The sequence below is a fragment of the Klebsiella sp. CN_Kp113 genome (assembly GCF_040064585.1).
In the GTDB taxonomy this organism is placed as follows: domain Bacteria; phylum Pseudomonadota; class Gammaproteobacteria; order Enterobacterales; family Enterobacteriaceae; genus Klebsiella; species Klebsiella michiganensis.
Genome location: NZ_JBEAID010000008.1, coordinates 173,015 through 223,957, shown reverse-complemented (window position 1 = coordinate 223,957; position 50,943 = coordinate 173,015). Strand labels below are relative to the sequence as shown.

The 50,943-nt window shown below is 54.7% G+C and carries 45 protein-coding genes; 17 read left to right on the top strand and 28 right to left on the bottom strand.

What is annotated here, in order from left to right; all coding sequences use genetic code 11:
• Positions 1-277 precede the first annotated feature (277 nt).
• Positions 278-844 carry a D-glycero-beta-D-manno-heptose 1,7-bisphosphate 7-phosphatase gene (gene gmhB / locus ABLV30_RS03255; protein WP_014837457.1) on the bottom strand — a complete coding sequence of 189 codons (567 nt, stop codon included), beginning with the start codon at positions 842-844 and terminating at the stop codon, positions 278-280.
• A gap of 188 nt (positions 845-1,032) precedes the next feature.
• On the opposite strand from gmhB, the gene metN reads away from it, so the two are divergent.
• From metN to ABLV30_RS03220, 7 genes are all read left to right on the top strand, one after another.
• Positions 1,033-2,064: a methionine ABC transporter ATP-binding protein MetN gene (gene metN, locus ABLV30_RS03250; RefSeq protein ID WP_004098793.1), complete on the top strand. Its 1,032-nt coding sequence runs from the start codon at positions 1,033-1,035 to the stop codon at positions 2,062-2,064.
• Positions 2,057-2,710: a methionine ABC transporter permease MetI gene (locus ABLV30_RS03245; RefSeq protein ID WP_004098792.1), complete on the top strand. Its 654-nt coding sequence runs from the start codon at positions 2,057-2,059 to the stop codon at positions 2,708-2,710. The genes metN and ABLV30_RS03245 overlap by 8 nt, the downstream gene beginning before the upstream one ends.
• Positions 2,711-2,749: 39 nt before the next feature.
• Positions 2,750-3,565: a methionine ABC transporter substrate-binding lipoprotein MetQ gene (metQ, locus tag ABLV30_RS03240; RefSeq protein WP_004098791.1), complete on the top strand. Its 816-nt coding sequence runs from the start codon at positions 2,750-2,752 to the stop codon at positions 3,563-3,565.
• 108 nt (positions 3,566-3,673) lie between these two features.
• Entirely contained in the window at positions 3,674-4,081 is a 408-nt protein-coding gene (gene rcsF, locus ABLV30_RS03235; protein ID WP_004098790.1) for an Rcs stress response system protein RcsF, read from the top strand.
• Complete coding sequence (tsaA, locus tag ABLV30_RS03230) at positions 4,078-4,785, top strand: tRNA (N6-threonylcarbamoyladenosine(37)-N6)-methyltransferase TrmO (protein ID WP_032748069.1); 708 nt, start codon at positions 4,078-4,080, stop codon at positions 4,783-4,785. The genes rcsF and tsaA overlap by 4 nt, the downstream gene beginning before the upstream one ends.
• A 110-nt stretch (positions 4,786-4,895) precedes the next feature.
• Positions 4,896-6,614: a proline--tRNA ligase gene (gene proS / locus ABLV30_RS03225; protein ID WP_014837454.1), complete on the top strand. Its 1,719-nt coding sequence runs from the start codon at positions 4,896-4,898 to the stop codon at positions 6,612-6,614.
• Positions 6,615-6,665: 51 nt separating this feature from the next.
• Positions 6,666-7,487 carry a YaeF family permuted papain-like enzyme gene (locus tag ABLV30_RS03220; RefSeq protein WP_265801437.1) on the top strand — a complete coding sequence of 274 codons (822 nt, stop codon included), beginning with the start codon at positions 6,666-6,668 and terminating at the stop codon, positions 7,485-7,487.
• Here ABLV30_RS03220 and nlpE read toward each other — a convergent pair whose 3' ends face one another.
• Genes nlpE through ABLV30_RS03205 form a run of 3 tightly spaced genes read right to left on the bottom strand, consistent with a single transcriptional unit; the run spans position 7,488 to position 9,186 of the window.
• Positions 7,488-8,210 (bottom strand): envelope stress response activation lipoprotein NlpE, encoded by a 723-nt coding sequence (gene nlpE, locus ABLV30_RS03215; protein WP_025107392.1) that lies wholly within the window; start codon positions 8,208-8,210, stop codon positions 7,488-7,490.
• A gap of 20 nt (positions 8,211-8,230) precedes the next feature.
• A complete protein-coding gene (arfB, locus tag ABLV30_RS03210; protein ID WP_128696723.1) occupies positions 8,231-8,644 on the bottom strand; it encodes an alternative ribosome rescue aminoacyl-tRNA hydrolase ArfB in 414 nt (137 codons plus the stop codon).
• A complete protein-coding gene (locus ABLV30_RS03205) occupies positions 8,641-9,186 on the bottom strand; it encodes a YaeQ family protein (protein WP_004098780.1) in 546 nt (181 codons plus the stop codon). Before ABLV30_RS03205 ends, arfB begins: the two co-directional genes overlap by 4 nt.
• A 196-nt stretch (positions 9,187-9,382) precedes the next feature.
• Between ABLV30_RS03205 and ABLV30_RS03200 the strand changes: the two genes are divergently transcribed.
• On the top strand, positions 9,383-9,583 hold the full coding sequence (locus ABLV30_RS03200; protein WP_004098778.1) for a YaeP family protein: 201 nt from the start codon (positions 9,383-9,385) through the stop codon (positions 9,581-9,583).
• A complete protein-coding gene (gene rof, locus ABLV30_RS03195) occupies positions 9,570-9,830 on the top strand; it encodes a Rho-binding antiterminator (RefSeq protein WP_004098776.1) in 261 nt (86 codons plus the stop codon). Before ABLV30_RS03200 ends, rof begins: the two co-directional genes overlap by 14 nt.
• A gap of 15 nt (positions 9,831-9,845) precedes the next feature.
• Here the strand turns inward: rof and tilS are convergent, their stop codons facing one another.
• From tilS to rpsB, 21 genes are all read right to left on the bottom strand, one after another.
• Positions 9,846-11,147, bottom strand: coding sequence for a tRNA lysidine(34) synthetase TilS (gene tilS / locus ABLV30_RS03190; RefSeq protein ID WP_025107389.1), 1,302 nt, complete (start codon positions 11,145-11,147; stop codon positions 9,846-9,848).
• Between the two features lie 69 nt (positions 11,148-11,216).
• A complete protein-coding gene (locus ABLV30_RS03185; RefSeq protein ID WP_004098774.1) occupies positions 11,217-11,606 on the bottom strand; it encodes a VOC family protein in 390 nt (129 codons plus the stop codon).
• A 62-nt stretch (positions 11,607-11,668) separates the two neighbouring features.
• Positions 11,669-13,807 (bottom strand): lysine decarboxylase LdcC, encoded by a 2,139-nt coding sequence (locus ABLV30_RS03180; protein ID WP_128696722.1) that lies wholly within the window; start codon positions 13,805-13,807, stop codon positions 11,669-11,671.
• A gap of 75 nt (positions 13,808-13,882) precedes the next feature.
• The gene (locus ABLV30_RS03175) at positions 13,883-15,673 is read right to left on the bottom strand and encodes a chitinase (protein ID WP_014228007.1); all 1,791 of its coding nucleotides are present in this window, start codon (positions 15,671-15,673) and stop codon (positions 13,883-13,885) included.
• Between the two features lie 190 nt (positions 15,674-15,863).
• Positions 15,864-16,823, bottom strand: coding sequence for an acetyl-CoA carboxylase carboxyl transferase subunit alpha (gene accA, locus ABLV30_RS03170; RefSeq protein ID WP_004137983.1), 960 nt, complete (start codon positions 16,821-16,823; stop codon positions 15,864-15,866).
• Between the two features lie 12 nt (positions 16,824-16,835).
• Positions 16,836-20,318, bottom strand: coding sequence for a DNA polymerase III subunit alpha (gene dnaE / locus ABLV30_RS03165; protein ID WP_014228006.1), 3,483 nt, complete (start codon positions 20,316-20,318; stop codon positions 16,836-16,838).
• 38 nt (positions 20,319-20,356) lie between these two features.
• Positions 20,357-20,953, bottom strand: a complete 597-nt coding sequence (gene rnhB, locus ABLV30_RS03160; RefSeq protein ID WP_014228005.1) for a ribonuclease HII — start codon at positions 20,951-20,953, stop codon at positions 20,357-20,359.
• Complete coding sequence (gene lpxB / locus ABLV30_RS03155; protein ID WP_025107387.1) at positions 20,950-22,098, bottom strand: lipid-A-disaccharide synthase; 1,149 nt, start codon at positions 22,096-22,098, stop codon at positions 20,950-20,952. The genes rnhB and lpxB overlap by 4 nt, the downstream gene beginning before the upstream one ends.
• Complete coding sequence (gene lpxA, locus ABLV30_RS03150; protein WP_004098763.1) at positions 22,098-22,886, bottom strand: acyl-ACP--UDP-N-acetylglucosamine O-acyltransferase; 789 nt, start codon at positions 22,884-22,886, stop codon at positions 22,098-22,100. Before lpxA ends, lpxB begins: the two co-directional genes overlap by 1 nt.
• A gap of 3 nt (positions 22,887-22,889) precedes the next feature.
• Positions 22,890-23,345: a 3-hydroxyacyl-ACP dehydratase FabZ gene (fabZ, locus tag ABLV30_RS03145; RefSeq protein WP_004098761.1), complete on the bottom strand. Its 456-nt coding sequence runs from the start codon at positions 23,343-23,345 to the stop codon at positions 22,890-22,892.
• Between the two features lie 102 nt (positions 23,346-23,447).
• On the bottom strand, positions 23,448-24,473 hold the full coding sequence (gene lpxD / locus ABLV30_RS03140; RefSeq protein ID WP_014837448.1) for a UDP-3-O-(3-hydroxymyristoyl)glucosamine N-acyltransferase: 1,026 nt from the start codon (positions 24,471-24,473) through the stop codon (positions 23,448-23,450).
• 3 nt (positions 24,474-24,476) lie between these two features.
• Positions 24,477-24,962 (bottom strand): molecular chaperone Skp, encoded by a 486-nt coding sequence (gene skp / locus ABLV30_RS03135; RefSeq protein WP_004098757.1) that lies wholly within the window; start codon positions 24,960-24,962, stop codon positions 24,477-24,479.
• A 130-nt stretch (positions 24,963-25,092) separates the two neighbouring features.
• A complete protein-coding gene (bamA, locus tag ABLV30_RS03130) occupies positions 25,093-27,522 on the bottom strand; it encodes an outer membrane protein assembly factor BamA (RefSeq protein WP_014228002.1) in 2,430 nt (809 codons plus the stop codon).
• Positions 27,523-27,553: 31 nt separating this feature from the next.
• Positions 27,554-28,906, bottom strand: coding sequence for a sigma E protease regulator RseP (gene rseP, locus ABLV30_RS03125; RefSeq protein ID WP_014228001.1), 1,353 nt, complete (start codon positions 28,904-28,906; stop codon positions 27,554-27,556).
• 11 nt (positions 28,907-28,917) lie between these two features.
• Positions 28,918-29,775: a phosphatidate cytidylyltransferase gene (cdsA, locus tag ABLV30_RS03120; RefSeq protein WP_014228000.1), complete on the bottom strand. Its 858-nt coding sequence runs from the start codon at positions 29,773-29,775 to the stop codon at positions 28,918-28,920.
• Between the two features lie 12 nt (positions 29,776-29,787).
• Positions 29,788-30,546 (bottom strand): (2E,6E)-farnesyl-diphosphate-specific ditrans,polycis-undecaprenyl-diphosphate synthase, encoded by a 759-nt coding sequence (gene ispU, locus ABLV30_RS03115; protein WP_004098751.1) that lies wholly within the window; start codon positions 30,544-30,546, stop codon positions 29,788-29,790.
• A 242-nt stretch (positions 30,547-30,788) separates the two neighbouring features.
• On the bottom strand, positions 30,789-31,988 hold the full coding sequence (gene ispC / locus ABLV30_RS03110; RefSeq protein ID WP_348865520.1) for a 1-deoxy-D-xylulose-5-phosphate reductoisomerase: 1,200 nt from the start codon (positions 31,986-31,988) through the stop codon (positions 30,789-30,791).
• Between the two features lie 226 nt (positions 31,989-32,214).
• Entirely contained in the window at positions 32,215-32,772 is a 558-nt protein-coding gene (gene frr / locus ABLV30_RS03105) for a ribosome recycling factor (RefSeq protein WP_004098748.1), read from the bottom strand.
• 205 nt (positions 32,773-32,977) lie between these two features.
• Entirely contained in the window at positions 32,978-33,703 is a 726-nt protein-coding gene (gene pyrH / locus ABLV30_RS03100) for a UMP kinase (protein ID WP_004098747.1), read from the bottom strand.
• A gap of 146 nt (positions 33,704-33,849) precedes the next feature.
• Positions 33,850-34,701, bottom strand: a complete 852-nt coding sequence (gene tsf, locus ABLV30_RS03095) for a translation elongation factor Ts (protein WP_265801429.1) — start codon at positions 34,699-34,701, stop codon at positions 33,850-33,852.
• Between the two features lie 119 nt (positions 34,702-34,820).
• Entirely contained in the window at positions 34,821-35,546 is a 726-nt protein-coding gene (rpsB, locus tag ABLV30_RS03090) for a 30S ribosomal protein S2 (RefSeq protein WP_003856207.1), read from the bottom strand.
• Positions 35,547-35,869: 323 nt separating this feature from the next.
• On the opposite strand from rpsB, the gene map reads away from it, so the two are divergent.
• From map to ABLV30_RS03065, 5 genes are all read left to right on the top strand, one after another.
• Positions 35,870-36,664: a type I methionyl aminopeptidase gene (map, locus tag ABLV30_RS03085; protein ID WP_004098745.1), complete on the top strand. Its 795-nt coding sequence runs from the start codon at positions 35,870-35,872 to the stop codon at positions 36,662-36,664.
• A 191-nt stretch (positions 36,665-36,855) separates the two neighbouring features.
• Complete coding sequence (gene glnD / locus ABLV30_RS03080; RefSeq protein WP_265801427.1) at positions 36,856-39,519, top strand: bifunctional uridylyltransferase/uridylyl-removing protein GlnD; 2,664 nt, start codon at positions 36,856-36,858, stop codon at positions 39,517-39,519.
• Positions 39,520-39,553: 34 nt separating this feature from the next.
• Positions 39,554-40,378: a 2,3,4,5-tetrahydropyridine-2,6-dicarboxylate N-succinyltransferase gene (dapD, locus tag ABLV30_RS03075; protein WP_004098743.1), complete on the top strand. Its 825-nt coding sequence runs from the start codon at positions 39,554-39,556 to the stop codon at positions 40,376-40,378.
• A gap of 107 nt (positions 40,379-40,485) precedes the next feature.
• The gene (locus ABLV30_RS03070; RefSeq protein WP_004098742.1) at positions 40,486-40,875 is read left to right on the top strand and encodes a DUF3461 family protein; all 390 of its coding nucleotides are present in this window, start codon (positions 40,486-40,488) and stop codon (positions 40,873-40,875) included.
• Positions 40,876-41,070: 195 nt separating this feature from the next.
• The gene (locus ABLV30_RS03065; protein WP_265801425.1) at positions 41,071-44,049 is read left to right on the top strand and encodes a putative mucin/carbohydrate-binding domain-containing protein; all 2,979 of its coding nucleotides are present in this window, start codon (positions 41,071-41,073) and stop codon (positions 44,047-44,049) included.
• 36 nt (positions 44,050-44,085) lie between these two features.
• On the opposite strand, the gene cdaR is transcribed toward ABLV30_RS03065, so the two are convergent.
• The 3 genes from cdaR to dgt all read right to left on the bottom strand — a co-directional run bounded on the left by cdaR (position 44,086) and on the right by dgt (position 48,523).
• A complete protein-coding gene (cdaR, locus tag ABLV30_RS03060) occupies positions 44,086-45,243 on the bottom strand; it encodes a DNA-binding transcriptional regulator CdaR (RefSeq protein ID WP_004098741.1) in 1,158 nt (385 codons plus the stop codon).
• A 191-nt stretch (positions 45,244-45,434) separates the two neighbouring features.
• On the bottom strand, positions 45,435-46,874 hold the full coding sequence (gene degP / locus ABLV30_RS03055; RefSeq protein ID WP_004098740.1) for a serine endoprotease DegP: 1,440 nt from the start codon (positions 46,872-46,874) through the stop codon (positions 45,435-45,437).
• 134 nt (positions 46,875-47,008) lie between these two features.
• Positions 47,009-48,523 (bottom strand): dGTPase, encoded by a 1,515-nt coding sequence (gene dgt / locus ABLV30_RS03050; RefSeq protein WP_046877770.1) that lies wholly within the window; start codon positions 48,521-48,523, stop codon positions 47,009-47,011.
• Positions 48,524-48,607: 84 nt separating this feature from the next.
• Between dgt and mtnN the strand changes: the two genes are divergently transcribed.
• The 3 genes from mtnN (at position 48,608) to ABLV30_RS03035 (ending at position 50,906) form a co-directional block, all read left to right on the top strand.
• Positions 48,608-49,306, top strand: a complete 699-nt coding sequence (mtnN, locus tag ABLV30_RS03045) for a 5'-methylthioadenosine/S-adenosylhomocysteine nucleosidase (protein WP_102803163.1) — start codon at positions 48,608-48,610, stop codon at positions 49,304-49,306.
• Entirely contained in the window at positions 49,299-50,099 is an 801-nt protein-coding gene (gene btuF, locus ABLV30_RS03040) for a vitamin B12 ABC transporter substrate-binding protein BtuF (protein WP_025107381.1), read from the top strand. Before mtnN ends, btuF begins: the two co-directional genes overlap by 8 nt.
• Positions 50,100-50,282: 183 nt before the next feature.
• Entirely contained in the window at positions 50,283-50,906 is a 624-nt protein-coding gene (locus tag ABLV30_RS03035; protein WP_009654554.1) for a TRIC cation channel family protein, read from the top strand.
• Positions 50,907-50,943: the final 37 nt, after the last annotated feature.

Below are 50,943 nucleotides of genomic sequence, written 5' to 3'. Positions count from 1 at the left end.
TCCATGTCACTTTGAGTGCCCACACAGATTGTCTGATAAATTGTTAAAGAGCAGTGCAACGCGGCTTTCGCTCACCGTTGCGAGGTGGCGTATATTACGCTTTCCTCTTTCAGAGTCAACCCGTTATTTCAGGATTTTTTCTCTTCAACCGACCCGGTTGTTTGTGAAGTGATTCACATCTGCCGTGTCAGTGGGAGCGCATTATAGGGAGTTATTCGGCGGTGACAAGCGGTAAAATGCAATTTTATTTCAACCGCTCACCTTTTATACATAACGCTTATTTTTGCTGCTTTTTGATAGCATCCGGCAGGTCTGCCAGGCTATTAAGTACCCAATCAGCGGCACTTTCGGCTTCTGGGGTCACCGGCTTGCCGGTGCGCACTAATACTTTCGTGCCGACATTGGCCGCCAGAGCTGCCTGCATATCTTCGACTTTATCGCCAACCATAAAAGAAGCCGCCATATCAATATGCAGATAGTCGCGCGCCGAAATCAGCATCCCCGGATGCGGCTTGCGGCAGTCGCAGGTCTGGCGAAACTCTTCAACGGTTCCCTGCGGGTGGTGCGGACAATAATAGATGCCATCCAGATCAACGCCGCGATCGGCCAGCGACCAGTCCATCCACTCCGTCAGCGTTTCAAACTGCTCTTCAGTAAACTTACCGCGGGCGATACCGGACTGGTTGGTCACCAGCACCAGCGCGTAGCCCATCTCCTTTAATTGACGCATTGCGTCAATGACGCCATCGATAAATTCAAAGTTGTCGATTTCATGGACATAGCCGTGATCGACGTTAATCGTGCCATCACGGTCAAGAAAAATTGCGGGTACTGACATTGCCACCGGTTTGCTCCTGATAAAGGCTAATGCGCGTAGTATCGCATGTTTCCGGACGCAAGAAAGTGCTCATTATACAGAGTCAGATTGATTTAGACGTCTGGATGCCTTAACATCCATTTCATTGACAGGCATCGCCTGGACACGGCAGAAGAAAATGCCACGGCAAACGGCTAAACGATAATAAATAACTGATGATTAAACTTTCGAATATTACCAAAGTGTTCCAGCAGGGAAATCGCAGCATACAGGCGCTGAACGATGTCAGCCTGCATGTCCCCGCCGGGCAAATTTATGGCGTCATCGGCGCTTCCGGCGCGGGTAAAAGTACGTTAATCCGCTGCGTTAACCTGCTCGAACGTCCAACGCAGGGCAGCGTACAGGTGGGCGGTCAGGAACTAACGGCGCTGTCAGAAAAAGAGCTCACTCGCGCTCGTCGCCAGATTGGCATGATCTTCCAGCACTTTAACCTGCTTGCCTCACGCACCGTATTCGGCAACGTGGCGTTGCCTCTGGAGCTCGACAATACGCCGAAAGATGAAATCAAGCGCCGGGTGACCGAGCTGCTCGATCTCGTCGGTCTGGGGGATAAACACGACAGCTATCCGGCAAATCTCTCCGGCGGTCAAAAACAGCGCGTGGCCATCGCCCGTGCGCTGGCGAGCAATCCAAAAGTCCTGCTCTGCGACGAAGCCACCAGCGCTCTGGACCCGGCCACTACGCGTTCGATTCTGGAACTGCTGAAAGATATCAACCGTCGCCTGGGCCTGACGATTTTGCTGATTACCCATGAAATGGATGTCGTCAAACGCATCTGCGATTGCGTTGCCGTTATCAGCAACGGCCAGCTGATTGAACAGGATACGGTGAGTGAGGTCTTCTCTCATCCCAAAACCCCGCTGGCGCAACAGTTTATTCAGTCAACGCTGCACCTTGATATCCCGGATGATTATCAGGCCCGCCTTAAACCTGAAGCGCTTCCCGATAGCGTGCCCATGCTGCGCATGGAGTTTACGGGTCACTCCGTTGATGCCCCGCTTCTTTCTGAGACTGCCCGTCGTTTTAATGTGAATAACAACATTATTAGCGCGCAGATGGATTACGCGGGCGGCGTGAAGTTCGGCATTATGCTCACTGAGATGCACGGCACGCAGGAAGATACCCAGGCCGCAATCGCCTGGCTACAGGAACACCATGTAAAAGTAGAGGTACTGGGATATGTCTGAACCAATGATTTGGCTGCTGGTTCGCGGCGTATGGGAAACGCTGGCCATGACGTTTGTCTCCGGCTTCTTCGGTTTTGTTCTCGGCCTGCCGGTCGGCGTGCTGCTGTACGTCACCCGTCCGGGGCAAATTGTCGCTAATGCGAAGCTCTACCGCACGCTTTCGGCGGTGGTGAATATTTTCCGCTCGATTCCTTTTATTATCCTGCTGGTGTGGATGATCCCATTCACTCGCGTGATCGTTGGCACGTCGATTGGCCTGCAGGCGGCTATCGTTCCGCTGACGGTCGGCGCCGCGCCGTTTATCGCCCGTATGGTGGAAAACGCCCTGCTGGAGATCCCCACCGGCCTTATCGAAGCATCCCGCGCCATGGGCGCAACGCCGATGCAGATCGTGCGTAAGGTTCTGCTGCCGGAAGCGCTGCCGGGCCTGGTGAATGCGGCAACCATCACGCTCATTACGCTGGTCGGCTATTCCGCGATGGGCGGCGCCGTGGGTGCCGGTGGTCTCGGGCAGATTGGCTATCAGTACGGTTATATCGGCTACAATGCAACGGTAATGAATACCGTACTGGTGCTGCTGGTTATTCTGGTGTACTTAATCCAATTCTCAGGCGATCGTATCGTCCGGGCTGTGACTCACAAATAACATTACACACAATACAGAATCTTACAGGAAGGAAATAACATGGCCTTTAATTTCAAAACCTTTGCGGCAGTCGGCGCGTTAATCGGTTCTCTGGCTCTGGTGGGTTGCGGTCAGGACGAAAAAGATCCTAACCATATTAAAGTCGGCGTTATCGTCGGTGCGGAGCAGCAGGTTGCGGAAGTCGCGCAGAAAGTAGCAAAAGAAAAATACGGCCTTGATGTCGAACTGGTGACCTTCAACGACTACGTTCTGCCGAACGAAGCGCTGAGCAAAGGTGATATCGACGTTAACGCCTTCCAGCATAAACCGTATCTTGACCAGCAAATCAAAGATCGCGGCTACAAGCTGGTTTCCGTAGGTAACTCTTTTGTTTACCCGATTGCGGGTTATTCGAAAAAAATCAAATCGCTGGACGAACTGCAGCCGGGCTCTCAGGTCGCGATTCCTAACGATCCCACCAACCTTGGCCGCTCTCTGCTGCTGCTGCAACAGGTTGGCCTGATCAAACTGAAAGAAGGCGTTGGTCTGCTGCCAACCTCTCTGGATATTATTGAAAACCCGAAAAACCTGAAAATTGTTGAGCTGGAAGCCCCGCAGCTGCCGCGCTCTCTGGATGATGCGCAAATCGCTCTGGCGGTTATCAATACTACCTATGCCAGCCAGATTGGCTTAACGCCGGCAAAAGACGGTATTTTCGTGGAAGGTAAAGAGTCTCCGTACGTGAACCTGATTGTCGCTCGCGAAGACAACAAAGATGCGGAAAATGTTAAGAAATTTGTTCAGGCCTATCAGAGTGATGAAGTTTACGAAGCGGCTAACAAAATCTTTAATGGCGGTGCGGTGAAAGGCTGGTAATCTTTTCTCAGCGTAATATCATTCAGGACGGGCTTTATGCCCGTCTTGTCATTTATGCAAGCACCTGATTCAATAGCGCCCTGTTTTATTATTTATTGAGGAAATACTATGCGTGCTTTACCGGTCTGTTTGTTAGCACTCATGTTAAGCGGTTGTTCTATGCTAAGCAGATCTCCCGTCGAGCCTGTACAAAGCACCGTAACCCCGCCTGCCAAATCGGAACCGGCAAAACCGAAAGCGACGCGTCCGGCCCCGGTAAGAATCTATACCGATGCAACAGAATTGGTGGGTAAACCTTTCCGCGAACTCGGCGAAGTCACCGGTGAATCATGCCAGGCCTCGAATCAAGACTCTCCGCCCAATATCCCGACGGCGCGCAAGCGCATGCAGATTAACGCTGCAAAAATGAAAGCCAATGCCGTGCTGCTGCACCGCTGCGAAGTGACCAGCGGAACTCCGGGCTGCTACCGCCAGGCCGTCTGCCTTGGTTCAGCGCTTAACGTTACGGCGCAATGAGTGATTTTCAGTTTGCGCAGATAGGCGTTATTCGCTCGCCCTATAAAGAAAAATTTGCCGTCCCCCGCCAGCCTGGGCTGGTTAAAAACGGCGGCGGCGAATTACATCTTCTGCCCCCCTATAACCAGGCCGATGCCGTACGTGGCCTGGAAAACTTCAGCCATCTGTGGATCCTGTTTGTGTTTCATCAGACCATGGAAGGCGGCTGGCGCCCGACCGTGCGCCCTCCCCGCCTCGGCGGTAATGCGCGGATGGGCGTTTTCGCCACCCGTTCGACCTTTCGTCCTAATCCAATCGGTATGTCGCTGGTCGAGCTAAAAGGTATTCGCTGCCAGAAAGAACACGTCGTTCTGGAACTCGGTAGTCTGGACCTGGTGGATGGTACGCCGGTCGTGGACATCAAACCTTACCTGCCCTTTGCCGAAGCGCTGCCGGAAGCCAGCGCGAGCTACGCGCAGCAGGCACCGCAGGCGGAAGTGGCGGTGAGCTTCACGCCCGAAACAGAAGCCCGGCTTTTAGAACTGGAAAAGCGCTATCCCCGACTTAAGGTGTTTATTAGCGAAGTTCTGGCGCAAGATCCGCGCCCGGCATATCGTAAAGAAGAAGACCCGGGAAAGACCTACGCCGTCTGGCTGCTGGATTTTAACGTGCGCTGGCGGGTGATTTCGTCCGGTTTTGAAGTCTTTTCTCTCGAACCACGCTAATTTTATTTTCCTCTCTTTTGGCATCTTTGCCACACTGGTAAACTAAACCACTTTTTTGTGTCAGGCTGGCTCCCAGCCTGTATCGATCGTCCAAATGGAACCGTAACAACATGCGTACTAGCCAATACCTGCTCTCCACTCTGAAGGAGACACCTGCCGACGCCGAGGTTATCAGCCATCAGCTGATGCTGCGCGCCGGGATGATCCGCAAGCTGGCCTCCGGGTTATATACCTGGCTGCCGACCGGCGTGCGCGTCCTGAAAAAAGTCGAAAACATCGTGCGTGAAGAGATGAATAACGCCGGTGCAATCGAGGTGTTAATGCCGGTAGTTCAGCCCTCTGAGCTGTGGCAAGAGAGTGGTCGTTGGGAACAGTACGGCCCGGAACTGCTGCGTATTGCTGACCGTGGCGAACGTCCGTTCGTACTCGGCCCGACTCATGAAGAAGTGATCACCGACCTGATTCGTAACGAGCTGAGCTCTTACAAACAGCTGCCGCTGAACTTCTATCAGATTCAGACCAAATTCCGTGACGAAGTGCGCCCGCGTTTCGGCGTGATGCGTTCCCGTGAATTCCTGATGAAAGATGCTTACTCTTTCCATACCTCTCAGGAATCTCTGCAGGAAACCTACGACGCGATGTACGCCGCGTACAGCAAAATCTTCAGCCGTATGGGCCTGGATTTCCGTGCGGTACAGGCTGACACCGGTTCTATCGGCGGTAGCGCATCTCACGAATTCCAGGTGCTGGCGCAGAGCGGCGAAGATGACGTGATCTTCTCTGACTCTTCCGACTACGCGGCCAATATTGAGTTCGCCGAAGCCGTTGCGCCGAAAGAGCCGCGCGCGGCCGCCACTCAGGAAATGACGCTGGTCGATACGCCGAACGCCAAAACCATCGCCGAGCTGGTTGAGCAGTTCAATCTGCCGATTGAGAAAACGGTGAAAACCCTGCTGGTCAAAGCGGTAGAAGACAGCAAGTCTCCGCTGATTGCCCTGCTGGTTCGCGGCGATCATGAGCTGAACGAAGTGAAAGCGGAAAAACTGCCGCAGGTCGCCAGCCCGCTGACCTTCGCCACCGAAGAAGAGATCCGCGCGCTGGTGCAGGCGGGTCCTGGTTCTCTGGGCCCGGTTAATATGCCCATTCCGGTGATTATTGACCGTACCGTTGCCGCAATGAGCGATTTCGCCGCGGGCGCGAACATCGACGGGAAACACTACTTCGGCATCAACTGGGATCGCGACGTCGCCACCCCTGAAGTGGCTGATATCCGTAACGTCGTGGCGGGTGACCCGAGCCCGGACGGTAAAGGTACGCTGCTGATTAAACGCGGTATCGAAGTGGGCCACATCTTCCAGCTGGGTACCAAGTACTCTGAAGCGATGAAAGCCTCCGTACAGGGCGAAGATGGCCGTAACCAGATCCTGACGATGGGCTGCTACGGTATCGGTGTGACGCGCGTGGTGGCGGCCGCCATTGAGCAGAACTTTGACGATCGCGGGATTCTGTGGCCGGAAGCTATCGCCCCGTTCCAGGTTGCGATTCTGCCGATGAACATGCATAAATCCTACCGCGTGCAGGAGCTGGCCGAGAAGCTGTACGCAGAGCTGAGCGCGCTGGGTATCGACGTGCTGATGGACGACCGTAAAGAGCGTCCGGGCGTGATGTTCGCCGATATGGAGCTTATCGGTATTCCGCACACCATCGTGCTGGGCGACCGTAACCTCGACAACGACGATATCGAATATAAATATCGTCGCAGCGGCGAGAAGCAGCTGATTAAAACCGGCGATATCGTGAATTACCTGGTACAACAAATTAAAGGTTAACGCCAAAAGAGGCTCTGGTTTCAGAGCCTCTTTTTTACAAGGATTGTAATCATGGCTAAACAACGGGCAAATTATGTCCTGCTTTTTCCCGCATTGTTTTTACTTTCGGCCTGCACGGTAGACGTCAGCCGGTCCGCGCCTTCCGCTTCCGCTATTAAGCCACCATCGCAGCAATGGGCAGTTAAACTTCAGCGCCAGAGCTCGGTGGCTAATAACACGCTGACTGAAATTAACGCACAAGGCCTGCTCCCCGGCGATCTCCTTTTCTCTTCCAGCATTGGCGTGACGTCCCTGGGGATTCGTGCTTTTAGCACATCGTCCGTTAGCCATGTTGCTATCTATATCGGTGATAACCAGGTTGCAGAAGCAACCGGCGCTGGGGTGCAGATTATTCCGCTCCAGCAAGCAATGCAGCACAGCGATAAGCTGTTTGCCCTAAGAGCGCCTGACCTCACGCCGCAACAGGCCGCAGGCATTAAAAATTTCGCCTATAAAAACAGAAACAGCGGCTATAACTATCGCGGCATCATTGAATTTGTGCCCTTTATGGTAACCAAACAGCTCTGCTCCCTGAATCCCTTTTCGAAAGATTTCCGCCAGCAGTGCGTGAATGGCCTGGCCAAAGCGCAGCTTAGCGATGCCGTTTCCGGGGACAAAAAAATGTGGTTTTGTTCTGAGTTTGTCAGCGATGCCTTCGCGAAGGCCGGACACCCGCTGACCCTGGCTCAACCGGGCTGGATTAGCCCATCAGACCTGCTTCATATGCGTGAGGGGGACGTGGCAAACTTTAAGCCCGAAACACAATTGCAGTATATCGGGCATCTTAAATTGGGAATTTATATCAAGACAAGCCGTCTCGTAGGACTCAATTAACTAACGAGAATTGCAGTCTTCTTTTTGATAAAACTTGCCTGGTGAATCCACCGCCAGAACTTTAACCGGCGCTCCCGAATCCGGGTTCGCTTCCAGCGTAAAGTGCCCCTCGACCACCAGCAGCACCGGGCGAGTATCCGTTCCGCGCGCCGCGGCATAATCACGCTCGAGCTGCGCGTTATTCGCGACTGCCACTCGCTTGCCGGTTGCGCAATCGGTAAAGGTCGCGGCATCCGCCATATAGAAGTACATTCCGCGCATCGCCATTGGCGTGATGGGCAGGCTGGATTTGACTGACTCAAGCGTATAGTTCAGCGTAGACTCGATGGGATTACCGTCGCGATCGAGCATTTCCAGCTTGTCGCCCTTCGCCCGATAGTAAGACTTCTCGCCTTTGCTGTCGGTCAGCACCAGCTTATCGGCCGTGCGCGCCCAGGTGCCATAGGAAGCAAAGGAGGAAGGCTCGCGACTGACGCCCTGATACCGCTCGTTCATCACCCAGGTGCCGTCTTTCTCAAGAAAGAGCGAAGTTTCGATACCTTCGCAGTCGGCACACGGCAGCACGCCGCGCCAGCTCTGCTGCATCGGCTTTAGCTCTTCCATCGGCGCCGGTTGTAGCGTGTCCATCTCCGCGCGATGGTTACAGCCGAATAGGGCAAAAAGCGAGCATGCCGCCACGACTGAAAATACGATTTTCTTCACTGTAAATTCCTTATTATCCATTCCACCGGTTCGCCATGCCTTTAATGACGAACTTTCCCACGCAGCGCCTTAACTGAGGATTTTTGCGCCTTTGAGGCAAGCCGGCGCTCTTTTGACGCTCTGGTCGGCAGCGTCTCCCGGCGGCGCTTCTGCACTGCGGTTAATTCTTGTATTAAGGCAACCAGACGCGCAATCGCCGCTTCGCGATTCATCTCCTGGCTGCGATATTCCTGAGCCTTAATGATAACCACACCCTCGGCAGAAATTAAGTGATGGCTGGAGGTAAGCAGACGTTCCTTATAATACTCGGGCAGGCTCGATGCCTTAATATCAAAGCGCAAATGGATAGCCGTCGATGCTTTATTGACATGCTGACCGCCCGCCCCCTGGGCGCGTATCCCGGAAAGCGAGACCTCGTCATCCGCAATCGCCACGCTGCGGCTAATCGTAATCATGCGGATGTTTGCCAGGCCGTTAAATGAATTTCCAGATTATTCTTAGCGTCAGATAACCAGATAGCGCCATCCTGGATAGTCGCCTGTAGCGACATTGTCCGATCGGCAAAAGCACTGAGCTGCGCCAGCTGAGTATCATCTAAATACCATACGGTTAGCTTTGAAAACTGTGCCATTTTGCTTTTATTTTGCTGCCACCAGATTTCTGCCGCCCGGCTATTATAGGCAAACAGCGCCACCTCTTGCGCCCGCGAACAGGCTTTTTTAATCCGCCGTTCGTCCGGCAGCCCCAGTTCAATCCATAGATCAACGCCCAGATGATCGTTTAGCAGCCAGAGTTCAGCTTCATCATCGGAAGACAGACCGCGGGTAAACTGCAGACGCTCGTCGGCGTATTTCATCCACGCCAGCAGGCGCAGCATCATGCGCTCCTGGGTTTCTGACGGATGCTGGGCAAGCGTCAAACTGGCATCCAGAAACTGGTTGCGGTCCAGGTCGGCCACGTTCACCGTCGCTTTATAAATCGTCGCTTTCAGCGCCATGAGGAAACTCCTGATAAAAATGGCGTTCATTGTAGCGAAACTGGCGGCAAAAGGCTGTCAGCAATCGCAGGATCCCCTTTCATCCTGCTGATATTGCTTAAATGACTATGGTATAGTCACCTTGCTAAACAGAGTTTATCTTCGTAGGCTTAAACTTACATCCCACGGTTAAGTCAGAACGCTGACAGGAGGGCATGTGGACAAATATTGTGAGTTAATACGCAAGCGGTATGCGGAAATAGCCAGCGGGGACCTTGGGTATATCCCGGATGCGCTAGGTTGCGTGTTGAAAGTATTGAATGAGGTTGCGGCGGATCAGGCCCTTGCTGAGTCAGTCAGGGAAAAGGCCGCATATGCGGCGGCAAACTTACTGGTGAGCGATTATGTCAATGAATGATACTTATCAACCCATCAATTGCGATGATTATGACAACCTCGAACTTGCCTGTCAGCACCATCTGGTCCTGGCGCTGGAGCTCAAAGATGGCGAACAGCTGCAAGCGAAGGCCAACGATCTTATCTCGCGCAAAAATATCGAGTATCTCGTCGTGGAGCTCGCCGGTGACGTCCGCGAACTGCGCCTGGATAAAATCGCCAGCTTCAGCCATCCGGAAATCGGTACGGTAGTGGTCAGCGAGTCCTGAAGCAAAACGGGTGGCTCAGCCGCCCGTTTTCATCCACATCATCTGCACGCCTTCACCTTCCTGAACTTTCCCATCGACGGTAATAAACAGACCATCGGCTGCAGCGATAAGCGTTTCGCCGTAAAACAGCAGCGGCGTGGTATCGCGCCGCCAGGGCGCAACGTTGAGCTCCTGCCAGATTTTCTTCAGCTTGCGGCCGCCCTGGCGACCGACGATATGCAGATTACCGCTGGCGCGGAAACGAATAGTGACCGCTTCATCCTGGCGCGGGCCGCGTAACGGGCCGCCGGCCAGGAGCTTCAGTTCGCCAAGGCCGTCGGGTAACGGCAGCGGTCTGGCAATATCGCGCCACGCCAGCACCGTCTCGCTCTGTCCGGGGAGATATTTCACCCAGTGCAGCCGTTGCTGATAGCGACGAACGGCGAAGTGGCCAAGGCGCAGACAGGGATACGCATCCTCGCGCGCCATCGCCACTTCACGCCAGATACGCTCCGGCATCTCGCGCGAAGGCATCGGCGCATTGAGCCCAGCCAGCCAGCGGCGCAGCAGCGCGGCCCGACGCGGCGCGCTCATGGCCGCCAACGGTTCGATAGTCAACGCGCCATCCTCCGCCACCAGCGTTGCCAGCTCCGCCGCGAGCATTTCATCCAGCAGCTTTTCCTGCTCGCCGCACAGGCTGGCGCTGCGCGCTACGGCCTCGGCGAAGTGCGGCCAGCGAGCGCTAAGCAGCGGAACAATTCGCAGGCGGAGAAAATTGCGATCGTAGGCGTCGTCCTGGTTACTTTCGTCTTCAATCCAGCTGAGCTGATGGGCTATCGCCCACCGGTGCAGGGAGTCGCGGCTTTCGTTAAGCAGCGGACGCAGCAGTTTCGTCCCGGCAAAATCGGACTCGCCGGCCATCGCCGAAAGCCCGGTTGGGCCGCTCCCCCGCTTAAGCGCCAACAGAAAGGTTTCACACTGGTCGTCAAGATGCTGTGCCGTCACCAGCGCTTCGCCGGGTAATAGCGCCGAACGGAAAGCCTGATAGCGCGCCTGACGCGCGTGGGCCTCAATCCCCAGCCCCTCATCGGCGAGCGCCACCCGTTCAACCAAAAGCGGTACCTGCCACTGCTGGCATATTTGTCGGCAGTGCGCCACCCAATCGTCGGCGTTCGCGCTGAGGCCGTGGTGAATATGCATCGCCCGCAGCTGAACGGTAGGATCCTGTTCGCGCCAGCAAACCAGGCGATACAGGAGCACGCTCGAATCCAGCCCGCCGCTAAAGGCCACTAAAAAATGGCGGTGCGGCTGTAGCGTTTGCGCCATGTCTGGGATCATCATCATGAGAGTACTAACTGAGGAAAGCGTGTCCGGCACGTTACCCGGCAGAACACGCTCTGACAAGAATTACTGCTGATAAATCTCCAGCGGTAGCCCGTCCGGATCGTTAAAAAAGGTGAATCGTTTACCGGTGAAGGGGTCGATACGAACGCCTTCACAGGCCACGCCGTGGGCCTCAAGATGCGCAACGGCGGCATCGACATCATCAACGCTAAACGCCAGATGGCGCAGCCCGCAGGCTTCGGGGCGGCTCGGACGCGCAGGAGGAAACGGGAATGAAAAGAGTTCAATAACATATTCGCCATTTAGCGCCAGATCGCCCTTCCATGAATCGCGCTCCTGGCGATAGAACTCGCCCTGCAGGGTGAACCCCAGAATGTCGCAGTAGAAGGCTTTACTCTTCGCATAATCCGTCGCAATGATGGCGATATGGTGAACCCGTTTTAAACCCAGCATGGTACAACTCCTCCAGTTGAAGCCAACAACGTTACTCGTTCAGTTCGTGAGTGCGCAAGCGCTTAGTCATTTTTTAAGACTCGAACCCAGTACACGCCGTCTTCATCGCGTTTCGCGCCGTGGATATCGGTTTCGAAACCCGGATAGTGGCGGCCGATGGAGCACAGCATAAGCAGGAAATTGAGCACCGCGCGGCTCTCTTCGGCGATCATCTCGCCGGGCATCAGCAGCGGCACGCCGGGCGGGTACGGTAGGATCATATTCGCTGAAATACGCCCGACCAGATTCTCCAGTTCAATGGTTTCCACTTCGCCTTTAATCTGCCGCTGCCAGGCCTGATGCGGCGTCATTTTCATCTCCGGCAGGACGTCGAAAGCGCTAAGCATCAGCTGCGAGAGCTGGTGCTGGCGAATCAGACGATGAATACCCTGAGCCAGATCCTGAATACGCATGTTGCGGTAAAAATCCGGATCTTCGGCGTACAGATCCGGCAGCATGTTTTTCACCCGTAAATTGAGATCGTAAGCGCGTTTGAACTCGGTCAATCCGCGCAGCAGCCCCATCGCCCGGGTTTTATCTATACCGATACTGAACAGGAACAGCAGGTTGTACGGCCCGGTTTTTTCTACCACCACGCCGCGCTCATCAAGGAACTTCGCCACCAGCGCGGCCGGAATGCCTTCGCTATCCATGTTGCCCTGCTCGTCCATACCGGGCGTCAGAATGGTGACTTTCACCGGATCGAGGAACATATGGTCGTCATCGGCGTCCTGAAAGCCATGCCACCTTTCTCCGGGTGAAACCGGCCAGCACTGCGCTTCCCCCACCTCTTCCGGCTGCCAGATATCAAAAAACCAGCCGTCAGACTCTTCGCGCAACCGCTGCACCTCTTTACGAAAATCCAGCGCCCGCTCAATCGAACGCTGAATCAGTCGTCTGCCGAAGTTGCCGCGCAGCATGGCGGCAGCCGTCTCAATGGAGGCAACGATCGGGTAGCTCGGGGAGGTCGAGGTGTGCATCATAAAGGCTTCATTGAAGGTATCTTCATCATAGCTGCCTTTAATATGAATCAGCGAAGCCTGCGATAGCGCGGCCAGCATTTTATGCGTCGACTGCGTTTCAAAGATCACTTTCCCCACAATGCGATCGCCGCTCATCCCGCTTTTACCCTGATAGATCGGATGAAAATGGGTATAGGGCACCCAGGCGGAATCAAAGTGGATTGACGGTACGTCGAGGGTCTCTTTGATCCAGGTGGTGTTATACAGCAGTCCGTCATAGGTGGAGTTGGTGATCACCGCATGCACAGGCCACCCGGCGCCGCCTGTCGCATTAACCTTTTGCTGAATACTGTCGCGGGTAAATTCGCGCTTGGGTATGCCGCCGAGGATCCCTAGCGCATTGCGCGTCGGCTTTAGCCACAGCGGCACCACGTCGCTCATCATCAGTAAATGAGCCAACGATTTATGGCAGTTGCGATCGATAAGCAGGGTGCTGCCCGCCGGAGCGGAATACATACCGACAATCTTATTTGACGTCGAGGTTCCGTTGGTCACCATATAGCTCTGTTCGGCGCCGAATGCGCGGGCAATATACTCTTCCGCCTCCAGATGCGGACCGCTATGATCGAGCAGCGATCCCAGCTCCGTCACGGAAATAGAGACGTCGGCCTTTAGGGTATTCCCGCCAAAGAAATCATAAAACAGACAGCCCACCGGACTTTTTTGATATGCCGAGCCGCCCATATGCCCGGGGGTACAGAAAGTATATTTCCCCTCCTGCACATAGTTGAACAAGGCTTTGGTAAACGGCGGGGTTATGTTGTCGAGGTATTCACGGGTGTATTGACCGATGCGGGTAGCGATCTCTTCCGCCAGCCCCAGCGCGTATTCAAAGAACCATAGCGTCATGCGCAGGTCCTGGCTGCTGACGTCCATCGTCGAATGGGCGTTGATAAATGCGTACAGCGGCAGATATTCATTTAAGCAATTAATATCGCTGCACAGATCAACGCTGTATTCATCCCAGTCAAAAATAACCCCGCAGATCCGCGGATTATGCTCGATAAATTGCAAAAGATCGGCGCTATTTTGCGGCCAGATGGTCTGGAAACCTTGCCGTTGCAGGGCGGCTTCCAGTTCTTTGATCGGTTCGTCTTTATAATAGACGCCGTGGGGACCCATGATCGCAATGATATTCACGCTTTCCTCCTGAATTTACCTAAGGAAAGCATCATATCACCCCGCCAGCGCTAAGCACTGGCGGATTTATCTCTATTACAGCGCTTTCCACGCATCGCCCCAGGCAATGCCTGCGCCGGGCTCATAGTAGGTCGGCGCCACGTTGCACCACGCCCCTTCAGGTAGCGGTTTACACTGATACAGCGCGCCGTGGTTATTAACGATATCGCCCGCTTTCCAGGTCTGGGTACTGCTCCAGGAAGGATAGCTGATGGTGTCGCTGTCTTTGCCATCGGTCGTTTCATCCGCAGCAGCAGCTTTAGCCTTCACGTTCAGGGTGTACGTTGCGGTGCTGGACAAGGTCCCGTCGCTTACCGTCAGGCTCACCACATATTGCGCATCGCGATCTTTTTCCGGAGCGGTAAAGGTGATAACGGCTTTATCCTGTCCGCTGATAGTCTGGCCGTCCTGCGACATCCAGGTATAGGTGAGCTTATCGCCATTCGCATCGGTAGAGCCCTCCGCGCTCAGGGAAACCCTGGCGCCCGCTTCGATAGCGCCAATCGGACCGGCGATACGCGCAACCGGCGCCACGTTAGTTTCCTGCGCAGGCGTGGTATCGTCAGGCGTCGCCGGGGTGGTATCCTCGGCCTGGCCGGTGTCGTCGATGATATTGACGTTGAAGTGGCTCTGGACGCACTTCGCATAGTCACCTTGTTTAAAGGCGCTATACGGCGTCTGGTAGCCCACCAGCTGGCAGGCGTTAGTCTTGCCGTCAGCGGTGTCCGGGCTCCATCCCCAATCCTCTTCCCAGTAAATCGGTAACGCGCCCGCGCCGCCTTCATCGAACTGCTTCATATTCTTACAGCCGAGAACTTCATCATCAGCAATCGGCACTTTCAGGTAGTTTGCGAACTCTTTGTAGTAGGCAATACGGTTCAGAGACTGCGCGTTCTCTTCCGCCCCGCCGCACTCGACGCCGCCGTTGATAATTTGAATGGTGACCCCAAAGCCTTCAACCAGGCCATTCGCTTTATCATGATCGTTTGGTACCCAGGTTCCGTCGATGACGTGCAGCATAGAGGGCTTCGGCGGCTGCGGGTAAACGAAGAAGAACACCGCGCTCGCCAGGTTCATCCAGGTATCCGCCACCCGCTCCGGTTTATCCAGCAGAGGACGAACGTCGCCATCGTACATGGCATCGGAGAACGGGCCGTAGTTGTAGTTATAGGAGAGCTGTTTTGCGCCGCGGCCAAAGTAGCTCAGGTAGTCGCCGTCTTTATCTTTACCGCAGGGCCAGGTCTGTCCCTGCCAGATATCCGGGTTACACTCCCCGTTGTAGCCGCCTTTCTGACCTTCAACCCAGCCCACTTCACGGAGATAAACCAGCGCCTGGCGCCACTCGGGAATATCGCGCCAGCTTTCGTGGCCGCCGGTTTCCTGAGCAAAGTGGGCAAACATGGTTGCCAGAGATTTACGGCATATGGCATCGCTATCGCGTCCGTCGGTATAGGTCCCGCAAACCGCAGGGAATTTACCAATAGCTTTCAGAAAGTTAGAGTAGGTATATTCTGCCGCGCGCATCGGGAACAGATATTCCCAATCCTTTTCGGACAGAATGCTTTCCACGCGCTTCACGTTTGCCGGGTTAGTCGCCAGACCCGGCTCGATTTTTTCAACTTCGCTGTTCGGCAGCGTTTGAATCGATGATTTTACCGATGTCATGAGCGGAAAGTCGGTTAAGGCTTTTTCTTTCGCGGCCAGGTCACTCGCCTTGATGGTTGTCGCTTCCGTTGCGCCAAGCAACGGTGTGGCCTGTGCGGCCCCCAGGCTTAACATGATCCCTGCGGCCACGGCGCTTAATGCGACGGTTTTGTGCAATGCCATAGTATTTCTCCTTTATCCTTGTTAACGGCCTGCCGGGTCGCAATCCCTGGCAGTTGCTGCAGTTTCAGGAGAGATCGGCATCATCGGCTAATCACATTAGCTCTTATTCATCTCATCTCGTCTCAGTAAACAACACATAAAAAAAGGGCCGGAAAATCCGGCCCTTAGGGATAAAAAATGAGTCAGATAATCAGGCGTAGCCGTAGCTCATCAGACGCTGATAGCGACGGTTCAGCAGCTCTTCTTCACTCAGAACATCGAGGTCAGCCAGATCGGCCAGCAGCTGCGCTTTCAGAGAGGCGGCCATGACTTCCGGATTACGATGCGCGCCGCCCAGCGGCTCAGGAATGATGGAGTCAATCAGCTTCAGCTCTTTCAGACGCGGGGCAACAATCCCCATCGCTTCGGCGGCCAGCGGCGCTTTATCGGCGCTTTTCCACAAAATGGAGGCACAGCCTTCCGGGGAGATAACGGAATAGGTGCTGTACTGCAGCATATTCACTTTATCGCCCACGCCGATTGCCAGCGCGCCGCCGGAACCACCTTCACCGATAACGGTGCAGATAACCGGGACGCTCAGACGCGACATTTCACGCAGGTTGCGGGCAATCGCTTCAGACTGGCCGCGCTCTTCCGCACCGACGCCCGGGTAGGCGCCCGGGGTGTCGATGAAGGTGATGATCGGCATTTTAAAGCGTTCGGCCATTTCCATCAGGCGCAGTGCCTTACGATAGCCTTCCGGCGCCGGCATACCGAAGTTGCGGCGAATTTTCTCTTTGGTTTCGCGCCCTTTCTGGTGGCCGATAATCATTACCGGACGCCCGTCCAGACGCGCAATCCCGCCGACGATAGCTTTATCGTCAGCATAGGCACGGTCACCGGCCAGTTCGTCGAATTCGTCGAAAGCCAGGCGGACATAATCCAGGGTGTACGGGCGACGTGGATGGCGCGCCAGTTGCGCAACCTGCCATGCACCAAGATCGGCGAAGATCTTGCGCGTCAGCTCTACGCTCTTTTCACGCAGGCGATGCACTTCTTCATCGATATTAATATCCAGTTTCTCATCCTGGCGGCTAACCGCAGTCAGAGAATCGATTTTCGCTTCCAGCTCTGCAATCGGCTGTTCAAAATCAAGGAAATTCAGACTCATAGTATTCCTGTATTAGTCAAACTCCAGTTCCACCTGCTCCGAGCCGATAAGGCCACGCAGATCGTTAAGTAAACGATCGCTCGGAGAGACGCGCCATGTTGCGCCAAAACGCAACCGCGCGCGTGCATCCGCCCTCTGATAATAGAGGTGTACTGGAATAGTTCCCGAACGGTGGGGTTCCAGAGACTGACGGAGTCGGTTTAAAAGCTGGTCATCAATTTGCCTGTCCGTCAGCGAGATAGCAAGCCCGCGAGCATATTTTTCCCGGGCTTCGTCAATGTCCATGACTTCACGAGCGGTCATTTTAAGCCCCCCGCTGAAGTCATCAAAGCTGACCTGTCCGCTGACGATAAGTATGCGGTCTTTTTCCAGCAGCTGCTGGTATTTATCCAGGGCGTCGGTGAACAACATCACCTCCAGACGCCCGGAACGGTCATCCAGCGTGCAGATGCCGATACGATTGCCGCGCTTGGTGACCATGACCCGCGCGGCAATAACGAGCCCGGCCGCCGTGGTCACTTTACCACGATCGGTCGGATGCATGTCTTTGAGTCGTACGCCGCCTACGTAGCGCTCGATCTCTTTCAAGTACTGGTTAATCGGATGCCCGGTCAGATACAGCCCCAGGGTCTCCCTTTCGCCATCCAGCACGACCTGTTCCGGCCACGGCTGGCAGCTGGCGTAGGACTGTTCAATTTGCTCAGGCTCTTCCGCCAGTACGCCGAACATGTCCGCCTGACCGATAGCTTCGGCTTTGGCGTGCTGATCGGCGGCTTTTAGCGCATCGCCCAGTGAATTCATTAACGCCGCGCGATGCGGCCCGAGGCGATCGAAGGCCCCGGACATAATCAGTTTTTCCAGCACCCGGCGGTTGAGCTTTTTAATATCCGTACGCGCGCAGAGATCGAACAGTTCGCGGAAATAGCCGCCCTGATTACGGGCTTCAATGATCGCTTCTATCGGACCTTCGCCGACGCCTTTGATGGCGCCGATACCATAAACGATTTCGCCATCGTCGTTAACGTGAAAATGGTACAGGCCGGAGTTAATATCCGGCGGCAGGATTTTCAGCCCCATCCGCCAGCACTCATCCACCAGGCCGACGACCTTCTCGGTGTTATCCATATCCGCGGTCATTACCGCCGCCATAAATTCAGCCGGATAGTGCGCCTTCAGCCACAGCGTCTGATAGGACACTAAAGCATAAGCGGCAGAGTGCGATTTGTTAAATCCATAACCGGCGAACTTCTCTACCAGGTCAAAGATTTTAATCGCCAGTTCGCCGTCAACGCCGCGCTTTCTCGCCCCTTCTTCAAAGGTGCCGCGCTGCTTGGCCATCTCTTCCGGCTTTTTCTTACCCATCGCACGACGCAGCATATCCGCGCCGCCGAGGGTATAGCCGGAAAGCTCCTGGGCAATCTGCATGACCTGTTCCTGGTACAGGATAATGCCATAGGTTGGCTCCAGTACCGGTTTCAGACATTCGTGCTGCCACTGTACGTCCGGATACGATATCTCTTCGCGACCGTGCTTACGGTCGATAAAGTTATCCACCATTCCCGACTGCAGCGGCCCCGGTCGGAACAGGGCCACCAGAGCGATCATATCTTCAAAGCAGTCAGGCTGCAGACGCTTGATCAGATCCTTCATACCGCGCGATTCAAGCTGGAAGACGGCGGTGGTTTCCGAACGCTGCAGCATGTCGAAGCTTTTTTTATCGTCCAGCGGGATAGCGGCAATATCCAGCGGCCCCTCGCCGTTCTTCTCGCGACGGGCGTTGATCATCTCCAGCGCCCAGTTAATGATGGTGAGCGTACGCAGACCGAGGAAGTCGAATTTCACCAGCCCGGCATATTCAACGTCGTTCTTATCAAACTGGGTAACCGGATGCTGGCCCGCTTCATCGCAGTACAGAGGGGCAAAATCGGTTATTTTGGTGGGCGCAATCACCACCCCGCCCGCATGTTTACCGGCGTTACGGGTGACCCCTTCGAGCTTACGCGCCATGTCGATCAGCGCTTTAACCTCTTCGTCCGCCTCGTAAATCTCCGGCAGCTGCGGCTCGGCTTCAAACGCTTTCGCCAGCGTCATGCCCGGATCGGGCGGTACCAGCTTGGAGATGCGGTCCACAAAGCCGTACGGGTGGCCCAGCACGCGGCCAACGTCGCGAATAACCGCTTTCGCCGCCATGGTGCCGAAGGTAATAATCTGCGAGACCGCATCGCGACCGTACATGTCCGCGACGTGTTCAATCACCTGGTCGCGCTTCTCCATACAGAAGTCAACGTCGAAGTCGGGCATGGAGACACGTTCCGGGTTAAGGAAACGTTCGAACAGCAGGTCGAACTCCAGCGGATCGAGGTCGGTAATTTTCAGCGCATAGGCCACCAGCGATCCGGCGCCGGAACCACGTCCCGGCCCTACCGGCACGCCGTTATCCTTCGACCACTGGATAAACTCCATAACGATCAGGAAGTAGCCCGGGAACCCCATCTGGTTAATCACCTGCAGCTCAATATCCAGGCGTTCATCATATTCAGGACGGCGTTTAGCCCGTTCATCCGGATCGGGGAACAGGAATTCCAGACGCTCTTCCAGACCCTCTTTGGATTTCTTAACCAGATAATCTTCGGTGGTCATATCCCCCGTCGGGAACTGCGGCAGGAAGTACTCGCCAAGGCGCACGGTCACGTTACAGCGTTTGGCGATCTCCACGGTGTTTTGCAGCGCTTCGGGAATATCGGAAAAGAGCTCGCACATCTCCTCTTCGCTGCGCATATACTGCTGCGGCGAGTAGTTGCGCGGACGCTTGGGATCGTCGAGGGTAAAGCCGTCGTGGATAGCCACGCGGATTTCATGGGCGTCGAAGTCGCCCGGCTCAAGGAAGCGAACATCGTTGGTCGCCACCACCGGTAGGCCGCGGGTTTCCGCCAGTTCTACCGCCGCATGCAGGTAGGGCTCTTCATCCTGACGGCCGGTGCGAATGAGCTCAAGGAAGTAGCAATCAGGGAAATGTTGTTCATAAAAATCAACGCACTGATCCACCAGCGCCATGTTTCCGCGCAGCAGGCTACGACCCACGTCGCCCATACGCCCGCCGGAGAGCAAAATCAGCCCTTCTTTTAATTCGATCAGCCAGTCGCGATCGATAATCGGGCCTGCCGCGCCATAGCCGCGCTGATAGGCTTTGGAGATCAGCAGCGTCAGGTTTTGATAGCCAGCGTTGTTCGCCGCCAGTACCGTCAGCTGGCTCAGTTCATCGCCAAGCAGATCGCTCTGAACGTGGAAATCGGCCCCGACGATGGGTTTAATTCCGGCACCGTGCCCTGCTCCGTAGAACTTCACCAGCCCGCAAAGGTTGGTAAAATCAGTGATCGCCAGCGCAGGCATGCCGAGCGCGGCCGCCTTTTTTACCAACGGTCCGGTTTTCGCCAGACCATCGATCATGGAATAGTCGCTGTGCACCCGCAGGTGTACGAAACGTGGTTCAGCCATCTTCAGATTCCGCGTTACTTAATTGCTTGCGTGTCGGTTCAGGACGCCAGGCCCAGCGCGCGTTTCACCGGGCCAAAGCTGCGCCGGTATTGCTCGATTACGCCATGTTCCAGCAGCTTTTGCAGATGAAAAGCGGTGGGATAACCTTTATGTTGCGCAAAGCCGTACTGCGGGAACTCCCGGTCCAGTACGGCCATTTCAGCATCGCGCGTCACTTTAGCCAGAATAGACGCGGCGCTGATTTCCGCCACTCGGCTGTCGCCTTTGACGACCGCCAGTGACGGCATCGGCAGCGGCGGACAGCGGTTACCATCAATAAGAACAAACTCAGGGGAAACGCGCAAACCGGCAACGGCGCGCTGCATGGCCAGCATGGTCGCGTGCAAAATATTCAGCTCATCGATTTCATGCGGCTCAGCGCGACCGAGGCTCCAGCACAGCGCTTTTTCTTTGATCTCGTCAAATAACGCAAGGCGGCGTTTTTCGCTTAGCTTTTTTGAGTCGTTAAGACCGACGATCGGCTTTGCCGGATCGAGAATAACCGCGGCGGTCACCACTGCGCCAACCAGCGGGCCGCGTCCGACTTCATCGACTCCCGCAACCAGATGGGTATGCGGATATACGAATTCCATCATTTTGCTAACTCCAGTACGGCATCCGCCGCCTGCTCATCAGCGTTGCAGCGGATCTGCTGATGCAGCGCGCGGAAGGTTTCATGCATATCGTGGCTGGTTTTTCCGTCGGCCAGCAGCGGCTTCAGCGCCTCGGCCAGCGCCTGCGGCTGGCATTCATCCTGCAGCAGTTCTTTAACCAGTTCGCGCCCGGCCAGTAAATTCGGCAACGACACATAGTCGGTCTTCACCAGCCGTTTCGCCAGCCAGAAGGTAAACGGCTTCATCCGATAGCCGACAACCATCGGACACTTAGCCAGCATACACTCCAGCGCAGCCGTGCCGGAGGCCAGCAGCGCGGCATCGCTGGCGATCATCGCGTCGCGCGCCCGGCCGTCGAGCAGGTGGACGGCAAGATCCGGCGCCGTTTCCGCTTTGATGCGCTCGAACTGTTCCCGCCGCTTCGCGTTGACCAGCGGGACAACCACTTCCAGGTCGGGATAATGGTCTCGCAGGAGCTGCGCCGTTTTCAGAAAATCAGCGCTGAGCATCTCAACTTCCGCCCCACGGCTTCCCGGCAGCAGCGCCAGGCAATGCACGTTACGATCGATCCCCAGACGGTCGCGCGCCGCGCCTTTATCCGGGTCCAGCGGCATCGCATCCGCCATCGTGTGGCCGATAAACCGGCAGGGAACGTTGAATTTGTCATAAAACGCTTTTTCGAAAGGCAGAAATGCCAATACCAGATCGGTGGATCTGCCAATTTTGAAAACGCGTTTTTGCCGCCATGCCCACACCGAGGGGCTGACGTAATGGATAGTTTTGATACCCTGCTTCTTCAGATTACCTTCGAGGGTGATATTGAAGTCAGGCGCATCAATGCCGACGAATACGTCTGGCTTAAGCTCGGTCAATCGACGGGTGAGATCGGCGCGAATATGCAGCAGACGGCGCAGGCGACCCAGCACTTCCACAATGCCCATCACCGCCAGCTCTTCCATCTCATACCAGGCTTCGCAGCCTTCCGCCTGCATCAACGGCCCGGCAACGCCGACAAAGCGGGCATCAGGTATGCGGGCTTTGAGCGCGCGGATAAGACCGGCACCAAGAATATCGCCGGAGGTTTCTCCGGCGACCAGGGCAATCGTCAGGGGACGCAATTCAGCCATTAACGAATCAGGCCGCGCGTGGAGCGGGCAAAAAAGTCGGTAAAGGTCTGCACTTCGGGATACTGCGCCGCCAGCTCGGCAATTTCAGCTTTCGCTTCGTCCAGCGTTTTACCGCTGCGGTACAGCAGCTTATACGCGTTACGAATCGCAGTGATCGCCTCACGGCTGAAGCCGCGGCGTTTCAGCCCTTCGATGTTGACGCCAAACGGCGTCGCGTGGTTGCCCTGCGCAATCACGAACGGCGGAACGTCCTGCGCTACGCCGGAGCAGCCGCCCACCATCACGTGTGCGCCAATAATGCAGAACTGATGCACGGCGGTCATGCCGCCGATGATAACAAAATCATCCAGCGAAACGTGGCCCGCAAGGGTCGCGTTATTGGCCAGAATACAGCGGTCGCCCAGCGTACAATCGTGCGCCACGTGGGCGTTGATCATCAGCAGGTTATCGCTGCCCACCTTCGTTAATCCACCGCCCTGTACTGTGCCACGATGAATGGTGACGCTTTCGCGGATGCGGTTGCGATCGCCAATTTCCACGCGGGTCGGTTCGCCAGCATATTTCAGGTCCTGGTTAACTTCGCCGATGGAAGCGAACTGATAGATCTCGTTATCGCGGCCAATTTTGGTATGGCCGTTGATGACAACGTGAGATTTCAGTACGGTACCTTCGCCGATTTCGACGTTAGCACCAACAATACAAAACGGGCCAACGTGGACGTTAGCGCCAATAACGGCGCCTTCTTCTACAATGGCGGAAGGATGAATAAAGGCGGTTTTATCAATCACGTATCAGGCCTCCCGGCTACGGGCACACATCATCGTTGCTTCGCAAACCACTTTTCCGTCAACGGTTGCAACGCCTTTAAAGCGAGTCAGACCGCGGCGGGTTTTTTCAAAAGTGACTTCCATAATCATCTGATCGCCAGGCACGACCGGACGTTTGAAACGCGCTTCGTCAATCCCGGCAAAATAATACAGCTCGCCCGGTTCCAGTTTTCCAACGCTTTTGAATGCCAGAATGCCGGTGGCCTGGGCCATAGCTTCGAGAATCAATACGCCCGGTAAAATCGGCTTACCAGGGAAATGCCCCTGGAAAAACGGCTCATTTACAGAAACATTTTTAACTGCGCGTAGAAAACGACCTTCTTCAAAATCCAGCACGCGATCGACCAGCAGGAACGGGTATCGGTGAGGCAGAAGTTCCAGAATCTCTTCAATGTGCAGAGTATGAGTGTCAGTAGTCAAAATACTCTTCCTGTCTAAATATCCTAAAAGGCAATAATAACACGGCCTGCGGCAATCTCATGAATGCAACAGGCCGAAAATTTAATGTGGCTGGACGCAGCACTAATCTTGTTGATTAACCTTGCGCTCAATGGCTTTGAGGCGCTTGCTCATATCATCAATATTCAGTACCAGCGCAGCGGTCTTACGCCAGACCTTATTCGGCTGCAGCGGGATACCTGAAGAGTAAACCCCTGGCTCGGTGATAGGACGCATAACCATTCCCATCCCCGTGACGGTGACTTTATCGCAGATTTCCATATGGCCGTTGATCACGCTGGCTCCGCCAATCATGCAGTAGCGGCCGATCTTCAGGCTGCCCGCCATGATCACGCCGCCAGCAACCGCGGTGTTGTCGCCAATCACCACGTTGTGCGCAATTTGACACTGGTTATCAATAATCACGCCGTTACCGATGACGGTGTCGTCCAGCGCACCACGGTCGATGGTCGTACAGGCGCCAATCTCCACGCGATCGCCAATAATCACGCGACCCAGCTGTGGGATCTTAACCCAGTTGCCGCGATCGTTCGCGTAGCCGAAGCCATCTGCGCCAATCACCGTGCTGGACTGGATCAGGCAATTCTCGCCGATCTCAATGTCGTGGTAAACGGTGACGTTGGCCCATAAACGCGAGCCGGCACCTATTTTCGTATTTTTCCCAACGAAGCAGCCCGCGCCGATAACCACGTTATCACCGAGGATGACGCCCGATTCAATCACGGCGTTGGGGCCAATCGCCACGTGGGTACCCAGCTTCGCCGTCGCATCGATGACCGCGCTGGGCGCGATATCCTGCGCCGGCTGCGGCGTGGTATCAAGAATTTGAGCCATGCGCGCGTAGGTCAGGTAGGGATTACGCACTACCAGCGCGGCGCTATGAGCAAAAGGTAAATCATCCTGCGTCATCACGACGGCAGATGCCTGGCAAGCGGCCAGGTGTTCACGGTACTTAGGATTTACCATGAAAGTAATATCGCCCGCTTGTGCGGACTGCATGGACGCAACGCCGGTGATGACGATATCGCCATCACCGTGTAATTCTGCATCCAACTGCTGGGCTAAATCAGCCAGTCGAATTGAAGGCATTACTTATTTAACCTGTTTCAGCACATCAGCGGTGATGTCTTTTACATCGCTGCTGTTGTATGCAACGGCATTAGAGTCAACAACCAGATCGATGCTCTGATCTTTAGCCACGCTCTGCACGGCGCTCTGAATACGAGTCACCAGCTTGCCGCGCTCTTCGTTAGAACGACGTGCACGATCCTGTTCGAAAGACTGCGCTTTCTGGGAGAAAGTCTGGCGCTGAGCCATCACGTCTTTTTCCAGTTTGGTACGGTCAGAGCCCGCTTTCATGGACTGCAGACGCTGCATTTTAGACTGCAGGTCGCCTTCCATACGCTGCAGCTCGCTCGCGCGGCCTTTAAACTCGTTTTCCAGCGTGTTAGAAACGCCTGTTTTCTGGGCAACCTGTTGGAAGAGGCTGTTCATGTTAACCATTGCAATTTTATCTGCCGCCTGAGCGGAAGTTACCATTGCTAAACCCAGACCTGCAGCTAATAACCACTTTTTCACAATTAACTCCTTACCATCCCATGAGTACCCAGGGGTACCGTTATTTGCGTGGCCAGGCGATAACCTCGGTTATCGCCAATAGTCAGCGCTATACTGCAACTGCACTTACATTCCATTGTAGCCAATACCATTACCAGGTTTTACCGATGTTAAACTGGAACTGTTCGGCTTTGTCTCCATCGTACTTTTTAAACGGCTGAGCGTAGGAGAATACCAACGGACCTAACGGCGACATCCACTGTACTGCGATACCCGCAGACATACGGATATTGCTTGGATCGCTGTAGTCCGGGTAACCACCATATGCGGCTGAATCCCAGTGAGTATCCCACACGGTACCCATATCCCAGAAGACGGAAGTACGGACCGAGTTCGCATATTTATCGCTAATAAACGGCGTCGGGGTGATCAGCTCAAGGCTGGCAACCGCCATGGCGTTACCGCCCACCGCATCATCAGACTTACACGGTGCGGACTCGCTGCTCTTACATTCGTTATCGTAGCTGCTGTCGTCGTCATGACGGCTGCTGGCCGGGAAATAAACCGCTTTCGGACCGATAGTATTGGACTGGAAGCCACGCACGGTGCTTGAACCACCGGCATAGAAGTTCTCATAGAACGGCATCTCTTTACCGCCCAGACCATCGCCATAACCAAAGCGGGTACGACCCAACATCACCCATTTATGATCGTCATCGATAGGTACATAGGTCGCGGTATCGAGCGTCGCTTTGTAGTATTCGTTATCCGATCCCGGAATCGTCACTTTACCGTTCAGGTTGACGCGTGAGCCTTCGGTCGGGAAGAAGCCACGGTCGAGCTTGTTATACGTCCAGCCGTAGTTGAAGGTGAAGTCGTCAGCGCTGAACGAGTTTCTGTCGTTGGTGTTGTCCGGATACTGCCCCATCGAATTCAGATAACGCCACATGGATACCTGAGGCTGCATGTTGGACAGCTTGTTATGCACATAGCCCAGGCCCGCGCGCAGCGTATTGTATTCGTTAACCGGGAAGCCCAGCGTGATGTCTGTACCATAGCTTTTGTTGGTATAGTCAGACAGGTCCGCATCGTTAGCGTCGAAGTCGTTATAGAAAACACGACCGCCGAGGCTGACGCCATCCACGGTAAAGTACGGGTTCGTCACCGACAGTTCAGTATAGGTCTGATAGTCGTTTTTGGTGCCGTTAATCCCAACGGAATAGCCGGTACCGAGCCAGTTATCCTGCTGAACGCCGGCCTGGAAGCTGACGCCGCTTTCCGTACCGTAACCAACGCCGAAGTTAAAGCTACCGGTGTTACGCTCTTTAACCTTATAGACCACGTCAACCTGATCCGGGCTGCCCGGAACGCGCTGCGTATCGGTATCAACCGTTTCAAAGTAGCCTAAACGGTTCAGACGATCTTTACCCTGATCGACCAGGTCGCTGCCTAGCCAGGCGCCTTCCATCTGACGCATTTCGCGACGCAGAACGGCATCTTTCGAGGTATCGTTGCCTTCGAAGCGAATTTTACGCACGTAGTAGCGGTTACCCGCATCGACGTTCACGTGCAGCTTCACGGTCTTATCGCTATCGCTGATTTCCGGCTGGGACTGAACGCGCGGATAGGCATAGCCGTAGCGACCGAGGAGTTTCTTAATGTCATTCTCCATTTTGGTCACTTTGGTGCCGTTATACAGCTCGCCCGGCTCCACTTTGGTCAGCGCTTCGATTTCTGCCGAATGCCCCGCCAGATCACCCGTCACCTGCACACCAGAAAGCTTGTACTGATCGCCTTCGGTAATGTTGATGGTGATGTAGATACCTTTTTTGTCCGGCGTCAGGCTAACCTGCGTGGAGTCAATGTTGAAACGAGCATAGCCGCGATCCAGATAGTAGCTGCGCAGCGTTTCAAGATCTCCCGCCAGCTTCTGTTTCTGATATTTACGATCGCCCACCACGTTCCACCACGGCACTTCATCGCGCAGCTGGAAGGTAGAAATGAGTTCATCGGTGCTGAATGCGTGGTTGCCAACGATATTAATCTGCTGGATTTTCGCCGAGACGCCTTCCTGGAATACCAGCTTCAGGTCGACACGGTTACGCGGCAGCGGCGTCACGACAGCTTTAACGCTGGCGCTGTACTTACCGACGCTGTAGTAGAAATCCTCCAGCCCCTTTTCGATATCAGCCAGCGTGGTGCGATCGAGGGATTCCCCTACGCGCACGCCGGATGCCTCAAGGTTTTGCTTGAGCATGTCATCTTTCACCGACTTGTTACCGGAGAAAGTGATGCTGGCAATCGTTGGACGCTCTTTCACCTGCACCAGCAGGGTATCACCATCGCGCAGTACGCGGACGTCCTCAAAGTTGCCGGTGGCGAACAGAGCACGGATGGTGTTACTGATATCATCATCGGTTACGGTATCGCCAGGACGCACTGGCATACTGAGGAGGGCCGCACCAACAGCGACTCGCTGAAGGCCTTCGAAATGAATGTCCTTCACCACGAACCCGTCAGCACCGTATACGGTTGCGCTGCTAAACAGCAGCGACGCTATGAGCAACTTTTTCATCGCCATCGTTATTATGCGTTCTTCCTAACAAACTCTCTTACAACCGAGAGAAATCATTGAAAAGTGCAAGCCCCATTAACAGCACCAGCAATATTGAGCCAATGCGATAACTAAAGTCTTGAACTCGCTCGGATACCGGCCCGCCTTTCAGCTTTTCAATCGCCAAAAACAGCAGATGTCCCCCGTCGAGAACGGGAAGCGGGAACAGGTTGATTATGCCGAGGTTCACGCTGATCAGCGCAAGGAACATCAGATAGTAAATCAACCCAAATTCCGCTGACATCCCAGCCCCCTGGGCGATAGAAATCGGCCCGCTGAGGTTGTTCAGTTTGACATCACCGGTTATCAATTTGCCCAGCATTCGGACCGTTAACGACATCAGCTGCCAGGTTTTATCCGTGGCTTCAGCGATGGCGGCAAATGGCCCGTACTGACGCACTGTCTTATATTCATCAGGCAGCGGGATGACCTTAGGTACGACCCCTGCAAACCCCTCCGCTTTGCCTTTGGTAGACTTCGTATCCGGCGTCAAGGTCACCGACAGGGGACTACCCTGCCGCTCGATGTCCAGAACTAATGCTCTACCCGGATTATCACGCACCAGATTAACAAACGTCATCCACTGCGTTAACGGTTGACCATCGACTTTAACGATCCTGTCGCCCGCTTGCAAACCCGCCTTCTGCGCCGCCGAGTCAGATTGTACTTCAGCCAGGACGGTATCAATCTGCGCGCTGCGAGGCTGAATGCCCAACGAGGCAACCGGATCTTGTTTATCCGGCTCAAACGCCCAGTGCTGCAGATCGAGGATTTTATCCTGACGTTGATTGGTCCCGAAAGGGGCGACCGTAACTATTGTTTGCCGATCGCCTATCTTCGCCACCAGCGCCATACGTACTGCATCCCAATCAGGCGTTTCGATGCCATCTATCGCTTTAAGTTCCGTTCCTTTTGCAATTTGTGCTTGCGCGGCGATCGAGTTGGGCGTTATGTCGCCAACGACCGGACGCACGCCTGGCACGCCGATAATAAACACCAGCCAGTAGGCAAAAATGGCAAAAAGGAAGTTCGCGATTGGCCCCGCGGCAATAACGGCGGCGCGCTGGCCGACGGTTTTGTTGTTAAACGCGGAGTGACGCATCTCTGGGGCCACGGGCTCAACGCGTTCGTCAAGCATTTTGACATAACCGCCCAGCGGAATAAGGGCGATAATAAATTCCGTTCCTTGCTTGTCAAAACGGCGCCACAGCGCTTTGCCAAAGCCGATTGAGAAACGCTCAACGCGGATACCGCAGCGGCGAGCAACCCAGAAATGGCCAAACTCATGGACGGTGATCAACACGCCCAGCGCAATAATAAAAGCAGCCAAATTCCAGAGAACGCTCAGCATAAAACCTTCCGTCAAATCGTCCTGAAAACCAACAAGAGTAGGCAAGCAAACACGGGCACCGCGGCCGTCAGGCTATCGATACGATCGAGAATACCGCCGTGTCCGGGAATCAGATTTCCGCTATCTTTAATGCCAGCTTCGCGTTTAAACATGCTTTCGGTCAGGTCGCCGAGTACCGAAGCCAGGGCCGCGACAATAGAACACACCAGCAGCACCATCGGCGTGACATTCAGATGGGCCCACCAGCCGTAAGCCCAGGAGATAACCGCTGCCGTTAACAGACCGCCGAAAAAACCCTGCCAGGTTTTACCCGGAGAAACCTTCGGCGCCAGCTTATGCTTACCGAACATTTTTCCGAACATGTAAGCGCCGGAATCCGCGCCCCAGACCAGAATCATTACGTACAGCAACCACAGCGCACCGCTATAATGGTCATCGGTATAATGCCAGGCCCGAAGCGCCAGCATGCCCCAAAAAAACGGCACGATGGTCAGGACGCCAAAAATCAGACGGAGCGTTTTTGAATTGCGCCAGAAAGCCGCTGAAGCGGGGTAAGTGAGCACTAAAAGCAGCGCGACGACCCACCAGCCTAATGACGCCCATAGCGCGCCCTCAACCAGCGGTTGATGAACGTCATAATGGTATTCCGGCATCAGGAATAGCATCAGCGCCAGCAGCAGACCGCAAAGCACTGACAGCCAGACTCTCTGGGTCGTTGAAGTGAAACCGCTAAATTGCCCCCACTCCCACGCGGCGAGCATACAGACGACTAGCGTAACGATGGCAAAACCCGCGGGCGGCAGTAAAAAAAGCGCCGCAATAACAACGGGTATTAAGACGAAAGCAGAAATCAGGCGATACTTCAGCAAAAGTGACCCCCATCAGGCATTGTTGCCGCCCGGCTCAGTGCCGCCGAAGCGACGCTCTCGATTAACAAAGGCATGGAGTGCACCTTCAAAGTCCTGTTCAGCGAAATCGGGCCAAAGAACATCCGTAAAGTAAAGTTCGGCATAGGCAATTTGCCAAATCAAAAAATTACTAATGCGATGCTCTCCCCCGGTCCTAATAACTAAATCTACGGGAGCCAGTTCATGCATGCAGACCTGCTGGCTCAGCATCTCTTCTGTGATTTGCTCGGGCTGAAGCACCCCGTCTTGCACCTGTTTGGCCAGATGACGAACGCCCTGGACGATATCCCAGCGGCCGCCGTAGTTCGCCGCAATATTCAGGGTCAAACCGGTGTTGTTCTCAGTCAGCGCCTCCGCTTTGCGAATACGCTCCTGGAGACGCGCATTGAAGCGCGTGGTCTCGCCGATAATACGCAGGCGCACATTATGCCGGTGCAGACTTTTCACTTCGCTATCCAGCGCCCAGACAAACAGCTCCATCAGCGCGCTGACTTCCTGCGCCGGGCGATTCCAGTTTTCACTGCTGAACGCGTATAACGTCAACGCTTCAATACCATTATTCGCCGCGAAAGAGACGGCGCGACGAACAGATTTAGCGCCGGCTTTATGGCCAAAGGCGCGGATCTTTCCTTGCCGTTTTGCCCAACGCCCGTTGCCATCCATAATAATGGCCACATGACGACAGCCATGCGCAGGCAACATTTCGCTGACAGTTTGATTAGCAGACAACATAACGCGTTTTAAGTCCATAATAAGGATTAGCTAAGCTACTAAACACGGGCCACCGGTCAGCGCTGGATACGCATTTTTATCCGGTGCCGGAGCTACGGCCAATCGCAGAGAACAACCAAAAGCTTTACGCAAAAAAGCCGTGTCTTGCCACGGCCACCGTAATCTTTCACACCAAAATGCAACGATCGGATGGCGCAGACTATATCACTGAAGCACAGCGCCCACAAATATCACAACGCGTATCAGAATTTGCGCCACGCCGTCAGGAGCTGGCCTGCGCTTACCCGGGCCATCGCATCAATAGCCAGCACTTCATCAATACTTTGCGGCTCATTTAACGCCTGTTGATCCAGCACCCCCTGATTTATCGCCGCAATATCGGTAAAGCGAATATCCCCGTTCAGAAACGCCGCGACCGAAACTTCATTTGCCGCATTCAGCGCCGTGGTCGCCGCCTGACCGACATCAAAAGCCTCCATGGCCAGCTTCAGGCAGGGGTAACGGCCGTAATCCGGCGCCGAGAAGCTCAGAGTGCTCAACTGACAGAAATCCAGCGGTTTCACGCCAGAATTAAGGCGTTTTGGCCAGCCCATCGTGTGGGCAATCGGCGTACGCATATCCGGCTCACCGAGCTGCGCCAGGACGCTGCCATCCTGATAACGTACCATCGAGTGAATCACCGATTGCGGATGGATCAGGACTTCCATCTGCTGCGCCGAGGCGTTGAACAGCCAGCGGGCTTCGATATACTCCAGCCCTTTGTTCATCATGGTGGCCGAATCGACAGATATTTTGCGCCCCATCGACCAGTTTGGATGCTTGCATGCCCGATCGGGGGTCATCGCCGCCAGTTCAGAAATCGCCGTTTCCCGGAAGGGACCGCCGGAGCCGGTGAGCAGAATCGACGCCACGCCGTTCTGGGTTAAATCAGCGTATCCCAGATTATGTTGAATTGTTTCCGGCATACTCTGAAAAATCGCATTATGCTCGCTATCAACCGGCAACAATCGTGCGCCGTACTGCTGCACGGCATCCATAAACAGACGGCCGCAGGTCACCAGCGACTCTTTGTTCGCCAGCAGCACCGTTTTACCCGCACGAATGGCTGAGAGCGTCGGCACCAGTCCTGCTGCGCCGACAATCGCCGCCATCACCTGCTCAACCTCGTCGAGCGCCGCCACTTCTGCCGCCGCCTGCTGGCCGCTCATGACTTCCGTTCGGCTGCCCTGCTCGCGCAGTTGCGCACGCAGCAGCTCCGCGCTGTGCGCATCGTCCATTACCGCGTAACGAGGGGAGAATTCCAGACATTGTTCAACCATACGGTCGACATTTTTCCCGGCGACCAGCGCGGTGATAGAAAAGCTATCAGGATTATGGCGCACCACATCCAGCGTGCTGCAGCCGATAGAACCGGTCGAACCAAGAATGGTTAATTGCTTCATGAGGCGTCCAGAATAATGAAGACAGGATAAAAAGCAAAACGCCGCCAGCAAACCCTTATGCATCAATTATCGGTTGACAGAGCGGAGGCGCAAGGCCTTTGACATGGCGCCAAAGGCTACAAGGCCAGCCGTCTAAACGCAATCCCGAAAATTGAGCGTACGGTCTCCTGTACGGCGTTTCAGATTTTACGCAGGCCGATCGTCAGACCTGCGTGTCGGCAGAGAATCAGAACTGCATCAGTTCCGCTTCTTTATCCGCCAGCGCCGCATCAACTTTCTTGATAGCAGCATCAGTCATTTTCTGCACATCTTCCTGAGAGCGGCGATCGTCATCTTCGCTGATCTCTTTCTCTTTCAGCAGCGCTTTGACTTTGTCGTTGGCATCGCGACGAACGTTACGTACGGCAACGCGCGCCTGTTCAGCTTCGCCACGCACGATTTTGGTCAGATCTTTACGACGCTCTTCGGTCAGCGGCGGCAGCGGAACGCGGATATCGCTGCCCGCAGAGCTTGGGTTCAGACCGAGGTCGGAAGCCATAATTGCTTTTTCAACGGCCGGGCTCATGGAGCGATCGAAGACGTTGATCTTCAGCGTGCGGGAGTCTTCTACCGTTACGCTAGCCAGCTGACGCAGCGGAGTCGGCGTGCCGTAGTATTCCACGATAATGCCATCCAGCAGGCTGGGAGAAGCACGACCCGTGCGTATTTTGCTGATTTGGGTTTTGAACGCTTCAACGCATTTGTCCATGCGTACTTCAGCATCTTTTCTGATATCGCTAATCACGTTACGAATCCTTGAAAACTTGTCTCAGACAGACCAGACGGTCGCCCACTGCAAAAGTGAGCTAAGTATAGTCATGTTTATGCTCAGCGTCTTTCAGGCTGCGGGTCAGCCGCAGCATTCCGTCCACAGAGCATGTTGAAAACCATCGGGTCAAAAACCCGAAAAAGTAAGGCCGAATATTACCCGTATTTGACGCTGACGGGAATTACTCAGTAATTAATGTGCCTTCTTTTTCACCCATCACCACGCGGCGCAGCGCGCCAGGCTTATTCATATTGAATACGCGAATCGGCAGTTTGTGGTCACGCGCCAGGGTAAAGGCCGCAAGATCCATCACTTTCAGCTCTTTATCCAGTACTTCGCTGTAGGTCAGCTGATCGTACATCGTTGCGGAAGGATCTTTGGCCGGGTCAGCGGTAAATACACCGTCGACTTTGGTGGCTTTCAGTACCACATCGGCTTCAATTTCAATGCCGCGCAGGCAGGCAGCGGAATCGGTGGTAAAGAATGGGTTGCCGGTACCCGCGGAAAGAATCACCACGCGGTTGTTACGCAGCAGGCTGATAGCTTCCGCCCAGCTGTAGTTATCGCACACGCCATTCAGCGGAATCGCTGACATCAGGCGGGCGTTCACATAGGCGCGATGAAGTGCATCACGCATTGCAAGGCCGTTCATGACCGTTGCCAGCATGCCCATGTGGTCGCCCACAACGCGGTTCATACCCGCTTTCGCCAGACCAGCACCACGGAAAAGGTTACCGCCACCAATCACTACGCCAACCTGAATACCCAGCTCAACCAGTTCTTTGATTTCCTGAGCCATGCGGTCAAGTATGCTCGCATCAATACCGAAGCCTTCCGAACCTTGCAGAGCTTCGCCACTTAACTTAAGCAGAATACGTTTGTAGACGGGTTTTGCATTGGTAGCCATGTTTCTTTCCTGAGACTGTCAACGAATGAGATGAATTAATTCTGGCGACATTGTACGTCGCTTTTCAGCGTGCCCACTATAGCGGTTGGCTGAATTTACACATTAGGCGCAAAAAGAAGCCGCCCTCAGGCGGCTCCTTTTGAAAATTAAGACTGCTTGGACATCGCAGCAACTTCTGCTGCAAAGTCAGTCTCAACTTTCTCAATGCCTTCGCCCACTTCAAAGCGGATGAAGTCAGTCACATCAGCGTTGTGCTCTTTCAGCAGCTGAGCAACGGATTTGCTCGGGTCCATAACGAACGGCTGACCGGTCAGAGAAACTTCGCCGGTGAATTTCTTCATGCGGCCTTCAACCATTTTCTCTGCGATTTCTTTCGGCTTGCCAGACTGCATAGCGATGTCCAGCTGAACCTGGTACTCTTTTTCGACCACTTCAGCGGAAACGTCTTCCGGCTTAACGAATTCAGGCTTGCTTGCAGCGATGTGCATAGCCAGCTGTTTAACCAGCTCTTCGCTCGCGCCTTTAGCGGCAACCAGAACACCGATACGCGCGCCGTGCTGGTAAGAGCCCAGAACTTCGCCTTCCAGGGAAGAAACGCGACGGATGTTGATGTTCTCACCGATTTTAGCAACCAGCGCAACGCGTTCTTCTTCGAACTGTGCTTTCAGAACTTCAACGTCGGTGATTTTGCCTGCAACAGCTGCATCCAGAACTTTGTTAGCAAATGCCTGGAAGCCACCATCTTTAGCCACGAAGTCAGTCTGGCAGTTAACTTCCAGAATGATGCCGTAGGTGCCATCGATTTTAGTGATGATCACGCCGTCAGCGGCAACGTTGCCCGCTTTTTTCGCTGCTTTAATAGCACCGGATTTACGCATGTTTTCGATTGCCAGCTCGATGTCGCCGTTCGCTTCAGTCAGCGCTTTTTTGCAATCCATCATGCCTGCGCCAGTACGCTCGCGCAGCTCTTTTACCAGGGATGCGGTAATTTCAGCCATTCTTTATTCCTCGGGAGATGTGATCGGCCCGGTTCCAGGAACCAGACAGATTTGAAAGTGAAAAAGGGGCCGCTAAGAGGCCCCTATTTATACACGGTACTAAATAAGGGTATGCCTTATTATTCAGCTTCTACGAAGCTTTCTTCCGCCTGAGAAGCCAGATCCTGAGAACGGCCTTCACGAACGGTAGCAGCAACAGCGCTCAGGTACAGGCTAACTGCACGGATTGCGTCGTCGTTACCCGGGATAACGAAGTCAACGCCGTCCGGATCGGAGTTAGTATCAACGATAGCAAATACCGGAATACCCAGGTTGTTTGCTTCTTTGATTGCGATGTGCTCGTGGTCAGCGTCGATAACGAACAGCGCGTCCGGCAGGCCGCCCATGTCTTTGATACCGCCCAGGCTGTTTTCCAGCTTGTCCAGCTCACGAGTGCGCATCAGCGCTTCTTTCTTGGTCAGCTTGTCGAAAGTACCGTCCTGGGACTGAGTTTCCAGGTCTTTCAGACGTTTGATAGACTGACGAACGGTTTTCCAGTTAGTCAGCATACCGCCCAGCCAGCGATGGTTCACGAAGAACTGGTCGCAGCTGTTAGCAGCGTCTTTTACCGCTTCGCTTGCAGCGCGCTTAGTACCAACGAAAAGGATTTTGCCTTTGCGAGAAGAGATCTTGTTCAGTTCAGCCAGAGCTTCGTTGAACATCGGTACAGTTTTCTCAAGGTTGATGATGTGAACTTTGTTACGCGCGCCGAAGATGAAAGGCTTCATTTTCGGGTTCCAGTAACGGGTCTGGTGACCAAAGTGAACACCAGCCTTGAGCATGTCGCGCATGGAAACAGTTGCCATGTTTAAAACCTCTATAGATAAAAGTTGGGGTTATGCCTCCACGTATCCCATATTACCGACCCCAAAGGGCACCCCGGAATATGTGCCGATACGTGTGTGTTGTTACACAAAGTGAGATTTGTCGCTTCAGTCCATCTTGTGTATCTGAGAATGGAACAGAAGTCCGGCGCGCTTTATACCACAAAACAGGAGCAGACACCAACTGTTGTTGACGTCGCGTGCTGCTAATGATTCTCAATTTGGCAGCAGGACGCCCGGACTGTTAACATTGTTCAGACATAATCTATTATTGTCGAAAAAATCGACACTGCTGGACACAATCCATGGCTATTTCTATCAAGACATCTGAAGACATCGAAAAAATGCGCGTTGCCGGCCGCCTGGCCGCTGAAGTGCTGGAAATGATCGAACCCTACGTAAAACCGGGCGTCAGCACCGGCGAACTGGATCGTATCTGCAACGATTATATCGTTAACGAACAAAAAGCCGTATCCGCCTGCCTGGGCTACCACGGCTTCCCGAAATCCGTCTGCATCTCTATTAATGAAGTGGTGTGCCACGGGATCCCGGACGACGGCAAGCTGCTGAAAGATGGCGATATCGTCAACATTGATGTCACCGTCATTAAAGATGATTTCCACGGTGATACCTCGAAGATGTTTATCGTCGGTAAACCGACCATTCTGGGCGAGCGCCTGTGCCGCATTACCCAGGAAAGCCTCTATCTGGCCCTGAAAATGGTCAAACCGGGCGTTAATCTGCGCGCTATCGGCGCGGCTATCCAGAAATACGTTGAAGCCGAAGGTTTCTCCGTCGTGCGCGAGTACTGCGGCCACGGTATCGGCCGCGGTTTCCATGAAGAACCGCAGGTGCTGCATTACGACTCTCCGGAAACCAACGTGGTGCTCAAACCCGGCATGACCTTTACCATTGAGCCGATGGTCAACGCGGGTAAAAAAGAGATCCGCAGTATGAAAGACGGCTGGACGGTAAAAACCAAAGACCGGAGCTTGTCTGCGCAGTATGAGCATACTATTGTGGTGACAGACAGCGGCTGCGAAATACTGACGTTACGCAAGGATGACACCATCCCGGCGATAATCTCGCACAACGAATGATGAAAAGCCGGCGCCAGCCGGCTTTTTTATGACGGGCACCCTGTGGGCCGCCGCAAGCGACGTTAAAAATCGCTCCCGGCGATTTTTTATGACGGGCGTCCTGCCCGTCACCCTATGGGCCGCCGCAAGCGACATAAAAAATCGCTCCCGGCGATTTTTTATGGGCGATAGTTTTTTATTATGGTGGCGCGATGAGCAACTCTTTATCTGATACTGTCTCCCCTGCCCTGGCCGACCAGCCGGCGAATCCGGGCCGCTGGCCGCAGAGCGACTTCAACTGCGCGGCTATCAAGGCGCACATCGACGCTTTTCAGCGCTGGCTGGGCGAAGCGTTTGACCACGGCATCGCCGCAGAGAGATTGATTGAGGCGCGCACCGAATTTATCGATCAGCTGCTTCAGCGGCTATGGGTCGAGTACGGGTTCGGGTCGATGAACGACATCGCGCTGGTCGCCGTCGGCGGTTACGGCCGCGGCGAACTGCACCCGCTTTCCGATATCGATCTGCTTATCCTGAGCCGTAAAAAGCTGCCCGATGAGCAGGCGCAGAAGGTCGGCGAGCTGCTGACGCTGCTGTGGGATATCAAGCTGGAAGTCGGCCACAGCGTGCGCACCCTCGAAGAGTGCCTGCTGGAGGGGCTGTCGGACCTCAGCGTCGCCACTAACCTGATTGAATCGCGTCTGCTTATTGGCGACGTCGCGCTGTTCCTTGAACTGCAAAAACACATATTCAGCGACGGCTTCTGGCCATCGGAAAAGTTCTTTGCGGCAAAAGTCGAAGAGCAGAATGTACGCCATCAGCGCTATCACGGGACCAGCTATAACCTCGAGCCGGACGTGAAAAGCAGCCCCGGCGGCCTGCGCGATATTCACACCCTGCAGTGGATCGCGCGCCGCCATTTCGGCGCCACCTCGCTTGATGAAATGGTCGGCTTCGGTTTCCTGACCGAAGCCGAGCGCAACGAGCTTAACGAATGCCTGCATCAGCTGTGGCGCATTCGCTTTGCGCTGCATCTGGAGCTCAACCGCTACGATAATCGTCTGCTGTTCGACAGGCAGTTCAGCGTCGCCCGTCGCCTGCGTTACGAAGGCGAAAGCAACCAGCCGATCGAGCATATGATGAAGGATTTCTTTCGCGTCACCCGCCGGGTGAGCGAGCTGAACCAAATGCTGATCCAGCTGTTCGAAGAGGCGATTCTGGCGCTCACCGAAGATGAGAAGCCGCGGCCGATTGACGATGATTTTCAGCTGCGCGGCACGCTAATCGATCTGCGCGATGACACGCTGTTCATCCGCGAACCGCAGGCGATTCTGCGCATGTTCTTTATGATGGTGCGCAACAGCAGCATTACCGGCATCTACTCCACCACGCTTCGCCACCTGCGCCACGCTCGCCGTCATCTGACGCAGCCGCTTTGCTATATTCCGGAAGCGCGGACCCTGTTCCTCAGCATGCTGCGCCATCAGGGCGCGGTCAGCCGGGGGCTGCTGCCGATGCACCGCCATAGCGTGCTGTGGGCCTATATGCCGCAATGGTCGCATATTGTCGGTCAGATGCAATTTGACCTGTTTCACGCCTATACCGTTGATGAACACACGATCCGCGTGCTGCTTAAGCTTGAGAGCTTCGCCAAAGAAGAGACCCGCAGCCGCCATCCGCTGTGCGTTGAACTGTGGCCGCGCCTGACGCATCCGGAGCTGATCCTTATCGCCGCCCTCTTCCACGATATCGCGAAAGGACGCGGCGGCGACCATTCGATTCTCGGCGCGCAGGACGTGCTGAAATTCGCCGAGCTTCACGGTCTTAACTCGCGCGAAACCCAGCTGGTGGCGTGGCTGGTGCGTCATCATCTGCTGATGTCGGTCACCGCCCAGCGTCGCGATATTCAGGATCCGGAAGTGATCAAGCAGTTTGCCGAAGAGGTGCAAACGGAGAACCGTCTGCACTACCTGGTTTGCCTGACCGTCGCCGATATCTGCGCCACCAACGAAAACCTGTGGAACAGCTGGAAGCAGAGCCTGCTGCGCGAGCTCTATTTCGCCACCGAAAAACAGCTGCGCCGGGGGATGCAAAACACGCCGGATATGCGCGAGCGGGTGCGTCACCACCAGCTACAGGCGCTGGCGCTGCTGCGGATGGAAAATATTAATGAACAGGCGCTGCACCAAATCTGGAACCGCTGCCGCGCCAACTACTTTGTGCGCCATACGCCAAACCAGCTCGCCTGGCACGCGCGTAATCTGCTGCAGCACGATCTCAGCAAACCGATGATCCTGCTCAGTTCCCACGCCTCGCGCGGGGGCACCGAGATCTTCATCTGGAGTCCGGATCGTCCTTACCTCTTCGCCGCCGTTTGCGGCGAGCTGGATCGACGTAATCTTAGCGTTCACGATGCGCAGATCTTCACCACCCGCGACGGCATGGCGATGGATACCTTTATTGTTCTTGAGCCGGACGGCAGCCCGCTTTCCGCCGACAGGCACGAAATGATCCGCATGGGCCTGGAACAGACCATCAGCCAGCGCAGCTGGCAGCCGCCGGCGCCCCGTCGTCAGGCGGCGAAGCTGAGGCATTTTTCCGTGCCGACGGAGGTGAATTTCCTGCCGACGCATACCGACCGGAAATCCTTTCTTGAGCTGATTGCTCTCGACCAGCCGGGTCTGTTAGCGCGCGTCGGCCAGGTGTTTGCCGACCTCGGAATTTCGCTCCACGGCGCGCGAATTACGACAATTGGTGAGCGAGTAGAAGATTTATTTATAATCGCCACCGCAGACCGGCGCGCCCTTAATAATGAGCTACAGCAAGAAGTGCAACAACGGTTGACAGAGGCCCTCAATCCAAACGATAAAGGGTAACGTATTTTTTTTAAGTAAATGGAAAGAGTAAACAATGCAGCAATTACAGAACGTTATTGAGTCCGCTTTTGAGCGTCGCGCCGACATCACGCCGGCAAACGTGGATACCGTAACCCGCGAAGCGGTTAACCAGGTGATTTCTCTGCTTGATTCCGGCGCGCTGCGTGTCGCTGAAAAAGTTGACGGCCAGTGGGTCACCCATCAGTGGCTGAAGAAAGCGGTTCTGCTCTCTTTCCGTATTAACGATAACCAGGTTATCGATGGTGCGGAAAGCCGCTACTTCGATAAAGTCCCAATGAAGTTCGCGGATTATGATGAAGCGCGTTTCCAGAAAGAAGGTTTCCGCGTCGTTCCGCCGGCGGCCGTTCGTCAGGGGGCGTATATCGCTCGCAACACGGTTCTGATGCCGTCCTATGTGAACATCGGCGCCTACGTTGACGAAGGTTCGATGGTTGATACCTGGGCGACCGTGGGTTCCTGCGCGCAGATCGGCAAAAACGTCCACCTGTCCGGCGGCGTCGGCATCGGTGGCGTACTGGAGCCGCTGCAGGCTAACCCGACCATTATCGAAGATAACTGCTTTATCGGCGCGCGTTCGGAAGTCGTTGAAGGCGTCATCGTCGAAGAGGGTTCCGTTATCTCCATGGGCGTATACCTCGGCCAGAGCACCAAAATCTACGACCGCGAAACCGGTGAAGTCTTCTACGGCCGCGTTCCGGCGGGATCCGTCGTCGTCTCCGGCAACCTGCCGTCAAAAGATGGCAAGTACAGCCTATACTGCGCGGTTATCGTCAAAAAAGTCGATGCCAAAACCCGCGGCAAGGTTGGAATCAACGAACTTCTGCGTACCATCGACTAAGCAGCATGAAAAGCGGGAGGCATCCCGCTTTTTTTATATATTGAGCTGGCGAAGATGGATTTTTTCGTTAATTATTCAAAGATTACGATGATATCAAAGGTACCGTTATGTACGATAATCTGAAAAGTCTTGGTATTACCAATCCTGATGAAATCGATCGCTATAGCCTGCGGCAGGAAGCCAATAACGACATTCTGAAAATCTACTTTCAGAAGGATAAAGGCGAGTTCTTCGCCAAGAGCGTCAAGTTCAAATATCCGCGTCAGCGCAAAACCGTTGTCGCCGACGGCGTGGGCCAGGGATATAAAGAAGTCCAGGAGATTAGCCCTAATCTACGCTATATCATCGACGAGCTGGATCAAATCTGTCAGCGCGATCGCACCGAAATCGATCTGAAACGTAAGATCCTCGACGATCTGCGTCACCTCGAAAGCGTGGTGACGAATAAGATCAGCGAAATCGAATCCGATCTGGAAAAACTGACCCGCAATAAGTAAGCCTGATACGGGCCAGATGCTGGCCCTGTTTCTCTCTGCCTCATCCTCTTTTTTCTCACTCACCCCCACCGGCAGCATCAGCGAATATCAGCTATTCCTCTCTGATATCATTTCATCTCATATCCCTATCTACATGAATGACATAATAAAATAAGTCGCTGTATGTTCAATTTCCACCTGAAAGGAGATCATACGATGACACAGGAAATTGAACAAAAATTTTATACCCTACAATCTGCGCCCTGGCTGGATAAGACCGGTTTTGAAAAAGGACGGCAGCACGATCGCCAGCCGCTGGGCTTTATTCTGCCCGCCAATACGCCGCTGCACATTCGCCAACCGGATATCAGCAACGGCAACTCGATTCTGCGCCTGCTTTGCAATGATACCGCGCTAGAAAGCACCAGCACGATCGCCACCGGCTGGAAAACGGTCAGCGCCACGGTCGACACCGTTCCTTTTGTCGATACGCTGTTTACCGACCAGTCCAGCGAATTCACCGTCATCTACCAGCAACCTGCCGCAACTAAACCGCTGCCGTGCTGGAAAGCAGGACAATCTGAGGATGAATTTTTCCTCAGCTGGGAGAAAAATCAATCCGCACTCGCGCTGCTTGATTTAGATGTGATTAACCTGCTGCTGCCCTACGCCGACCGCGATAATGCGATGAAAGCGGGCTTATCCTCGCTACACGCTTATTACACCCACCTTTTCAAATGCTATAACGACTGGGCTGGGCTAAGCGATCGCCCGGATGCGCCGTGGAACCAGGATGTCGCCAACCGCTACTTTGTGCGGGCAGATAAACACGGCGTCGGCGCAGCCTATTATCACCCCTGGTGGTGCGCACATACATCATCAACGTTAGGTGAAGGCTGGCTGGATAACGTTGCGACGCAGTGGGTTATTCTTCATGAAATTGCGCACGGGTATCAGGGCAAATTTATGCAGGACACCACTCTGCCCGTCAATGAGGTGTGGAACAATATTTACGCCGCTTTCTATCAGCAGCTTACCCTGAGCCAGGATAATCATCTCTATGTGGATGGCTGGCTCTATAACTATGGTCAGCAGGCCGTACAGGAACTCCAGCTGATGACCTATATAAAAGACCAGACGCCGGTCGCCAGCTGGGGCCTGCGTCCGCGCCTGCAATTCCTGATGCTGATGTTGCTAAAAGCAGGAACCAAAGCCTTCAGCGCCTTTAACCAGAACTATCGTGAACTGGCCAACGGCGATAGCTTCCGGCCGTCCGATTATCAGCTTATCGATATGTTGGCTACCGCCATTGCCGCCGCCGCAGGGTATGATGTCACGCCGTTTATCGAGCTATGCGGCTTAACGCTGGAAATTACCACTAAGGGAGATATCGCCGCGCTGGCGGCAAAACCGCTCTATCCGCTGTATCTTTTCCTTCCGCAAAGCGAATGGGATAGCGCGCGGCGGCAGCTGGGGCTGGACTCCTTCGTGTGGCTGGTGGATAACAGCGAACTGGCGGCATTAGGCAAAACGGGGACGCTATCCCTGACGTTCAATATCGACCAGCTGGAACAAATTTACGGGCGAACGCTGACGATTAAAGATAATTGTGGCACGCATTATTCACTGGTTGTTAATGATGACACGTTGATCCTGAATGATATTCCAGTCGGCGTTTACCAGATCGATCCTCCGAAAGGCCGTTCACAAAAATATCGTCCGGATATCAGCTATCTCGTCGTAAAAGAAGGGGCGAATGCGGCTACCATCAACTACACCCGACAACGCGATACCCGCGGGCGTAACGTGACAATGAGCTTTTTAGGTATTGGCGACACGCCGTTTGCATATCTGGATATCGATTTAGAAAATCAGCAGCTTACGCTGAATATTACCAGCGCCACGCCGCACAACAACTACCCTGACGCGCTCTATGCCGGCGTATGCGTACTTTCCGCCAGCGGCGAAAAAGTCTTTGAGCGCAATATGAACGGCACAAACTGCGCCACCGGTAAGGTGATTATTCCCTTCGGCCCTCACTATCACTTGTATATTACTCACGTCGAGCCGGGACGTCTGAAAGCCTCCCCAGAGTATTTACCGCTGATCGCGGGCGAGAAATGCCAGCTGATGCGTATTGATGAGAGTGGGCTTTACAACTTTATCCTCGATAATAATCCGGCGGAAGATTTACTGGCTATTTTCGAGCATGACGCTCAGGCGATGCGTAACCAGCCTTCGCTATTAGCGCAGGAAGAGAGCGTATGTAAAAACGATCTCTGGCTGATGCTCTCCCATATTGAAGAGCCCCAGCGCAGCAGGCTGCTTAAAGAGTATGCCGATGTTCTGCCTCAGGATAATAGTGAACCGGGCGAGTTCACGGGCAAGAGCGTGACCCTCAATCTCAGAGGACAGGGCAACAAAGATTTTTGCCAGATCGTTATCGATAATCAACAGCACGCCATGATGGTCACCACCCGTACCGGCGCGCCGCACCCGTATTATGTCTCCCATACCTACGCCAGCATTACGGTAACCGGGGCGGACGAAACGGTGGTTTATCACCGCAGCTATGCCGGAGCGACCAACAACCTGGCAAACATCGAAACTATCGCCCTCGCTGAAAACATGATCATTGAGGTTTTCCATGATGAGCCATTCCGCTCCAGCGCCAGCAATGATACGACGCATCGCGCCATTACGCTGAAGCAGCACAACCGCTGGCGGGTAGTGAAGGATGGGCTGGAGGCCTGTTCGCTGGTGCCAGACCCGGAGGATAAAGAAACTACGGATGCTGAGGACGAGGCTACAGAGCTGTATGGCGATCTCTTCTGCTGGCAGCTACTGGGCAATGATAATATTCGTTTTGCGACGATGGAGATGGATATTGGCCGCGGCGCGCTCACCTTTACCGCCAGCCCCGTGGTGCCGAATAAGCACTTTACGACGGCCTATGCCGCGGTGAATATCTACAATACGCGCGGCTCGGTGGTTTATCGCCAGTCCATTAAAGGCTCATCGCAGCTTGGCGACTATATAGATACGGCAATACTTGATGAGGGCTATATCATCGAAGTCTTCCATGCCGAAGCCGGCGATCGCTCCGTCATTATCAACCCGCAAAACGGTAACGCCTGGCCACAGCCTCATACCGTCTCCTGGCAAGTCACGGCCCGCGGACTGCAGCGCCTGTAATTCCCGTCCCCACTCCCGCCGCAGGCGGGAGTGTTTTTAGCGCTGCTCATCGAGCTGTAGCGCAATATACAGCAGCAGACGATCGTCAAAATTACCCAAATCCAGCCCCGTCAGCTCAGAGATACGGTTCAAACGGTATTCCAGCGTATTACGGTGGATAAACAGTGCTTTCGACGTCGCCAGCGGCTGCACGTTATGACGAAACCAGGCCTGTAAGGTGCGACGCAGCAGGCCGTTGTTATCCATCGCCTTCAGGCGAACCAGCGGGCGCGCCAGCTCATTAGCCTGCCAGCCGCCGCGCAGGCTATCCAGCAGTACCGGCAGCATCAAATCCTGGTAAAAATAGCTACGGCTCTCCGGCATCCGCTGTTTACCGACCATCATGGTGGTTCTGGCGGTGCGATACGAGCGAGCAATGCTGCCCGGTCCGGTAAAAAAGTTTCCCAGCGCCACGCGAAAACGCAGCTGACCATTCTCTTTCATCCTGCTAATGAGCTGCTCGACCCGTTTGCAGTGATCTTCCGCATCCCAGCGGCCAAAGGCGTTCAGCGCGGGCTTCAGTACCACCATTTCGGTCAGCGAGACAATGGCCACCAGATTATTACGGTCCGGCGTGGTCAACGCGGTCTGGAGCTGCTGCAGCTCCGCCATCGCGCTGTCTACGCCCAGCTGGCCGCTATCCACTTCAATCATAGCCACCACGCGCGGTTGGTTGAGATCGATCCCCAGACGCTGGGCCCACTCGGTCAGCGCCGGGGTGTTCTCTTCCGCCTGAATCAGGTTCATCACCAGCTCTTCGCGCAGACGGCTATCCTGGGCCAGGAGATGCATCAGCCGCGATTGTTCCAGCATCATCTCGGCGGTCATACACACCAGTTCACCGTATTTACGCAGCGACTCCGGTTCGCCGGTCAGGCCGATAACGCCGACGATCTCCCCTTCCAGACGCAGCGGCAGGTTGATCCCCTGGCGCACGCCGTGCAGATGTCGGGCAACGGCATCATCAATATCGACAACGCGGCCCTGGGAAAGCACTAATAGCGCGCCTTCGTGCAATTCACCAATTCGCTCGCGGTCTCCGCTACCGATAATGCGCCCGCGGGCATCCATTACGTTAATATTGGTATCAATGATGCGCATCGTACGCGCCACGATATCCTGAGCCATTTTGGTATCAAGATGCCAGCCAGCCATGTAACCCTCCCGTGAGCAGGCTAACAGCATAAAAGAGTTGGCAACACGCCGCATTGTGCATTTGCACAAAGCCGGGCTAAGAAATATGGAGTTGTGGAAGATATCACAGAACGAAAAATGGAAGGGGCGGCAGAAATAAAAAAGCCCCTTTCCTCCGCAAGGAGAAAAGGGGCTTTGCGAACCGTCAGGGATTACTGCATCAGCAGATAAATCGACGTATCGCCGCGCTGGATATTCAGCGCCAGAACCGACGGTTTGGCATCAAAAATTTTGCGCAGATCGGCAATATTTTTCACCGGCTGCTGGTTCGCGCCAACGATAATATCGCCTTTCTTCAGGCCAATCTGCGCCGCCGGCGTTCCCGCTTTCACGTTACTCACCACGACGCCTTTATCCTGACCTTTGTTGCTCATTTCCGCACCTTCAATACCGTTGAAGATGGTGCTTGAGTCAACCTGGTTCTGATTGCTCTGCTGCAGCTCAACGGTCACCGTCACCGGCTTGCCGTCACGCAGCAGGCCAAGCTCGACTTTGCTGCCGATCGGCATGGTACCCACCTGGGCACGCAGCGCGGCAAAGCTGCTGATCGATTTACCGTTCAGCGTGGTAATCACGTCGCCGGCTTTAATCCCCGCCTTAGCGGCCGCCGAGTTCGGCATCACCTGGCTGACGAACGCGCCGCGCTGAGCGTCAACTTTCATCGCTTTCGCCAGTTCGGAATTCAGCTCGGTCCCCATGATGCCCAGCTCACCGCGCTTAACCTGGCCAAATTTGACCATCTGATCGGTCAGGTTTTTCACCATGTTGCTCGGAATAGCGAAGCCGATACCAATGTTGCCGCCGTCCGGCGCCAGAATCGCGGTGTTGATACCGATCAGCTCGCCGTTCAGGTTAACCAGCGCGCCGCCGGAGTTACCGCGGTTGATCGCCGCATCGGTCTGGATAAAGTTTTCATAGTTTTCAACGTTCAGGCCGCTACGGCCCAGGGCGGAAACGATCCCCGAGGTCACGGTTTCGCCCAGGCCAAACGGGTTACCGATCGCCACGGTGTAATCACCGACGCGCAGGGCGTCAGAGTCCGCCAGCTTAATCGCGCTCAGGTTTTTCGGATCCTGGATTTGAATCAGCGCAATATCAGAACGCGGGTCTTTGCCGACCACTTTCGCGTCGAACTTGCGGCCATCGCTGAGCTGAACTTTGATAGTAGTCGCGTTATCCACGACGTGGTTGTTAGTCACAACATAGCCTTTAGCGGCATCAATAATCACCCCGGAACCAAGGGCCATAAATTTCTGCTGCTGGCCGCCGTCGCTACCCGGCGCACCGCCCTGCCCGCCGCCCTGACAGAACGGAGAGCTCTGGAACGGAGAACCATCCTGACAGAACGGCGAATTGTCGCCAAAGAACTGCTGGAAGTTACGCGGCATCCGCGGCGTATTAACGGTGGTGCTCCCCTCAACGTTAATGCTCACGACCGACGGCATCACTTTTTCCAGCATCGGCGCCAGGCTTGGCATCTGCTGCGCATTAGTCGCCGAAGAAGCTGTTTCCGCCGCGCTCGCAGAGAGAGGGGACAACGCCAGACCTAAACTCAGAGCCAGGGCACTCATTGCTAACGTGGTTTTTTTCATAGGTTTCAATCTCAATTTCAGATAACGAATAGTTGCTGTGTTGGTGACTATCAGAGTCATTTTATAGCGCGAAGTTCCGGAATGAAGTTTTGGTAAAAGTAAAAATTTATTGTCCGTCTTTACAAAACTCACCCTTATTCTACGGCCATCAATCGTCGATATTCATCCCATGCATACAAGTCGGTCATTCCGCTGATATAGTCCTGAATGAGACGACAGCGATAATAATATTCCATCACTGGAAACTCCGGATTATTGCGCGAAATCTTATTTACGGCTTCTATGTAAGCTAACCGATGACGAGTTGAAAGTTTCTGAAAAAGACGTGATGCAATCGGTAAACTTCGCACCCGCTCTTTTTCCACCAGCAAACTAAACTCATCCAGCGATAATTTTAACAGCGGCTGGTATATATCTAACAGACCGCTGATCACGCGATAGCCCTGCAGCTCCAGCTGCTCGACATCCGGATGGCTAAACACATGTTTTACCGCGACATTTTTATATAGTTCAAGAAGCTGGCTGCAATCGCTATCGTCCTCAAGCAGCGCATGGTTAAAGTCACCGCTAAAAATCTTCGCCAGGTTATCAATAAACCGCCGCGCCGCATACGGTACCAGCCTATTGAGCGTATTAACCCGTAAATACATAAAAAACTGATCTTCGGTACTCCGGCTCAGAGAATTCGCACGCGATTTCTCCCAGGCGTTTTCGACAACCTGATTAAACAAGGAACCTTTTTCGTGAACGCCCCAGGCTTCATAGAGATGCTGATAAAGCTGCTCTACGCTGAAGATGCGTTTTTCTACCGCATCTTCAAGGTCGGCGACGCAATATGAGATATCATCCGCGGCTTCCATAATCCACGTTAATGGGAAGCGATTGTAAGGAGCCAGATCCAGTTCTTTACGCAACCTCGCAACATAGCCCTCTTCGGCTAAATAATAACCAGGTTTTTTCATTAAATAATTGTGGCTAGCCGGCGGTTCCCCGCGCCACCATGCCGGACGCGTATATTTTAGAATACAGCCCACCTGCGCCCAGGTGAGATTCATGCGCATCAGCGTATGCACTAAGCGAATACCCTGCGCATTGCCTTCAAACCAGCATAAGTCCTGGCGAACCTTACGCCGCAGCTCATTCAGCTGGCTATCGCCTTCCTGCAGGCGCAGCGCCGCAACCACGCAGCGATCGTCGGTTAACGGCTGGCTGGCCGCATCGCCGGGGAAAAGCCGCTGGCTGAACCAATCATTAATTGCCGCCTCGCCAAAATGGCCAAATGGCGGATTGCCGATATCGTGCATTAGGCAGGCCATTTCAACAATGCTCTCGAACGGCCCGGTAAGCTCATCCAGCCCGTAGCTTTCCAGCAGCTTCTGCTCTTTCAGACGACTCAGCACCTCTTTGGCGATGTAGCGGCCCACCTGCTGAACTTCCAGAGAGTGGGTCAGCCGCGTACGCACCGCGGCATTGCGCTCCAGCGGGAAAACCTGCGTTTTTTGCTGCAGCCGGCGGATTGCCGGCGAGTTGATGATGCGTCCGCGATCGCTTTCGAAAATTCGCAGGATTTCACGCTCCGTCTCAACGCCCTGCGGTGAACGGTAGCGGCGACGCCAGTTAATCTTGTTGCGAAAATCGATCTTAGCCATGATCTCCCCCGAGCGAGCAATAACGTTTCCTTCTAAGCGCATGATAGACTATGCCGCTAAAACCCACACATCGCGAGTAAATCTATGAAAATCGGTATTATTGGCGCAATGGAAGAAGAAGTTACCCTTCTGCGCGACAAAATCGACAACCGCCAGACCATCACTATCGGCGGCAGCGAAATCTACACCGGCCAGCTGCAGGGCGTTGATGTCGCTTTGTTGAAATCGGGCATTGGCAAAGTCGCCGCCGCCATGGGCGCCACCCTTCTGATGGAGCACTGCAAGCCGGATGTGATTATTAACACCGGTTCTGCGGGCGGCCTCGCGTCGACCCTGAAGGTTGGCGATATCGTTGTCTCCGACGAAACGCGCTATCACGACGCGGACGTCACCGCGTTTGGCTATGAGTATGGCCAGCTGCCGGGCTGCCCTGCCGGTTTCAAAGCCGATGATAAGCTGATTGCCGCCGCAGAGACCTGCATCAGCGCGCTGAATCTTAATGCGGTTCGCGGACTCATTGTCAGCGGCGACGCATTCATCAACGGTTCCATTGGTCTCGCCAAAATCCGCCACAACTTCCCGCAGGCCGTCGCGGTAGAAATGGAAGCCACCTCCATCGCGCACGTCTGCCACAACTATGGCGTACCGTTTGTTGTCGTTCGCGCGATCTCCGATGTTGCCGATCAGCAGTCGCATCTGAGCTTCGACGAGTTTCTCGCCGTTGCCGCGAAGCAATCCACCCTGATGGTGGAAAACCTGGTGCAGCACCTGGCTCGTGGCTAAGTCGCTCAACGCGGCGCTTGCCGTCCTGATGCTGCTTGCCCCGGCGTGGCTTTTCGCCGCGCCGCGGGTGATTACGCTATCTCCCGCCAATACTGAACTGGCGTTTGCCGCCGGTATTACGCCGGTTGGCGTCAGCAGCTATTCCGATTATCCCCCGGAAGCCGCAAAGATAGAGCAGGTCTCCAGCTGGCAGGGGATGAATCTGGAACGCATCGTCGCCCTTAAGCCCGACCTGGTGCTGGCGTGGCGCGGCGGTAACGCTGAACGCCAGGTGAATCAGCTAAGCTCGCTCGGGATAAAAGTCATCTGGGTCGAAACATCGACCATCGAAGAGATTATCGCAACGCTTCGTCAGCTGGCGCAGTGGAGCCCGCAGCCGGAAAAGGCGCGGCAGGCGGCGCAGAAAATGCAGGACGCGTACCAGGCCTTAAAAACCCGCTACGCGAGCGGGCCGAAAAAACGCGTTTTTTTACAGTTCGGCGCCAACCCTCTCTTTACCACCAGCAAAGGCTCGATTCAGGATCAGGTTCTGACGCTGTGTGGGGGAGAAAACATTTTTGCCGCCAGCCGGGTTCCCTGGCCGCAGGTGAGCCGTGAACAGGTACTGGCAAGGCAGCCGCAGGCCATTGTCATCGCCGGCGACGCCAGTCAACTTCCCGCCGTTGAGCGCTATTGGCAGAATCAGCTAAAAATTTCTTTTATTGCGCTACATGGCGACTGGTTTGAACGCGCGAGCCCACGTATTATTCTCGCCGCAAAACAACTCTGTACTGCGCTCGAGCAGATAAAATAATCACCTGCTAACCCAGGTGCTAAAAGGCTATCCCACCAGGCGCAATTGTTGCAGCCAGTTTGGACACGGGCGGCGCGGAACACCCGGAGCGTACATGTGGTACGTGGGGGCTGTGAGCACTGCCCGGGGCCAGACTGGCAAATAAAAAAGCCTAATGGGATAGATTCTAAGTGGGAACTGACGATGCTTGTCTATTGGCTGGATATCATTGGCACCGCCGTGTTTGCCATCTCCGGCGTCCTGCTGGCTGGAAAGCTGCGCATGGACCCTTTCGGCGTGCTGGTATTAGGCGTGGTGACCGCGGTGGGCGGTGGCACCATTCGCGATATGGCCCTTGCTAACGGCCCGGTATTTTGGGTTAAAGACCCTACCGATCTGGTGGTGGCGATGGTCACCAGTATGTTCACTATCCTGCTGGTACGCCAGCCGCGCCGGTTACCGAAATGGGTGCTGCCGGTGCTGGACGCCGTCGGTCTGGCGGTATTTGTCGGTATTGGCGTCAACAAAGCCTTTCTTGCCCATAGCGGACCGCTGGTGGCCGTCTGCATGGGCGTCGTCACCGGCGTCGGCGGGGGAATCATCCGCGACGTGCTGGCGCGTGAAATCCCGATGATTCTGCGTACGGAAATCTACGCGACGGCCTGCATCGTTGGCGGCATCGTGCATGCGACGGCGTACTACACCTTTCAGGTTCCGTTAGAAAACGCGGCGATGATAGGTATGGTGGTCACGCTGGTCATCAGGCTGGCGGCCATCCGCTGGCACCTGAAGCTGCCAACGTTCGCGCTTGATGAGAATGGACGGTAATAAAAGCAAAACGGTAACCTTAACGTTACCGTTTTTA

Excerpts from the sequence above, each read along its gene's own strand:
- metN (WP_004098793.1), top strand. The coding sequence starts at position 1,033 with ATGATTAAACTTTCGAATATTACCAAAGTGTTCCAGCAGGGAAATCGC.
- tsaA (WP_032748069.1), top strand. The coding sequence starts at position 4,078 with ATGAGTGATTTTCAGTTTGCGCAGATAGGCGTTATTCGCTCGCCCTAT.
- ABLV30_RS03070 (WP_004098742.1), top strand. The coding sequence starts at position 40,486 with ATGTACGATAATCTGAAAAGTCTTGGTATTACCAATCCTGATGAAATC.
- lpxD (WP_014837448.1), bottom strand. The coding sequence starts at position 24,473 with ATGCCTTCAATTCGACTGGCTGATTTAGCCCAGCAGTTGGATGCAGAA.
- metQ (WP_004098791.1), top strand. The coding sequence starts at position 2,750 with ATGGCCTTTAATTTCAAAACCTTTGCGGCAGTCGGCGCGTTAATCGGT.
- cdaR (WP_004098741.1), bottom strand. The coding sequence starts at position 45,243 with ATGGCTGGCTGGCATCTTGATACCAAAATGGCTCAGGATATCGTGGCG.
- rseP (WP_014228001.1), bottom strand. The coding sequence starts at position 28,906 with ATGCTGAGCGTTCTCTGGAATTTGGCTGCTTTTATTATTGCGCTGGGC.
- map (WP_004098745.1), top strand. The coding sequence starts at position 35,870 with ATGGCTATTTCTATCAAGACATCTGAAGACATCGAAAAAATGCGCGTT.
- ispC (WP_348865520.1), bottom strand. The coding sequence starts at position 31,988 with ATGAAGCAATTAACCATTCTTGGTTCGACCGGTTCTATCGGCTGCAGC.
- ABLV30_RS03185 (WP_004098774.1), bottom strand. The coding sequence starts at position 11,606 with ATGCTGGGTTTAAAACGGGTTCACCATATCGCCATCATTGCGACGGAT.
- ispU (WP_004098751.1), bottom strand. The coding sequence starts at position 30,546 with ATGTTGTCTGCTAATCAAACTGTCAGCGAAATGTTGCCTGCGCATGGC.
- tsf (WP_265801429.1), bottom strand. The coding sequence starts at position 34,701 with ATGGCTGAAATTACCGCATCCCTGGTAAAAGAGCTGCGCGAGCGTACT.
- rcsF (WP_004098790.1), top strand. The coding sequence starts at position 3,674 with ATGCGTGCTTTACCGGTCTGTTTGTTAGCACTCATGTTAAGCGGTTGT.
- glnD (WP_265801427.1), top strand. The coding sequence starts at position 36,856 with ATGAGCAACTCTTTATCTGATACTGTCTCCCCTGCCCTGGCCGACCAG.
- rpsB (WP_003856207.1), bottom strand. The coding sequence starts at position 35,546 with ATGGCAACTGTTTCCATGCGCGACATGCTCAAGGCTGGTGTTCACTTT.
- mtnN (WP_102803163.1), top strand. The coding sequence starts at position 48,608 with ATGAAAATCGGTATTATTGGCGCAATGGAAGAAGAAGTTACCCTTCTG.
- bamA (WP_014228002.1), bottom strand. The coding sequence starts at position 27,522 with ATGGCGATGAAAAAGTTGCTCATAGCGTCGCTGCTGTTTAGCAGCGCA.
- ABLV30_RS03175 (WP_014228007.1), bottom strand. The coding sequence starts at position 15,673 with ATGGCATTGCACAAAACCGTCGCATTAAGCGCCGTGGCCGCAGGGATC.
- accA (WP_004137983.1), bottom strand. The coding sequence starts at position 16,823 with ATGAGTCTGAATTTCCTTGATTTTGAACAGCCGATTGCAGAGCTGGAA.
- lpxB (WP_025107387.1), bottom strand. The coding sequence starts at position 22,098 with ATGGCTGAATTGCGTCCCCTGACGATTGCCCTGGTCGCCGGAGAAACC.
- dapD (WP_004098743.1), top strand. The coding sequence starts at position 39,554 with ATGCAGCAATTACAGAACGTTATTGAGTCCGCTTTTGAGCGTCGCGCC.
- ABLV30_RS03035 (WP_009654554.1), top strand. The coding sequence starts at position 50,283 with ATGCTTGTCTATTGGCTGGATATCATTGGCACCGCCGTGTTTGCCATC.
- dnaE (WP_014228006.1), bottom strand. The coding sequence starts at position 20,318 with ATGGCTGAACCACGTTTCGTACACCTGCGGGTGCACAGCGACTATTCC.
- dgt (WP_046877770.1), bottom strand. The coding sequence starts at position 48,523 with ATGGCTAAGATCGATTTTCGCAACAAGATTAACTGGCGTCGCCGCTAC.
- ABLV30_RS03205 (WP_004098780.1), bottom strand. The coding sequence starts at position 9,186 with ATGGCGCTGAAAGCGACGATTTATAAAGCGACGGTGAACGTGGCCGAC.
- tilS (WP_025107389.1), bottom strand. The coding sequence starts at position 11,147 with ATGATCCCAGACATGGCGCAAACGCTACAGCCGCACCGCCATTTTTTA.
- nlpE (WP_025107392.1), bottom strand. The coding sequence starts at position 8,210 with ATGGATAATAAGGAATTTACAGTGAAGAAAATCGTATTTTCAGTCGTG.
- ABLV30_RS03220 (WP_265801437.1), top strand. The coding sequence starts at position 6,666 with ATGGCTAAACAACGGGCAAATTATGTCCTGCTTTTTCCCGCATTGTTT.
- rof (WP_004098776.1), top strand. The coding sequence starts at position 9,570 with ATGTCAATGAATGATACTTATCAACCCATCAATTGCGATGATTATGAC.
- ABLV30_RS03065 (WP_265801425.1), top strand. The coding sequence starts at position 41,071 with ATGACACAGGAAATTGAACAAAAATTTTATACCCTACAATCTGCGCCC.
- pyrH (WP_004098747.1), bottom strand. The coding sequence starts at position 33,703 with ATGGCTACCAATGCAAAACCCGTCTACAAACGTATTCTGCTTAAGTTA.
- proS (WP_014837454.1), top strand. The coding sequence starts at position 4,896 with ATGCGTACTAGCCAATACCTGCTCTCCACTCTGAAGGAGACACCTGCC.
- degP (WP_004098740.1), bottom strand. The coding sequence starts at position 46,874 with ATGAAAAAAACCACGTTAGCAATGAGTGCCCTGGCTCTGAGTTTAGGT.
- rnhB (WP_014228005.1), bottom strand. The coding sequence starts at position 20,953 with ATGATGGAATTCGTATATCCGCATACCCATCTGGTTGCGGGAGTCGAT.
- arfB (WP_128696723.1), bottom strand. The coding sequence starts at position 8,644 with ATGATTACGATTAGCCGCAGCGTGGCGATTGCGGATGACGAGGTCTCG.
- ABLV30_RS03245 (WP_004098792.1), top strand. The coding sequence starts at position 2,057 with ATGTCTGAACCAATGATTTGGCTGCTGGTTCGCGGCGTATGGGAAACG.